The 45,792-nt window shown below is 41.3% G+C and carries 44 protein-coding genes and 1 pseudogene; 18 read left to right on the top strand and 27 right to left on the bottom strand.

The window, feature by feature from the left end; genetic code table 11:
• Window positions 1-1,147 precede the first annotated feature (1,147 nt).
• From PN447_RS04195 to PN447_RS04185, 3 genes are all read left to right on the top strand, one after another.
• On the top strand, window positions 1,148-2,593 hold the full coding sequence (locus tag PN447_RS04195) for a glycoside hydrolase 100 family protein (protein ID WP_271761059.1): 1,446 nt from the start codon (window positions 1,148-1,150) through the stop codon (window positions 2,591-2,593).
• A 237-nt stretch (window positions 2,594-2,830) separates the two neighbouring features.
• The gene (locus PN447_RS04190) at window positions 2,831-4,180 is read left to right on the top strand and encodes a 16S rRNA (cytosine(967)-C(5))-methyltransferase (protein ID WP_271761056.1); all 1,350 of its coding nucleotides are present in this window, start codon (window positions 2,831-2,833) and stop codon (window positions 4,178-4,180) included.
• Between the two features lie 59 nt (window positions 4,181-4,239).
• Window positions 4,240-4,659, top strand: a complete 420-nt coding sequence (locus PN447_RS04185) for a tellurite resistance TerB family protein (RefSeq protein WP_271761063.1) — start codon at window positions 4,240-4,242, stop codon at window positions 4,657-4,659.
• A 60-nt stretch (window positions 4,660-4,719) separates the two neighbouring features.
• Here PN447_RS04185 and psb35 read toward each other — a convergent pair whose 3' ends face one another.
• The gene (gene psb35 / locus PN447_RS04180) at window positions 4,720-4,947 is read right to left on the bottom strand and encodes a photosystem II assembly protein Psb35 (protein WP_271761054.1); all 228 of its coding nucleotides are present in this window, start codon (window positions 4,945-4,947) and stop codon (window positions 4,720-4,722) included.
• 140 nt (window positions 4,948-5,087) lie between these two features.
• Between psb35 and PN447_RS04175 the strand changes: the two genes are divergently transcribed.
• From PN447_RS04175 to PN447_RS04160, 4 genes are all read left to right on the top strand, one after another.
• Window positions 5,088-5,501: a secondary thiamine-phosphate synthase enzyme YjbQ gene (locus tag PN447_RS04175; RefSeq protein WP_271730760.1), complete on the top strand. Its 414-nt coding sequence runs from the start codon at window positions 5,088-5,090 to the stop codon at window positions 5,499-5,501.
• 44 nt (window positions 5,502-5,545) lie between these two features.
• On the top strand, window positions 5,546-6,295 hold the full coding sequence (locus PN447_RS04170) for a hypothetical protein (RefSeq protein WP_271761053.1): 750 nt from the start codon (window positions 5,546-5,548) through the stop codon (window positions 6,293-6,295).
• Window positions 6,295-6,951, top strand: coding sequence for an NAD(P)H-binding protein (locus PN447_RS04165; protein WP_271730757.1), 657 nt, complete (start codon window positions 6,295-6,297; stop codon window positions 6,949-6,951). Before PN447_RS04170 ends, PN447_RS04165 begins: the two co-directional genes overlap by 1 nt.
• Window positions 6,952-7,027: 76 nt before the next feature.
• Window positions 7,028-7,672, top strand: coding sequence for a glycoside hydrolase family 24 protein (locus PN447_RS04160; RefSeq protein WP_271761062.1), 645 nt, complete (start codon window positions 7,028-7,030; stop codon window positions 7,670-7,672).
• A gap of 212 nt (window positions 7,673-7,884) precedes the next feature.
• Here PN447_RS04160 and menH read toward each other — a convergent pair whose 3' ends face one another.
• The 6 genes from menH to PN447_RS04130 all read right to left on the bottom strand — a co-directional run bounded on the left by menH (window position 7,885) and on the right by PN447_RS04130 (window position 11,944).
• Entirely contained in the window at window positions 7,885-8,688 is an 804-nt protein-coding gene (gene menH / locus PN447_RS04155) for a 2-succinyl-6-hydroxy-2,4-cyclohexadiene-1-carboxylate synthase (protein WP_271761051.1), read from the bottom strand.
• A gap of 86 nt (window positions 8,689-8,774) precedes the next feature.
• Window positions 8,775-9,473 (bottom strand): YARHG domain-containing protein, encoded by a 699-nt coding sequence (locus tag PN447_RS04150; protein ID WP_271761049.1) that lies wholly within the window; start codon window positions 9,471-9,473, stop codon window positions 8,775-8,777.
• A gap of 82 nt (window positions 9,474-9,555) precedes the next feature.
• Window positions 9,556-9,786, bottom strand: coding sequence for a hypothetical protein (locus tag PN447_RS04145; protein ID WP_271761047.1), 231 nt, complete (start codon window positions 9,784-9,786; stop codon window positions 9,556-9,558).
• A 25-nt stretch (window positions 9,787-9,811) separates the two neighbouring features.
• Window positions 9,812-9,988: a type ISP restriction/modification enzyme gene (locus PN447_RS18615; protein WP_334311080.1), complete on the bottom strand. Its 177-nt coding sequence runs from the start codon at window positions 9,986-9,988 to the stop codon at window positions 9,812-9,814.
• Window positions 9,989-10,194: 206 nt separating this feature from the next.
• The gene (locus PN447_RS04135) at window positions 10,195-11,394 is read right to left on the bottom strand and encodes a CBS domain-containing protein (RefSeq protein ID WP_271761043.1); all 1,200 of its coding nucleotides are present in this window, start codon (window positions 11,392-11,394) and stop codon (window positions 10,195-10,197) included.
• A gap of 208 nt (window positions 11,395-11,602) precedes the next feature.
• Window positions 11,603-11,944, bottom strand: coding sequence for a recombinase family protein (locus PN447_RS04130; RefSeq protein WP_271761042.1), 342 nt, complete (start codon window positions 11,942-11,944; stop codon window positions 11,603-11,605).
• Window positions 11,945-12,059: 115 nt separating this feature from the next.
• Here PN447_RS04130 and PN447_RS04125 point away from each other — a divergent pair, with 115 nt between their 5' ends.
• From PN447_RS04125 to PN447_RS04110, 4 genes are all read left to right on the top strand, one after another.
• Window positions 12,060-12,605: a nucleoside monophosphate kinase gene (locus PN447_RS04125; RefSeq protein ID WP_271761040.1), complete on the top strand. Its 546-nt coding sequence runs from the start codon at window positions 12,060-12,062 to the stop codon at window positions 12,603-12,605.
• Between the two features lie 303 nt (window positions 12,606-12,908).
• A complete protein-coding gene (locus PN447_RS04120) occupies window positions 12,909-13,232 on the top strand; it encodes a thioredoxin family protein (RefSeq protein ID WP_334311079.1) in 324 nt (107 codons plus the stop codon).
• 99 nt (window positions 13,233-13,331) lie between these two features.
• Entirely contained in the window at window positions 13,332-13,787 is a 456-nt protein-coding gene (locus PN447_RS04115; RefSeq protein WP_271761038.1) for a CBS domain-containing protein, read from the top strand.
• A 43-nt stretch (window positions 13,788-13,830) separates the two neighbouring features.
• Window positions 13,831-14,403 carry a CBS domain-containing protein gene (locus PN447_RS04110; RefSeq protein WP_271761037.1) on the top strand — a complete coding sequence of 191 codons (573 nt, stop codon included), beginning with the start codon at window positions 13,831-13,833 and terminating at the stop codon, window positions 14,401-14,403.
• Window positions 14,404-14,499: 96 nt separating this feature from the next.
• On the opposite strand, the gene PN447_RS04105 is transcribed toward PN447_RS04110, so the two are convergent.
• From PN447_RS04105 to PN447_RS04045, 13 genes are all read right to left on the bottom strand, one after another.
• Window positions 14,500-16,614, bottom strand: a complete 2,115-nt coding sequence (locus PN447_RS04105) for a serine/threonine-protein kinase (protein ID WP_271761035.1) — start codon at window positions 16,612-16,614, stop codon at window positions 14,500-14,502.
• Window positions 16,615-16,632: 18 nt separating this feature from the next.
• Window positions 16,633-18,456 carry a PP2C family protein-serine/threonine phosphatase gene (locus PN447_RS04100; RefSeq protein WP_271761034.1) on the bottom strand — a complete coding sequence of 608 codons (1,824 nt, stop codon included), beginning with the start codon at window positions 18,454-18,456 and terminating at the stop codon, window positions 16,633-16,635.
• 27 nt (window positions 18,457-18,483) lie between these two features.
• Entirely contained in the window at window positions 18,484-19,077 is a 594-nt protein-coding gene (locus PN447_RS04095; protein ID WP_271761032.1) for an FHA domain-containing protein, read from the bottom strand.
• Between the two features lie 123 nt (window positions 19,078-19,200).
• Window positions 19,201-20,595 (bottom strand): vWA domain-containing protein, encoded by a 1,395-nt coding sequence (locus PN447_RS04090; protein ID WP_271761030.1) that lies wholly within the window; start codon window positions 20,593-20,595, stop codon window positions 19,201-19,203.
• A gap of 150 nt (window positions 20,596-20,745) precedes the next feature.
• Window positions 20,746-21,129: a hypothetical protein gene (locus PN447_RS04085; RefSeq protein ID WP_271761028.1), complete on the bottom strand. Its 384-nt coding sequence runs from the start codon at window positions 21,127-21,129 to the stop codon at window positions 20,746-20,748.
• A 320-nt stretch (window positions 21,130-21,449) separates the two neighbouring features.
• Window positions 21,450-22,124: a hypothetical protein gene (locus tag PN447_RS04080; RefSeq protein WP_271761027.1), complete on the bottom strand. Its 675-nt coding sequence runs from the start codon at window positions 22,122-22,124 to the stop codon at window positions 21,450-21,452.
• A gap of 87 nt (window positions 22,125-22,211) precedes the next feature.
• Window positions 22,212-23,753 (bottom strand): VWA domain-containing protein, encoded by a 1,542-nt coding sequence (locus tag PN447_RS04075; protein WP_271761026.1) that lies wholly within the window; start codon window positions 23,751-23,753, stop codon window positions 22,212-22,214.
• 16 nt (window positions 23,754-23,769) lie between these two features.
• Window positions 23,770-25,074, bottom strand: a complete 1,305-nt coding sequence (locus PN447_RS04070) for a serine hydrolase (RefSeq protein ID WP_271761024.1) — start codon at window positions 25,072-25,074, stop codon at window positions 23,770-23,772.
• A 3-nt stretch (window positions 25,075-25,077) separates the two neighbouring features.
• Entirely contained in the window at window positions 25,078-26,037 is a 960-nt protein-coding gene (locus PN447_RS04065) for an ARC6/PARC6 family protein (RefSeq protein WP_271761022.1), read from the bottom strand.
• 118 nt (window positions 26,038-26,155) lie between these two features.
• Window positions 26,156-27,874 carry a protein kinase domain-containing protein gene (locus tag PN447_RS04060; protein WP_271761020.1) on the bottom strand — a complete coding sequence of 573 codons (1,719 nt, stop codon included), beginning with the start codon at window positions 27,872-27,874 and terminating at the stop codon, window positions 26,156-26,158.
• Window positions 27,875-27,922: 48 nt separating this feature from the next.
• Window positions 27,923-29,008 (bottom strand): hypothetical protein, encoded by a 1,086-nt coding sequence (locus PN447_RS04055; RefSeq protein WP_271761018.1) that lies wholly within the window; start codon window positions 29,006-29,008, stop codon window positions 27,923-27,925.
• Window positions 29,005-30,255: a vWA domain-containing protein gene (locus PN447_RS04050; protein ID WP_271761016.1), complete on the bottom strand. Its 1,251-nt coding sequence runs from the start codon at window positions 30,253-30,255 to the stop codon at window positions 29,005-29,007. Before PN447_RS04050 ends, PN447_RS04055 begins: the two co-directional genes overlap by 4 nt.
• Entirely contained in the window at window positions 30,239-31,342 is a 1,104-nt protein-coding gene (locus PN447_RS04045; RefSeq protein WP_271761015.1) for a hypothetical protein, read from the bottom strand. Before PN447_RS04045 ends, PN447_RS04050 begins: the two co-directional genes overlap by 17 nt.
• Window positions 31,343-31,908: 566 nt before the next feature.
• On the opposite strand from PN447_RS04045, the gene PN447_RS04040 reads away from it, so the two are divergent.
• From PN447_RS04040 to PN447_RS04025, 4 genes and pseudogenes are all read left to right on the top strand, one after another.
• Window positions 31,909-32,040, top strand: coding sequence for a hypothetical protein (locus PN447_RS04040; RefSeq protein WP_271761014.1), 132 nt, complete (start codon window positions 31,909-31,911; stop codon window positions 32,038-32,040).
• Window positions 32,041-32,166: 126 nt separating this feature from the next.
• Entirely contained in the window at window positions 32,167-33,252 is a 1,086-nt protein-coding gene (locus tag PN447_RS04035) for a DNA-methyltransferase (protein WP_271761013.1), read from the top strand.
• Between the two features lie 148 nt (window positions 33,253-33,400).
• Window positions 33,401-34,120, top strand: coding sequence for an ATP-binding protein (locus PN447_RS04030; protein WP_271761011.1), 720 nt, complete (start codon window positions 33,401-33,403; stop codon window positions 34,118-34,120).
• Between the two features lie 100 nt (window positions 34,121-34,220).
• A pseudogene (locus tag PN447_RS04025) lies at window positions 34,221-34,355 on the top strand (type I restriction endonuclease subunit R); the annotation flags it as partial.
• Between the two features lie 407 nt (window positions 34,356-34,762).
• Here the strand turns inward: PN447_RS04025 and PN447_RS04020 are convergent.
• Both PN447_RS04020 and PN447_RS04015 read right to left on the bottom strand, forming a co-directional pair.
• Window positions 34,763-34,918 (bottom strand): hypothetical protein, encoded by a 156-nt coding sequence (locus tag PN447_RS04020; RefSeq protein WP_271761007.1) that lies wholly within the window; start codon window positions 34,916-34,918, stop codon window positions 34,763-34,765.
• Window positions 34,918-36,879, bottom strand: a complete 1,962-nt coding sequence (locus PN447_RS04015) for a hypothetical protein (protein ID WP_271761005.1) — start codon at window positions 36,877-36,879, stop codon at window positions 34,918-34,920. Before PN447_RS04015 ends, PN447_RS04020 begins: the two co-directional genes overlap by 1 nt.
• A 75-nt stretch (window positions 36,880-36,954) precedes the next feature.
• Here PN447_RS04015 and PN447_RS04010 point away from each other — a divergent pair, with 75 nt between their 5' ends.
• From PN447_RS04010 to PN447_RS04000, 3 genes are all read left to right on the top strand, one after another.
• A complete protein-coding gene (locus PN447_RS04010; RefSeq protein ID WP_271761004.1) occupies window positions 36,955-37,128 on the top strand; it encodes a hypothetical protein in 174 nt (57 codons plus the stop codon).
• Window positions 37,125-38,168 (top strand): PDDEXK nuclease domain-containing protein, encoded by a 1,044-nt coding sequence (locus tag PN447_RS04005; RefSeq protein ID WP_271761003.1) that lies wholly within the window; start codon window positions 37,125-37,127, stop codon window positions 38,166-38,168. The genes PN447_RS04010 and PN447_RS04005 overlap by 4 nt, the downstream gene beginning before the upstream one ends.
• A gap of 102 nt (window positions 38,169-38,270) precedes the next feature.
• A complete protein-coding gene (locus PN447_RS04000; protein ID WP_271761002.1) occupies window positions 38,271-38,525 on the top strand; it encodes a hypothetical protein in 255 nt (84 codons plus the stop codon).
• 83 nt (window positions 38,526-38,608) lie between these two features.
• On the opposite strand, the gene PN447_RS03995 is transcribed toward PN447_RS04000, so the two are convergent.
• The 5 genes from PN447_RS03995 to PN447_RS03975 all read right to left on the bottom strand — a co-directional run bounded on the left by PN447_RS03995 (window position 38,609) and on the right by PN447_RS03975 (window position 45,522).
• Window positions 38,609-38,809 (bottom strand): hypothetical protein, encoded by a 201-nt coding sequence (locus PN447_RS03995; RefSeq protein ID WP_271761000.1) that lies wholly within the window; start codon window positions 38,807-38,809, stop codon window positions 38,609-38,611.
• Between the two features lie 82 nt (window positions 38,810-38,891).
• Complete coding sequence (locus PN447_RS03990; RefSeq protein ID WP_271760998.1) at window positions 38,892-41,213, bottom strand: hypothetical protein; 2,322 nt, start codon at window positions 41,211-41,213, stop codon at window positions 38,892-38,894.
• Window positions 41,214-41,494: 281 nt separating this feature from the next.
• On the bottom strand, window positions 41,495-43,798 hold the full coding sequence (locus PN447_RS03985) for a hypothetical protein (protein WP_271760996.1): 2,304 nt from the start codon (window positions 43,796-43,798) through the stop codon (window positions 41,495-41,497).
• Window positions 43,799-43,802: 4 nt separating this feature from the next.
• Window positions 43,803-44,705 (bottom strand): hypothetical protein, encoded by a 903-nt coding sequence (locus tag PN447_RS03980; protein WP_271760994.1) that lies wholly within the window; start codon window positions 44,703-44,705, stop codon window positions 43,803-43,805.
• Window positions 44,695-45,522 carry a hypothetical protein gene (locus PN447_RS03975; protein WP_271760992.1) on the bottom strand — a complete coding sequence of 276 codons (828 nt, stop codon included), beginning with the start codon at window positions 45,520-45,522 and terminating at the stop codon, window positions 44,695-44,697. Before PN447_RS03975 ends, PN447_RS03980 begins: the two co-directional genes overlap by 11 nt.
• Between the last annotated feature and the right edge of the window lie 270 nt (window positions 45,523-45,792).

Here is a 45,792-nt window from a genome sequence, read left to right as displayed (position 1 = left end):
ATTTCTCTTAAGATTTACAAGAAAGACTACCGCTATCATTGCTTGGTTTTCGCGTTGGCAATAGTCTTAATTCAATACTTGATATCGTAGGATTATATATCAAGTGGGCGATTTTCTTAACTCACTTATGTCAATACTTGTTAATATAAGTATAGTTTTGTCTATAAAATACTCAGCTTAGGACTAGCTCTACCAGCTAGAAACTTGTAGATGTCTGTGGAAGAGGAAGCCAAACAGAGAACTGGTATTGTTTGACTATTGTTTGACTATTGTTTGACCCCACCCTCTCCTTACAAGGGTAGGTTTTTAATATGATCTGTGAAGGCAAGACCACCGAAGACAAGGAAGGAAAGTGGACAAGGAAGATTTTATCCGGACAATGGTCTTTTAATGGGCTATTTTTCTTACTAAGAATACAGACTTTGTACTGTTTTTCTCCCTTGTCACCTAGTCCACCTTGTCCACCTTGTCTTGTCCTTGCAAGAGGAGGGGACTTGATTTGATTGTTTTTTGTGTGTTCCCTGTTCCCTGTTCCCTGTTCCCTAAGATAACAATTACCTGTTTAATACTTTCCAAACAACCTTTTAGACGTTACTCGCAAAATTTCCCTATATTATTGGTAATTTAGGTAAAATATACACCTCCTTAGAAGTATTGACATCTAAAGTTGTTTAACTTTTATATTGCATATTGTGAAAAAACATTATAAATTATGAGGTTGTAGGGGAATAATCTAATTTACTGCCTCAAAGCCCAATCTTGATTAAGTAAATATACCGTAAATAGTTCAAAGCCACTTTGAATAGTAGCGAAAATTCTTTGTTGTTTGGTAAACCCAGGTTAGAGATTGACACACAGAACACAGAACAACCTGGGACTATGTATTTTATGGCGCTTCTTAGGATTTATGACGTTGCTTGAGGTAAAAAATACCTGGCTGCGGTTCACCTAAAAGATAATGAAAGAAAAGCTAATTGTGGCTTAATTTCTAGCTCAATTAGTAGCTTAAGTTACGATTTCTAACTTATTTGCTCAAAGCAGGTTGCTATTCAAAATATGGTTTTTGTTATGCTAAAAATAATAGCATAAATAATCCATCACGGTGCATCTAGTAAACAATTACCCCCTCAATGGAGTTACTCTAGTGATGCCAATAAATGAATTAGTAACAGATGAAAATATAGAAGCACAAGCATGGCGAGCGCTAGAGAAGTCAATTCTCTATTATCAAGGTCGTCCTGTGGGAACTGTAGCCGCCTATGATGCATCTGTGGAAGCACTTAATTATGATCAGTGTTTTATCCGCGATTTTGTCTCTTCGGCGTTAATTTTTTTGATTAAAGGTAGAACAGATATTGTTCGTAATTTCCTGGAAGAAACATTAAAGTTACAGCCTAAAGAAAGAGAACTAGATGCTTATAAGCCTGGGCGCGGTTTAATTCCAGCTAGCTTTAAAGTTGTATGCGACAATGGAGAGGAATATTTAGAAGCTGATTTTGGTGAACACGCGATCGCTAGAGTCACTCCAGTAGATTCTTGTCTATGGTGGATTATTTTATTGCGTGCTTATGTAGTGGCCACGAAGGATTATTCCATCGCCTATCAACCTGATTTCCAAAATGGTATTAGGTTAATTATGGAAATCTGCTTGGCCAATCGCTTTGATATGTACCCCACCCTGTTGGTTCCCGATGGTGCTTGTATGATTGACCGTCGCATGGGGATTTATGGTCATCCTCTGGAAATTCAGGTGTTATTTTATGGGGCTTTACGTGGAGCTCGTGAGCTGTTGATTTGTCAGGGTAATCAAGATATAATCTCAGCCATTGATAACCGCCTCCCACTGTTGTGCGCTCATATTCGTCAGCATTATTGGATAGATATTAATCGCCTCAATGCAATTTATCGTTTTAAGAGTGAAGAGTATGGCAAAGGGGCTGTGAATCTATTTAATATCTATGTAGACTCTCTTCCCTATTACGAATTAGACAAGTGGTTACCCCGTAAAGGTGGTTATTTAGCTGGTAATGTCGGTCCATCTCAGTTAGATACCCGTTTTTTTGCCCTGGGTAACTTGATGGCGATTATTTCTGACTTAGCTACAGAAGAACAGTCACAAGCTATTATGAGTTTGATTGAGGAAAGATGGGATGATTTAGTAGGAGATATGCCTATGAAAATCTGTTTCCCAGCCTTAGAGGATGAAGAATACAGAATTGTCACCGGGTGTGATCCGAAAAATATCCCTTGGTCATATCATAATGCTGGTAGTTGGCCGGTATTAATGTGGATGTTTGCCGCAGCAGCTGTCAAAACCAACAAAACTGGTTTAGCTAGAAAGACTATTGAAATTGCCAAGACTAGGTTGATTGAAGATGAATGGCCAGAATATTATGATGGTAAAAAAGGACGACTAATTGGTAAGCAAGCTAGGAAATATCAAACTTGGAGTATTGCTGGTTTTTTATTGGCAAAAGAACTGATGGATAATCCCAATTATTTACCATTGGTGACTTTTGATGAATTACCACCTGAAGCTGTTTCTCGGGCTTGTGAGTTTGAAATTGGGAGTGTAGAACCCTATATGCCTTGATGGGAAATCTCACGAGGTTAATCAGGTGTACTTGTCGAATATAAACATAAGGTTTAAAGCCCGATGTAACTACTTTGTAGTTACATTTTGCTTTTGCTATGTCTTGCGAGTTATAAGTTTTGGTTGGGCGTTGGCTGTGGTGCAGCTGTGGGGTAAAATAATTGTCAGAATATACTTAATTACCTCGAATTTCCATGATTCGGCTGGGTAGATAAATTATACACTTAAAATTAGTTCATGACAAATGCCCGCCAAATAGCTTTTAATGCCTTGCGAGATGTTCATAAGGGGGCTTATGCTGATGTAGCTTTAAATAGAGTGCTGCAAAAGGTGAGCTTGCCTAGTCACGATCGCGGTTTGCTGACGGAATTAGTCTATGGTAGCGTGAGGAGACAACGGACTCTTGATACCCTCATTGACCAACTGGCTACTAAAAAATCTCATCAACAACCCCAAGACCTGCGCACTATCATACATCTGGGTTTATACCAATTGCGTTATCAAGAGCGTATCCCTGCTTCGGCGGCTGTGAATACTACTGTACAGTTGGCTAAGGAAAATGGTTTTTCTGGTCTGACTGGTTTTGTGAATGGTCTGTTGCGCCAGTATATTCGTCTGGGGGAGAAGTTACCGGAGCCTTTGAAGTTACCTGAAAATCCTGTGGAACGTTTGGGTATTTTATACAGCTTTCCCGATTGGATTATTCAGGTTTGGTTAGATGAATTGGGTTTGGCACAAACAGAACAACTTTGTGACTGGATGAACCAAACACCGACAATTGATTTACGGGTTAATCCCCTACGGGCTTCTATTGAGGAAGTTGAGGGGGCTTTGGCTTCAGTTGGGATTTTAACTCGCCGGGTTCGGGATTTACCGCAGGCTTTACGATTAGTTGGGAGTACTGGCGCTATCCAAAATCTGCCAGGTTTTAGTGAGGGTTGGTGGTCTGTGCAAGATGCTAGCGCTCAACTTGTGGGTTATGTCCTCAACCCTCAAGCAGGTGAGGTGGTGATTGATGCTTGTGCAGCACCGGGGGGGAAAACAACCCATATTGCTGAATTAATGGGGGATGAGGGGGAAGTTTGGGGGTGCGATCGCACTGCTTCCCGTCTGCGTAAACTCAGGGAAAATGCCCAACGGTTACATTTACAATCTATCCGTATTTGTACTGGTGATAGTCGTCATTTACCCCAGTTTAATTGTAGGGGCGATCGCGTCTTACTAGATGCACCCTGTTCTGGGTTGGGAACCCTACACCGCCACGCCGATGCACGTTGGCGACAAACACCTGAATCTGTCCAGGAACTCTCGACTTTGCAAACAGAAATTATAGCACAGACATCTAAATTTGTCAAGCCTGGGGGTGTACTGGTTTATGCCACTTGTACACTGCATCCGGCGGAAAATGAAGGGGTGATTTCTAGGTTTTTAACTGAGCATCCCCATTGGGAAATTCAGCCTCCGAGTGTTGACTCTTGTGAGGCTAGGTATTCCACACCCCAAGGCTGGCTGAAGGTTTGGCCTCATCGACAAAACATGGATGGCTTTTTCATGGTGCGATTAAGAAAAACCAACAATTGCCAATGAATACAGTTTGGGATTGTACTATTTTCTTGAAAGCTACCAATCTAGCGGAGGAAGCAGCAATGGTTACTGATTCCCATGTCAAAAAGTTAGTGAAAATCCTAATTGCTGCGGCTTGGATTGATGGTAAAATAGAACCAGAAGAACGTCAATATCTGCGCGAGATAGCTCAAGTAAAAGGGTTAGCCGGTGATCCGGAAATTAAACCTTGGCTATATGAGTTAGTTCCTGTGCAACCGCAACAATATTCTAGCTGGTTGCAAGAATATTTAGGCGATCGCCCTAGCCCGAAAAGTTACCAAAATCTGATTTCGGCTATTAGTGAATTAATTTATAGTGATGATGAAGTGGGTGTAGAAGAAGCATGGCTGCTGACAAAAAACGAGTCAATGAAGCTAAATCAATGCACTGAAGCAGACTACACAGAGTTGCTCAAACAAATTCAAAAGCTTTATCGTCGCTGGGTGGAGGTGCAGAACTAAAGCTTTGAGTTGAGCAGACGCGATTCTTCGCGTCTAGCCATCCCCATGCAGAAGTAATACTTAAGACTTCGGTTTACCCGAACCTGGAGTTTCTTCTGGTTCTACTTTAGGTACAAAGTCGGGGCGATCTTTGCTTTCCCAACCGGGGGGGCGTTTGGAGTTATACCAAGCTATAGAACCAATGGTGACAGCAGCAATAAAACCAACCACATACACTAAGGTAAAGGCTAAGGGAAAATGGGGACCCCCGGCTACTGCTTCCGCGGCCGTTTGCATGAATAAATTCATATAAATACCTGATATAGGTAAACTCAGTCACCAAAGGCGCTGAGAGGAAACTAATTATTGAAAGCATTTTAACATCAAAGGCACCTCAAGGTACACTCACCTTTGCTTAAAATAAAATCAACAGTCAATATAGTATCAAGATGCCGCACTACCAAAAACTACTCAGAATTTCTACCACAGGGAAAAACTTTCAGAACATCACCGCCAAAATTGCGGCTATAGTTACAGAATCAGGGGTGGAAACTGGACTTTGTACCTTGTTTTTGCGTCACACTTCCGCTAGTTTAGTGATACAAGAAAATGCCGACCCGGATGTTTTGGTAGATTTAGCCAACTTTATGGCTAAACTTGTGCCTGAGTCGGGTAAGTATATTCACGATGCTGAAGGTGCGGACGATATGCCAGCACATATCCGCACTGCACTGACCCATACTTGTGAGCAGATTCCCATCAATGGCGGTCATTTAGTCCTGGGAACTTGGCAAGGTATTTATATTTGGGAGCATCGTCAGCGTAGTCATACCAGAGAATTAGTTGTCCACATTTCCAGCTAGGGACTGGACCTAGTAACTCTGTCCCCATCTCCCCTTGTGTCTTTATGAACCATGACCTGAAGGGAAATCACCCTTTTCAATGCCTAGATGACATTTTAGCCCAACAGTGTGTTAATCCATTAACTCTCAACCCCGACAAAACCTTAATCACTAGTTTTGTAGAACTGGGAAACTTAATTACTACCATGACCACAGATGAGGAATTTATTCTAGCCCTGGGGGATACCTTAAAATTGATAGTTTATGCTCAGTTGCAAAACTTCCCAGAAAATATCTTCTGGGATTTTGATTTTATGGTTAGTAGTATGGTCAGACAGGCTTTAGTAGCCGATGGGGGTTTTATGTCTTTTTTAGAATCCTTTGGGGATAAAATGGTCTTGCTCATTGAGCTATTCGGCATCAATAAAGAAATTCGCTTCCGCTACGTTCACGATTTTATTTATGGGTTTGATTGGGCAAGATGGGTACAAAGAGAACCACAAACGCGCTCAAATTCTGAGCCTTTTAGTTTGGTTTTTTTAGAGGAGTTATTGAGCAAGGGTGAAAAACTGATCAAACACATTAATTATGGTCAGTTGACATCTTATAATCTTTCTCATACAGGATACCGTAACCCCTTCGATTTTTCCCGGGAACCGGAAGATGAGCACCTGCTACTAACTTCTTTAGCTAAAGCAAACCTCATCCCTGTGGCTACATGGGATTGGGATACCTCTCCTGTATGGGATAAACCCTTTCAAGAAATGCGCCAGCAGTTAGCATTAAAGTTAAATATTCAACCCCAGAAACACTGATGAAAGCATTTGTAGCCGGAGCAACAGGCGAAACAGGTCGCCGCATTGTCCAAGAACTTATAGCGCGCAATATCCCCGTGCGGGCTTTGGTGAGGGATATAGAGAAAGCTAGAGCTATTTTACCCAGTGAGGCACAGTTAGTTGAGGGTGATGTGTTACAACCACAAAGCCTCAATGCTGCTTTAGGAGATAGTACGGTTTTGCTGTGCGCTACGGGTGCTAAACCCAGTTTTGACCCCACTGGCCCCTATAGAGTGGATTTTGAGGGTACTAAAAATCTGGTCGCTGCGGCTAAGTCTCAGGGAATTGAGCATTTTGTTTTAGTGTCTTCTTTGTGTGTTTCTCAGTTGTTTCATCCTTTAAATTTGTTCTGGCTGATTTTGGTGTGGAAAAAACAGGCTGAGGAATATATTCAAAAAAGTGGTTTGACTTATACCATTGTCCGCCCTGGTGGTTTGAAAAATGAAGATAATTCTGATGGTGTGGTAATGCAAGGTGCTGATACATTGTTTGATGGTAGTATTCCCCGTCAGAAGGTGGCCCGGGTGGCGGTTGAGGCTTTGTTTGAGCCTGCTTCCCGGAATAAAATTGTTGAGGTGGTGGCTAAATCAGAGGCTCCCCAAAAAAGTTGGGGGGAGTTGTTTGCTAATGTTTAGTTAATTTCACTAAGTTTCTAGGATTGTGACACTCAAAGGTTTTAAACTCAAGGGCGTTGAGCATCTGATTGGCCCCATGGCGGCACTGCTGGGGTTTGTATATTTGTTACAGTGGTATATACATGGCTCGGTGCGATCGCCAAGGGATCTGGTATTTATGGTACCACAACCACCTTTAGTCATGAGTGGGGGTGATCCTTACATCCGTGCTTTGATGCGCACCATCTCCGCTAGTGAAGCTAGTGGTAACCGTCCCTATTCTCTGTTATATGGTGGTCAGCAGGTGAAAGACCTCAGCCGCCATCCAGAAATATGCGTCAGAATTGTCAGCGGACCAAATAAAAATAACTGCTCTACTGCGGCGGGTAGGTATCAAATTATCAATAAGACTTGGTTTGAAATCGCCCCTCGCTATCATCCCCAACCTCCCGGAGCCATGTTTTGGTCTACTTATAGTTTTGCACCGGAGTATCAAGATATAGTGGTTTACCGTTGGTTGAAGGATTCCAGAGTTTGGAGAACTGATATTCCTCAACTGTTACGACAAGGAAAAATTGACGATGTTTTGCGGCGACTATCTCCCACCTGGACAAGTTTGGGATACGGTATAGAAACTAATTCAATTAGTAGGTCTTTGCCCCAAATTTATCAAAAAATGTTACAGGAAGAATTAAGGGCTGTGAATCAAGGAGCATTTATCACCATCAGTCCCCAGCGGTGATTTTGTCTGAGAGGATGTTTGTCAAGTCATGATTACTGTATCGAATATTATTTGACCCCACCCTAACCCTCCCCTTGTAAGGGGAGGGGACTGGATTTGATTGTTTTTTGTGTGTTCCCTGTTCCCTGTTCCCTGTTCCCTGTTCCCTGTTCCCTGTTCCCTGTTCCCTGTTCCCTTTCCTCACTGATAATTTCTCAACTCAAATAGGATGACTATATAAAGTTGCGGATAGTTTTGACAAATTCTGGAGTATTTTCTAAGTGAGTATTATGGCCAGCATCAGCAATAACCGTTACCTGGGAAGGGCATTTTTGCGCCATTTGGGTATGAATATCTCTAAATTTATGGTCATACTCCCCCGTTAATAACAGTAAAGGTATGGTGTTTTCTGGGAGTTTATGCCATAAAGAGGGTTGCTTTCCAGTTCCCATAAATTCCAATGACTTGGCTAGTTCGACTGGGTGATTTTGCAACCGACTTTCTACCATGGGGGTAAATTGTGGATGGTCTTTGAGTCTCCCAAAGATGGGTTGACTATACCAATGGAGTAAGAAGTTAGTAAACTCTTGTTTGGTAGTAGTTATGGCTAACTTTCTGGCGATTTGACCATCGGTTTTAACTCTGGTTAATTGTTCTGTTGCTGTTGCTAAACCAGGGGATGCAGATTCTAAGACGACTTTAGTAAAACGGTGGGGAAAATGTAGAGTTAGATATAAGGCTAATCTTCCACCCATAGAGTAACCGACCAAGTAGCACTGTTGAATCTTTAACTGGTCTAGTAAGTTAATCACCCCCTGGGCGACATTTTCCATTGTATAGTATTCATCCCCTCCCCATACTTGAGTTTTGCCATGTCCAGGTAAGTCAAGTGTTAAATAGGAAAATTCCTCACCCAGTAATGTAATCACTGGATCAAATTCATGAAGATTGCCAATAAACCCATGCAGAAATAGAATAACTGGTGTGTGGGAGTGATTAATTAAATGATAGTGAATATTGTATTTTAGCAGAGTCATAAACCTATCAAAACATACTGGTATCGGTGTTACCTTGAGTAAGATGCAAATCTCAAATATGCCAAATCAATGATGCAAACGTTCAGTTAAAAATATCTTAGTCCGGTGCGTTTTTGATATCGCAGAATCATGTCTACATTATGTTGTTCTATAGGTGTAAGCAAACGGGATGGAAATTGATTAGGCTGGTAACGTGGCTTATACCAAGGTTGACTATTGAAGTAATTTTGTAAAGTGGGATTCACAAATCGGCGACCATGAACAGCAAAAATCGCATTACGCAATAAATCCAGAGACAATGCGCTGTAACCTTCTAAATCTGCTTCTTTTTTGATTTTCTTTTGAGAAAGCCAGCTATAGTCATAGAAATAGCCGGGGTAATCATAAGTAATTATGCCATTTTCATCAACTCGTGGCTCGACAGCTTTTGGTTGTCTGGCTAAGGCTGTCATCGAGGTTGGTATAATTGATAAATAGACAATATAACAAGATAAATAATTGGAATTTACCCAACCTGTTAAACCATTAACCCTAGGGTTGGGAACTTGTATAACCTGAACATAAACCCAAGGACTATGATGGTCTTTTAACAACTTAACAACATTCCCATTATTCAAACCAGCACGGGCTTCACCACCAGGTGTAAAACGCAAAGCAAGTTGTCCTGTTTTAATGTTGATTACATCACAAAACACTTGTGGAGTTTGGGCTATTAGAGTATTTTTGATGCTAAGAGATGGATTAGTAGCAACGGAGAGATGTGCAACAGTTGCTAGTATTGGCATCGGACTAAAGATAGTTAATCCAACTATGCACTTCAACAGAGATATCTTTTTAAAGATATTTATTCTTATGATACTCATTATTCTAGTTCAACTCCCATGATGTTGCTGATTCTTGTGTTTGATAAGCAGTTACAGACTCTTTTAACTTGCCATCATGCAGTGGAGGTAAACTATCAACAATCTTCATCGTCTCCACACTCACGCGGACTACCCTCTTAATTAAATCTACTATGTACCGGGGGTCGGTTGACCAGTCGTTGGGATTATTCGTGATGCCGCTATCTTTATCTACGCTGACTTGATATCGTTCCATTACCCAATCTAAGGCAGATTTACCATTAACTAACTATGTAATCATAAGCCTGTAGGGGAATACCTGTTAATCTCAAGTTACTGTTATAAATAATCGTGGTTTGATCAACTTGTTTACCTGTTTTCTGGAAAGTCATCTTTTCAACTTGATAATTATTTAAGTTGGGATTTACAACCTCCTCATTTAGTCGGTAAGGGTCGATGGTTTCATACTACCGTGCCCATCTTTCCAGTGCGGTAGTGCCTGGGGTAAGTTTAAAAGGTTAAATAAATCATATCGTAAACGTTGCGTAGCATGGCTTGGGCCTGCGTAGCAACATCAGTTTAAAATCCCCTGTGATTCCATCCAGGGGAGAAGTCAAGTAAATCCCTGGTAATTCCCGGTTTAGGTCAATAACAACCATGGTGCTTACTGGGAAATTCCAGCACGCAGACAATGGCGAATTGTTTTAATGTCTGTTGTGGTGGAGGTTAAATACTGTTGCTGTAATTCTGTGGGTAAATTAGGGTGATTAAGTAAATATTCTATGCGGCTTTCAATACTTGAAATTAAGGTATCTAAGTTGTCGTAAGGAATAATGTTTTGTTTGGTGTTGCTGTGGTCAGATGGGGGTAGAGGTGCTGGTGTGTAATTAGTTTGGGTTTGGTGGTTGAGATATTGGGCTTTTTCCGCTTCTAGTTGGGATACTGTTTGTTGCAGTGTTTCTATGACTCCATGCATCTCTAGGGGGTCAAATATACGTAATAAGCTGGTTTGAGTGACTATACCTAACTTTGCGCCCCAATCCCAGGATACAACTAATCGCTGTATTCGCCGGCGTTGCATTTCTTGATGGGCAGACCACAGGGAATCTTCGGGACTGAGTAGAAATAAGGGGGTACTCATGACTGTTTTGGCGGAAATTTTAGCCAAATTTAATCCTAATGCCTGAAATTGCACGATATCCCTTTCTGTGACAATACCCACGGGTTGAAAGGTGTAGAGAATATCATTCCAGGAATCGGTGTTGGTGATGACAATGCAACTAACTTGATGTTGCGCCATCATCTGTGCTAGGGTAAGTACGGGGGTTGCCGGTGGTGCATGAATCACCTGGGTGGTCATGACTTCTGATACCCGCCGCATTTTCAGTAAGTTGGTGGGACGTAAGACCTGTCTGAGACTTTCTGGGGAAATGATTCCTACTAAGTGTTGGTTGTCATCTACGATGACTAAGTGACGAATCCGATAGCGCCGAAATAAAAATAGGGCTGCAAATATATCCTGGAAGCCGGAGCGGGAGAGGGTAATTACCGGATGTACCATGACTTGGGATATTTTTACTTTGGCAAAGTCCTCACCTGCTGCGGTGAGTCTGACAATATCTCGCTCTGTAAAAATACCTAATAAATGCCCCCCATCCATGACTAAAACACTACTGGAGCGAACCCCAAGCAGGGAATAATAACCAATTGCTGAATCATATTCAGGCAATGAGCAGGTATTACCTCGGGTTCGACTCATTAAATTAATCACGTCAGTTAGAGATGTATCCGGGGTCACAACTAGTGGCTGCCGATCTATGGCATCTTCTACGCTGGGAACGCCAATCAATGGGTCATCAAGCATACTTCAGAGTGGATGTGATTTTATGAATTTTTGTAAAGATTTTCGTCAGACATATATTACACATGGGAGAATTGAGATATAATTCGAGGGATGTAAAGGTAAAAGTTGCTCAAGGCATTAGATGCTAAGGCTTTGAGTTATAAAGAGGTAAATATAATGTCTTAAAATAAGGTGAGTGAAAAAGGGGTTAATGGAGGGAATCTTGCCATTAGGTTGCGTCCATACCGGAAATTCTGGGAGTTTTACCATAAAGCCTGTCTAAAACCCTTTTAACTGACACAGGTCGCCACTGACTACCTCGCTTGGTTGTATATCCTTGCTGGTTTAACCAGGTAGCAATCTGTGGAAGGGATTTTCCTGACTTGTGATGGCGGCGAATTAAGTCAATAATCTGTTGTTCGGCGGGATTGTCTACCAATTTGCCATGTACTGATTGTTGACCAAAAGCGGGGGAACCATAGCCAGCATAGCCACCGCGAGCGGCTTTCGCTTTCCGTGCTTGTTCTAGCTTGTCCCATAGGTAATAGTCTTTTGATTGTTCAGCAGTCATTGGTTTCACAAATGAAATCACCTCTGAAGACATAGTATCTCAAGTTATGGCAGCTGCTAATCAATTAGTAGGATTTTTGAGGTAATTCTTTACCAATAAGTGAGCGGGTGGGAAGATGCGATTAATTTTACTGGGAGTTCCCGGTGCTGGTAAGGGGACGCTGGGGGCTATACTCTCAAAGCAATGGCAAATTCCACACATAGACATTGGTGAAATATTACGTCAGTCCATAGCTGTCCAAGCTACTTTGGGGTTGAAAGCAAGGGCTTATATGGAGAAAGGTGATATGGTTCCCGATAATTTAGTCTTTGATATGATCGCCAAATACTTGAATCATTCATCGGCTCGACGGGGTTGGATATTGGATGGATTTCCTGTTAATTTATCCCAAGCTAGGTTTCTGGATGAGCTATTAGCAAGTTTAGGACAGTCTTACAACCGAGTGTTTAACTTTTATGTCCCTATTGATGTGGCGGTGGTAAGATTGAAACAACGCGGTTACTTAGGTGATTGTCCTGAAGTTATTTATAGGCGAATAGAAATCTATCAACAGCAGACTGCACCTTTAACTCAGTATTATCGGCAACAAGGCTGTTTAACTATGATTAATGGCGATCGCTCAGTGGAAACAGTGGCTGATTTTTTACAGAGTTGTTTGTGAATTAGGTGGGATTTTTGACTATAAATCCCCAATTCCCAGGGGAAAGGAATCTACACCTTAAATTATGTTCAGACCAAGATCAGACCAAGGAAAAGGTAGGGTATTGTATGCGTAATCCTCGAAAGATCAAATTACTAAAACTTATATGGCACAAGGGCTGTAGTAATTTTGAAACCTTGACATCAAGGGAAAAATTCGCCCATTGTGATTCCATCATATCCTTTACCATCGCCCGCACAACTACTGATCACTGATAGCAGTTGAGGCGGAAAACAAAGCGTTAAAATTAACAGAGGAATTTCCGTGACAAGTACAGTTGAATATATTCAAGAAACAGAATTTGATACCTGTTTGCAGGATAACCCATTGGTGGTGTTAGATTGCACTGCGACTTGGTGCGGTCCGTGTAAGATGGTGAGCCATTTTATGGATAAACTCGCCCAGGAATACCAAGACAGAGCTAAGATAGTGAAATTAGATGTAGGGGATAACCCTGGTATGGCTGAAAAGCTGGGTATCCGTAGTCTACCGACAGTGATATTTTTTAAGCATGGTCAGCCATCAGAAACCATTGTCGGGGTAGTGGGCTATGAAAAATTTACCGCAGCTGTAGAAAAGATACTTTAAACATTTTTGAGGGATTTATCCATGCACATCAGTGTAAATATTGGGATATCCTAGGTAATCTTGCATAAATTCATACTCATTAATGGGAGAAATTTAGCGATGATGAAAGCAGAAGAAATCATGACCACGGAAGTGGTAACAATTAGTGGTTCTGCAACAGTTGCAGAAGCAGTAAAACTGATGAAGGATCATAAACTACGCTCTTTGGTGGTGGAACCGCGGACGGAAAATGACCCCTATGGGATGGTGACTGAAACGGATATTGTCTATAAAGTGGGTGCTTACGGTAATGATCCTAAACAGGTGCGAGTTTATGAGATTATGACTAAGCCTTGTATTGTGGTCAATCCTGAGTTAGGGGTGGAATATGTGGCTCGGTTGTTTGCTAATACGCGGGTTCGTCGCGCTCCGGTAATTAAGGGTAAGTTGTTAGGAATTATCTCTATTACTGATATTCTCAGAAAAGGTGACTTTGTGGAGAATCCCAAAAGTAATTTTGCTATGTACTGCGAAGAATTTCCCAATGCGCCAGAGGCGAGAATCTACGAAGATTAATCAAGATTGTTCAACCTAAATATTAACAGGGATGTGTCAACATATGATGAAAGCTGAAGACATCATGACCACGGATGTGGTGACAATTAGTGGTTCTGCTACTGTTGCTGATGCAGTGGATTTGATGAAGTATAAAGGGTTACGTGCTTTGATTGTGGAACCGCGCACGGAAAATGACCCCTATGGGATGGTGACTGAAACTGATATTATTTATAAAGTTGCGGCTTATGGTCAAGACCCGAAACAGATCCGGGTTTATCAGATTATGACTAAGCCTTGTATTGTGGTCAATCCTGAGCTAGGGGTGGAGTATGTGGCTCGGTTGTTTGCTAATACCCGGATTCGTCGCGCTCCGGTAATTAAGGGGAAGTTGTTGGGAATTATCTCAATTACTGATATTCTCAGAAAGAGTGATTTATTTGATAATCCCAAACCGATTTTTATTGAAGATGAAATAGAAGTTGCACGGGAAGAAGCTAGACGCATTTGTGCAAGTAAGGGCGATTCTTCGCGAGAATGTGCTGCAGCTTGGGATGTTGTCGAGGAACTACTCGCATCAGCTTCTCACCTGCGATCGCAAAAGCAACAGATGGAAACACAAGAACCGGTTGATTGAGATTGAGGTCCCATCGGGGGGTCTGATTGTAACAGCGCTTCGCGATCGCCAAAACAAGGGAATTGATTAAGTTTCCCAGGGGGAAACTTAATCAGGTCAAATATTCATCCCAATCAGTTGAAAGGCCTGTTGAATATCTGCAGCTAATGAATGTTGCTGCTGTTGTGTATAGAGTTGAACAGCTTGACGATAAGCTGACAACATTTCCCGGAAGTGCTCCACTTCATTGCCTGGGCTGCGAATGTTGAGTAAGACCCAGCCTAGGTTATGATGAGCCTCGGGATAATCAGGTTTAATTTGAATTGCTTGTTGTAGATAAAGGCTAGCTTTGTTCCATTCATTTACTTTACCATGTAATGTACCTAACCGGAATAAAACAAAGGTATCACCAGGGAACTTGTGCTGGTGAGTTTCGTAAATTCGGATAGCATCGGCGAAATTATGGAGATTTTCCTGGGTAATAGCGTAATTAATTAACACCCAACTGGGGACCTGTGATTTACTGCTAGCTGGTGTAAAATTAGATATGGCTGGAGACCATAACCCCTGTAGGGCTTGTTTCCAACCTTGAAACCCTAGGGCGAAAGCACTATCAGGAACTTGAGTAATAAATTCTTGTATCCGTCGTTCTACATCCCTGGCTTGCTGGGTAACAGCAGCTTTATCTAAGGATATAATCAAATAAGGATATACCCACTGTTGTAATAGTTGACTATCACTAGATGGGGTGCTTTGAGACTGTAAATTAGACTGTAAATTAGATTTAAAAATTGCCTTGGTAGCGGCCTGTACTCCTGTTTTCCATTCCTGTTGATTAACTGCGATCCAAGCTTGGAGTCCTAAAGCAAAGGTAGAGTCAGGCGCTAACTGTAACGCTCTATTCACAGCTATTTCTGCTTGAGACCAATCACCAGACTTACCTAAGCACCAACCTAGATTAGCCTGTATCCAGGCTTCCTGGGGGCTGAGTTTGGCTGCTTGTTGTAAATATTTAATAGCCTCAGACCATTTAGACTGACGACAACTCACCAGACCTAAAACCCCATAACCTCTACCATCTTGTGGTTGTAATTGTATTGCTTTTTCGGCCGCAATTTTGGCTTGATTGTCGTTGAGATAGCTCTGTACTAATGCGAGTTCAACTGCTGATTCACCATGGTTGGGTTCTGTTTTGAGATATTTTTCGTATGCTTGTACAGCTGCTGTTAATTCCCCCTTTGCTACTAGTTCCCGGGCGCGTTTTTGGCTAGGTGAAACAAACCGCCCATTTAAAGCGTCTATTAATTCATCTGCTGTTTGAAACCGGTCTTCAACTCTAAATTGCATCCCGGTTAAAATCACTTTCTCGATTAAGGGACTCAGATGAGGGGAAAGTTGACGGGGGGGGATGAGTGTATCTGCGGTAGCTCTTTCGGGAGCGGGAGCGGGTAATTGAGCAGTTAATAACTCATACATAGATGCACACAAGGCGTAGAAATCTGTAGCAGGCCAACGTTGACTGCGGTAGCTATACTGTTCTAGGGGAGCATAACCCTGGGATAGGGTGACGCTCATTTCCCGGGTTTGTCCGGCGATAAATTCTTTAGTAGCGCCAAAGTCAATTAAGACGGCTCTGTTTTGCTGGTCAACCAGGATATTATCTGGTTTAATATCTCTATGTAATAGTTGGTTTTGATGTACTACCTTGAGGGCATCGGCAATTTGAATAAAATAATCTGTGATTTGATTTTCTGGTAGTTTACCTTGTTCTTGGAACATTTGATATAGTGTTTTACCAGCGACAAATTCCATGACTAGGTAAACTGTATTGTTCTCCTGGAACCACTCATAGATTTTGACAATGTTTCTATGAGAGCATCGTGATAAATAACTGGCTTCGGTTTGAAAGCTGTCTAGTTGTTTTTGGCGTTCTGCTGGGGTGATGGAATGGGGCCAGCAGACTGTATTACCTGTTCTGGCGGCTTTTTCTGGCCACAGTTCCTTAATGGCTACTTTGGCGGAGTTTTGCAGATAAACCCCTTGATAGGTAATCCCAAAACCACCTTCTCCTAAAAGTTTTTCAATTTGATATTTTCCCTGTCCTAGGATGGTACCACTAGGTAAATGGTATGTTGATGATGTTTGGGTGGGAGTGAGGGTAAAACCACAAGCAATGCATATTGTAGCATTGTCTGCGTTTTCTGTCAAGCAGGTAGGACATTGAATAGTCATTGGGGTGGTAAGTCAAGATTAGTAGACAGCGGTTTGACTACCAGTGGTCAAACCACTGGCTACGTTTTTTTGGATGGTACACTTTAAAGCCACAAGGGTGGCGTTATCTGATGCGCCTTTTTGTAATACTTGTGTAATAGTCTTGTCAACAGCTAGTTGTAAATCTAAGTCCGGGTGATGACAATTATTAAAGATATCTGCAAGCTCTGAGGGGGAGACTAAATCCCATACTCCGTCAGAGCAGAGGATGATAATATCTGCATCCTCTAGGGTGAGGGATAATTCCGGGGTGGTGCGTCGGAGGTCTTGGACGTAACCATCACTTAATCTGGATTTGGAACCCATGGATTTAATTAAAACATTGCGATCGGGATGGTCTATACTTTCTTCAAGTGTGATTTGACCACTGGCTACTAACATGGCAACTAGTGAATGGTCTTCGCTTAATTGGCGAATTTCTCCTTGGCGTAACAGATAAATGCGACTGTCTCCCACATGAGCGATGATTAATTGTTGGGCGATCGCCAAAATCATGCTCAGAGTAGTTCCACCATCCTTAACTTGGTCATTAATAGCTTCATTAACTGTGTGGAACAGTGAAGTTAACCATTCCTGGTGTTGTTCGGGGGTTTTACAGTCGGGAGGGATGGGGGTTTCCATAGCTATTTCCACAGCTATTTTACTAGCTAATTCTCCGTGGGACATTCCCCCCATACCATCAGCCACAACTGCTAAAATCATGGTTTGAGAATTGCTTAGTTGTTCTTGTTTGACTCCATAGTTATCTTCATTGTGTAAGCGATGGGGAGAAAGTCCCACGGTGGAACCAGTAGCCACCTGCCATTTAGTTTTAATTGTGCTATATGATTTACGAGTTTCTACTAGTACGTTTAGGAGTTGAGATAGGTTAAATCTTTGCTCTGCAACGGGAGCCAGAGAAATTTTGAGGATTTGGTAAATTTGGGGAATGGGTTTGATTTGGAACTCAAGGGATAGTTCTTGAGGTAGAGGGTGTTGATGGATGATATGATATAGTAATGCCCCCACAGTATAGGTACTCATAGATTCCTGAATGGGATTTTGACTATAACCCAGTTCCGGGGCTAAATAGTCTCCTAATAATCCTGAAGGGAGGGTTGCACCCAGGGGGTAAGCTGTGGTTAAATCAAAGAACTTGATAGGGGTTCCCATTTGCACCCATGGGGGGAGAAGGGAAATCAAACACCAGTCTCTTTGATGTATATAGCGGAAAAATTGGCAGACTTGGGTAGTGAGAAACAAAGACTCTTCTAGGGTATGTTCTGCTGTTAACCAAGTTTCTAGGGTTTTAGTTTCATCGGGGAAATCGGTAAGGAGCAGAATTTTCTCGGTAGATGAGGTAGTTTCTGCTTCGGGGTAATATTCTTCTTCTAAATAATTAGATGAGGTGGTTTCTGCTGGTGACTCCTCTTCTATCTCCTGAGTATCTGTGATTAGACTCCCCTCATCAACAGTGTCTGTGTCCTGGGGTGGGGGGGGAGTTGTCTCTAGGTTAATAGTTACAGATGCAGCTTGACTGTGGGCGAGTAACTGTGCAATTAGTTTATAGTCCCCTAGGATTTCTCTAAGTTGCAATTCTCGGCTCAGTCCACTGTCTAAAGACCCCACCCGCAGTAAACCTAATTTCATAGGTTCACATGGGGTGGTACTATCCTCTGGGGGGAAAATATTGACCTGGAAGTAATAAACATCGGCGGTTTGACCCAAGTATGATATAATTTCCACTGGGATATTACCAATGGTCAATTTACTATGGGTCTGAATGACTAAACTATTGCTGGTATCAATGGTGGGTGAAGACATGGTAAGTAAGCATGGTAATTAAACTAATTAAAGACTTTGAAACACAAGCCGAACCTTACCAAAAGCAATTTCATCACCGGGGTTAAGGGTTTCTGGGGTGGTGATTCTAGCGCCAAAGCGAGTTTGTCCCACAGGTTTGATAAATATACCGTTGGTAGACCCTAGGTCTTTGATCAACCAAGTACCGTTACTTTGGTATATTTCCCCATGGTTGCGAGAAACCGTTTCACCACCCATAAAGGCTTCTAGGTCAATATCTACTGGTCCCATATCCGGGTCAAAGACTCCCACGATCGCATTACCATCTAAGGTAAATTCTGCCACGGGGGAACCGCTTTGTTTAGGAATTAATTTGGCGATCGCACTGGGGAAGGTTTGGGGTATGGGAGTGGGTGTAGGTATGGGTGGGGTTGGGGGTTGGATGACGGTAGGTGGTAAGGGTGTGGGTGTGGGTGTGGGTGTGGGTATGAATGGTTCTGGTATGGGTTTTAATAATTCTTGTCTAATGCGATCTAAATCGTCCATAGCTTGGTTTGCGGTTTGCAGTTCAGAACCACAAGCAACGCAAAAGTCAGAGTTAGGTGGGTTCTGGTCGTATCCACAAGCGGCGCAGTTCATCATGATTTGTGAGTCCTTGTATTCAAAAAGATATGTGATCAGTGCTTAAAACAGTCAACCGTCAACCGTCAACCGTCAACCGTCAACCGTCAACCGTCAACCGTCAACCGTCAACCATTTAGAGGTTTAGGTTCCAGTGAGTTCACGTATTTTGTCCTGTGATATCTGCTCGTTAATGTCGTCACCCATTTTCACAGTTTTACCTTTAGCCCCTATTTTCATCGTTTTACTGGTTCCGGCGGATATCTTCTGAGTTTTGCGTAATTCTTCTTGAGCGCCGTTGAGTGAGTCGGTCATGGCTTGGTTACCAATCTTGACTGTCATCCTGCGGGCGTTTTCTAGGAGTTGTTGGGCTTTTCCGGGGTCTTTATCGGCGATTCTTGTGGCTTGGTCAATGATTTGGGAAATATTACACTGTTGTAAGTAACCCATCACTTCTTGGTCAACTTGTGCTGCGCCCCCTTGACCAGAGACAAATTCCACTACCACGTTTTGGGGGGGTAGTTCACTGCGGATTTTTTGACCGGGGACTTCGTAGGTTAAGCCAATTTGAGCAAGGCGCGCCCGGGATGGAGGGCGACTATCCATGCTAAATTCTAAAATAAAAATGGTTTCGTCGTTGGCTGCGGCGTTTCCTATGGGGTGGGGGTCTTGATGTAAGGGAAATTCGGACTGGGTGGGATAGGCGCGAATAATACGACACAGTTCTACCCCCTTAACGGTTTTGACTGTTAAGGCCAGGTTGGTGATTACCTCCTGCTGGGCGAGGGTGTATTGTTCTATGATTTGGTTGGGTAGGTCAAAGATGGAAACTTGCGTACCAATGGCGTTACCGGGAACCACATAAAATAAGCTCCCCCCGGTGGAGTCGCTCAGGTGGGTAAGTAGGTCTTCGTTAAATTCTTCTCCTACACCCAGAGCAGTGATGGGGATATTATGGGTGGCAAAATCTGAGGCTATGTTGCGACATTGATCATCGTCAAAGGTTTGACCGTCGGTAAATACTAGGGCGCGCCGTACGGACATATCTTGACCTTTCAAGATATCTAGGGCGCGACGTAACCCTAAACCCATGCGTGTCCCACCGGAAAAGGTGCGCAGTTTGCTGATGGCGGTCTGTAAGTTGCTGATTTCGGTGGCGCTGGTTAAGCCGATGATTTGAGAGGCTGAGTCATCAAATTGTACTATACTAATGCGATCGCTCGCCCCCAATCTACCAGAATTGACTAGGGCTGACAAGGATTCGATGACAATATCTATTTTTGTTTTCCCCCCGCTGACCTCTGTATATTCTTTCCCATCCATGACATAGCTTTTACCTGTGGGTCTGGTCTCCCCAGCGACAATTTCATACATTGAGCCACTGGTATCAATCACGAAGGTAAAAGCTGTGGGGGGACGGGTTGCAGCTACTTCTTTTGTGGGTCGCAGTTTCAGCATCAAAAATAGTTTTTGTCCTGCTTGTTGTGCTGGTAGAAATTCCCGATGGGGGGTAATGGTAATGTTGAGTAGGTTTGACATGGTTTTTTATCTAAAGGGAACGGGGAACAGGGAACAGGGAACAGGGAATAGGGGGAAGCAACAAAATCAAGTCCCCTCCCTTTGCAAGGGGAGGGTTAGGGTGGGGTAAAACAATATTTGATACACTAATCATAAGTTTTCAAATATTCTCTAAGCAAAAACTAAGGGGGGTAGCATTCCCAGTAGTGGTTCTATCCCTGATAGGTCTGGGGTCACTAGGGCGGGAATTTCTTGATTACCTGGTTCAGATAGTTGTTCTAAATTGGCTTGACTGAGTAAGGGTAAGTTAAGTGTGATGTTACTGGCCCGGAAACCTTCTTTAATATCTTCTGACCAGGTTTTAATTATTTGCTGGAGGTGATGATCTTTGATGGCGCATAGGCTTTGATTTTGCAAGGAAGCGCGGATGTCTTCTTGGCGTTGGGGGGTAAATGCTTTTTCCGGTGTGTTTTCTTCATGGGGTTGTAGGTCTAGTTCATATCTGTATTCTTCTGGTGAACCTTTGACTTGTAGGTAAAAGAGGTATTTAATCATGGTTGACGGTGGTCGGTGAGCGGAGTCGAACCGTTGACGGTTGACTGTTGAGAGGTTGTTTGGAAAGTCATGATTAGTGTATCAAATATTTTTACATCCCCCTAAATCCCCCTTGAGAAGGGGGACTTTGACTCTAGTTCCCCCCTTGAGAAGGGGGGTTAGGGGGGATCAAGAAGTGTCTAAAATCACCTTATAAAACTTATCAAACATCCTCTGACGGGTTGACGGTTGACTGTGCTTAAAGAGCGATCGCTATGAACACCCGAAGAGGGGGATAAAACAATATTTGAGAGATTAATCATAGGTTTTACAAGATGGTTTTAGGATAGTTGTCTCATTTCCTCTTGTACGTTCACACCTATTTGTAAGGCTTGATCTAATATTTGACTATATTCACTCGCAGTCGCACTTACTTGTAATGCTTGTAAACCTGTGAGGTCAACAGCAAAGGATTCTGGGTTAAATCCGGGATTCTCTCTTAATATTTTGTCGGTTTGTATGGCTAGTAGTAAATCTTTTTTGGTGATTTTGATGGCTTCAATCACTTTTTCTCGGTTGCTTAAATCAATGGCGTTACCTACTGATTTCAATTGATCTAGGGTGTCAATATTTTTAATTATTTGGTTATGTCTATCTACCTCTTCTAGCAATTTGCAAAGTAGCAGCATGGGGGAATGTGTACCGGAAAGCTGCATATATTTTTGCAGAGTTTTATAAATGGGAACTGCGGTACTGACTGACACCAGTAGGGCAAAGCCTCCTATAATATAGTCGAAAAAGCCTTTATATTCTTTGAAAATAAATAATATGGAAAAGTAAGCAGAGATGGCAAAAGCAAATCCTAGTCCACCCATATCTTGTTTGATAAATACAAAACTTAACATCTTGATTGGGTCTTGCACAACAGAGAGTTTGGGAACTGTGTTGATATCTAATCCGGTTAAGTTATTTAACTCTGTACGGCTGATTTCTAGGTCTTGTAAATCAGTTTGCATAATAGTTACCCGGTAGTTGGTGCTGGATTTGACTCAACCATTTTGACATAAATTTGACATATATTTAACATAAATTAACATATGAGTCTAATTTTCCATGGGGGTTGACATGATTTCTAGGGTGATGTTTCCTAGTTTACGGGTGTCTCCTGGTTGTAGTTGTTGAAGAGGTTTTTTCATGTTTTTTCGTTCTGCATATTCGGGGTGAAATTCCATGAGAATGTTTTCTCCTTGTTTGTAGAATTTCGCAGTGATGGGGGTGAAACCTTCCGAGGCGTTCAGGGGTATTTGTGCATCTACGGAACTACCTATAATAATCGGTTTTGCACCTAATAAGTAGGTTGTTTTTTCCGTGGGGGTCCAACGTACTAAAAGATAGGGTTCTTGACTCAGTTGTTTTTGTTCAATCCACGCAATCATTAAACCAATACAAAAACCCAGAATCACCGCACCTGATAACCGACCGGAAACATCTCCCAGAGCGATCGCAGTAATTAAAAAGGCTATGGCTCCCATGGCTCCCCCTAGAGTACCACCTAATAAGGCGTTTTTTAGCTTCAGGTTAGGTACAAAAAAGTGGGTTCCCCCTCCTAGTAAGGTTCCGAGTATTACCCAAGCAATAATTCTGCTGGCAGTTTGTAGTATGGTAATTTCTGGGAGGGAGAAAAATAAAAATTGACTCACCCCACCTGCTATCATACCCGCGCTGAGACTTCCTAGGGTGCTGATGGTTCCTTTTTTGGCTGTCAATAGGGGACGGTGCATATATTGGTTTTGTCCTATAATTAAAGATAGGCAAATACCCATGGCCAAAAATGCAGTCCAACCACCTATACGCAGCATGGAATATTCTAAGCTGAGGTAACCTGTGGGTGCAGATTCTACTAACTCTTTACCGATGATGGCTTCGGCTTCGCGAAAGGCTTGATCAATGTCCCCTGAGTCGGCGTAGAATACTAGGGAGCGATCGCCTGTGAGTTGGGCTAGGTAGTGAGTGTCAGCGTCACCAGTACCTACAGCAATCAGGTTAACGTTATTATTTCTCACAGATTGGGCGGTTTTTAGAGCTTCTTCTGCACTGTCCGGTAGTCCGTCGGTAAATAAGAGGATGTTCGGGGTAAGGTTGCTATATCTTAATTGGTCGTAGGCTTTTCTTATCCCATCGGCCATGTTAGTACTACCGTCAATGTTACCCAGTTCCTGGATGGCTGTTTGTAGTTTATCCTTTTCTGTGGGGTTGGTGAGTCCAATGATGGGGGAAGCGTCACTATCAAATTTGACGATGGCCAGGCGATCGTTTCCTCCCAGTTTGGTAGTATTTACCAGTTTTAACAGGGATTCCATGACGACATCTATTTTAGATTTCCCCCCGGTGACTATTCTATATTCTTTCCCATCTACGGTTTGAGTGTCTCCTGTGGGGGTAACATCCCCTGAGACTATTTCCCCCATGGAACCGCTGGTATCTATTAACAGAACTACTGCTTTTCCCGTTGCTGTGGGTGCGATTCTGGTTAGGGCTAAAAATGGTTCCCCTAGTATTATCGCTGCTATCAGGCACCCGATCGCGGCATATATGCCAAATAGTAGGGGTTTATTTCTTCTTAGGTTTCTCAATATATTTGGCATTTTATGCTTAACCTCACTAGTAACTTGTAGTCATGTAATCGTAAACTTGACGTGATATTTCAGGGAGAATTTTTTTATCTTTATAAAAGCTGGGATGATCTCCAAAAACTACCAATATATATTTAGCTTTACCATCTGGACTAACTATAATAGCTGCATCATTGCGGGTCTGAAAGTTCCACCCCATTTTAGAGAACAGTTGAGCATCTTCTGGTAAACCTTCACCAAAAAAACCTGCAATGTGATTAAATTCTATCTTTTCCCATTCTTCCTTTTTTAAGCTTCTTTCTAAGAGATTTTTCATGTCACGACTATATTTTTTATCAACTGATTCCCCTGTTTCTATTTGAAATAGTAGTCGCGCAACATTATAAGTCGTGGTGTAATTTCTTATAGGTAAAGGATCAGAATCTGGTTTGCGGATTTGTAAGTCTCTCCCCGCAGGTCCATTAACTTTACTATAAGGATATAACTTTTGACTAATATTTATGTTTTGGTAACCAGCTTTTTTAAAAAAGTGATTCATACTCAAACGTTTCTTATACCATTCTTGAAATTTCTCTGTATTTAATTCATCTCCTGATTCAGTTCCAGTAGTTTCATCTATGATTAAACTAGCTGATTCATTATCAGAGTCTTGAATCATCTTCTTTAAAGCTTTTGTAATTTCTGGTTGTCGAATTAAATCTGGTTCTGTACCATATAAATATACCATCCAAAACAATTTAGTTACACTAGCGGGAAATCTTGTTACTTCGTCTTGATATCCAGCATAAGTTTGACTATTTAAATCCACTAAGCTGATAGATAAATCCTTTTTTGAAGCACCTTTGGAACTCACATCATTTACAATGTCATTAACTATGTCTTGTAATTTTTGATCGTGATTTCTAGGAAATTGTGTTAGGTCTTCTTGAGAGATTGATGTTAATCCAACTTCTGTATAATCAGTTTCTGGGATTATCCTCATGTTTGAGGAAATGTTGACTGTTGCACCTAGATTATTATTTGTTCTATTGGTTGTTACAAGGTTAGGAGTCGAAGGAGTGTACACTTGAGGATTAAACTGAGGAGTGTACACTTGAGGATTAGGCTGAGGAGTGTACACTTGAGGATTAGGCTGAGGAGTGTACACTTGAGGATTAGGGGCAGAATTAGTATTTTTAGCTTGATAACTTGGCTTACTAAGAATTTGCTTTATTAATAAGCTAAAAATGATTACTGTGGATATAGAAACCAGATAAAACAAGATCAATCTCTTAAAGTTAATAGAGAGTCTTTTTCTAACAATTCTCCGGCGAAGCTTGGTATTATTGCTCATTAATTAGCGTACCTTTTTGTAGTCATAAATTTTCCAAACACCGTTTTCTTGTGCAAATACGTAAGTAAATGTACCTCTATAGGGACCTGACTTTTTTCTATCAATACCTCGTCTTCCGTGGAGATATAAATCCTCAAAAATTCTCACTTTTATATATGGTCGTGTACCAGAGTTAGAAAATTCTTCAACATCTGTAATTTCCGATGTCGTATATGTATAGTAAGCATCGTTATCTTGTAACCAAGCAACTGAACCATCATCTTTTGTGGTGTTATAATAAAGATTCCCTGTTGCTAGTTGGTCTACTAAGTCTAAATCGTAAGGTGGCCCAAAAATTTGTGGTTTAGCCTCATACCAACTTTGAACTATTTGTAATGCTTCATCTTCAGAAATATTATGTACTGGTTGACTCACCCTCTGGGGTGAAACCCTGGGGGGTTGGGGTGTTGGTTGTTGAGTCTGTACAGGGGTAAATGTGGGAGCGGGGGGAGGATTGACAGGGGTAGGTGTGGGAGTCGGGGGAGGATTGACAGCAATAGGTTCCTCATTTACCGGTTCAGGATTGGTTAAGGACATTGATAGGTTAAATGCTCTTATCCCCTGGGGTGCGGAAACTTCCAGAATATATTTTCCGCTGGTGGTTAATTCCCCACTGTCAATAATTTGATTATCTGGGGTATAAATCACAATACACACATCATCATTAGTGCTGTAGCTGAGTGTTTGACCCGATTCTGCACTAAATGTATAACCTACAGATTCAGTAGTAGTCACACGACCCGATTTAACTAATGATTGATCTAAGTTAATCTCTTCTACGTTTTGCTCGTCTAGGTTGAGTGTGGGTTTCTCTGGACAACCAGCGGGTGAGTCAACAGGTGCGCTCGCAGATCCAGAATTTAATATTGGTTGACTACACCCGTAGGTTAGTAATAATGTTAATGCCAAGGTAAGTTTATTCATAGTTTTTTATAGGTAGGAGCGAAACCCAGATAAAACCCAGATAAGACAAGGTTAATCTCTTATTAATACAGAGTATTTTTTTTATTTTCCCACGAAACCTAGTATTATTAGCCATTAATTACCGTACCTTTTTGTAGTCATAAATTTTCCAGACACCGTTTTCCTGTTCAAATACGTAAGTAAATGTACCTCTATAAGGACCTGAGTTTTTTCTATCAATACCTCGTCTCCCGTGGAGATATAAATCCTCAAAAACTCTCACTTTTATATATGGTCGTGTACCAGAGTTAGAAAATTCTTCAATACCTGTAATTTGGGATGTGGTATACGTGTAGTAAGCATCGTTATTTTGTAACCAAGCAACTGAACCATCAGGCTTTGTAGTCTTATAATAAAGATTCCCTGTTGCTAGTTGGTTTACTAAGTCTAAATCGTAAGATGGCCCAAAAATTTGCGGTTTAGCCTCATACCAACTTTGAACTATTTGTAATGCTTCATTTTGAGAAATATTATGTACTGGTTGACTTACCCTCCGAAAAGATTCCCTCTGAAAAGATTCTAAGCGTTTTCTTTCAGTGGCTAAACGTTCTCGCTCTTGTCTGACTTGTTGCGCTTGTGCTGCTAAACGTTGTCGCTCTTTCTCAGCTTGTTGTCGCTCGGTTTCCTGTCTGCGTTGTTCTGCTGCTGCTGCTTTTGCTTCTGCTTCTAGACGTTTTTCCTCCGCTTGTTGTCGCTGTTGTTCTGCTTCAGCTGCTTTTTGTTGTGCTTCTGAAATCTGTCTGGTGACGAAAAAACCACCCACTATACTTAAGCTAGTCAGAAGCAATATGATAATCATTGCAGACCCAAAAATCCACCGTTTGGGTTTTTGGTTTGAGTTTTGGTTGGTTTGATGATTGATCACCTCTGTTGGTGGATTTACAGGGGTATTTTCCCCAGGTTGATCGTATTTAGTCCCTGCTTTACTCCCGACAATGACTGTGTTAACTTGACTGGGTGCTATTCCCTGCGCCCCAGTATCCATATTATGTAAGTCTTGGTACATTGCGATCGCACTGGGATAACGCCCACCTAAATCCATGATGATGGACTTATCTAAGATTTGTGCTAATTTAGGGTCAAGATTGGGTACATGACTATGCCAGTCTAAGTTTCCTGTAATTAAACTGGTGCTAAACTCAATGGGTAATTTTTGAGTTAAAGCATAAATCATTGTTAATCCCAAAGCATATAAATCTGTACTAAACACTGCTCTACCTGCAGTTTGTTCTGGCGCCATAAATCCTCTAGTTCCCACTATGACGGAACTAACGGTAGAACCTGAAGTTAGGGTAACAGCTCCCATAGTTTCTTTAACTGCGCCAAAGTCAATTAATACCGGTAGCCCATCACTATCCCGGATAATAATATTTTCCGGTTTAATATCCCGGTGAATAATATTTTTACTGTGGATATATTGCAGGGTAGTTAACAGAGAAGAGAGAATAATTTTGGCTTTTTCTGAGTTGATTTTACCCATTTGAGCCAAGTTTTTACCTTGAATATGTTCTTGAACTAGATAAAAATCATTATTCTCGCAGAAGTAGCTATAGAGTTCGGGAATTTGAGGACAATTAGCTCCCAATTCTTCGAGTATTGCTGCTTCTTTGCGGAAAAGGTTGGCGATTAATTCAGTAGATGTAGAATCCCCATTTTGCCTATTAGGTTTAAGGTGTTTAACCACCACTGACCGCAGGGAAGGCATTTGTGTATCATAGGCTAAGAAGGTTTCTGCAAAGCCACCAGCACCAAGGGGACTGATGATTTCATAGCGGTTGTTAGTGAGTAGGTTATTCATGGTGTTGGATGAGTAAATACTGATTAAATTTAAAGATGGTTTTGATAATTAGGGTGATGATTTACGGACAAATAACCAGCTGTTAGCCTCATCACTCCACATCAGAGAAATTCTGGTTTTCTTATCTTCTGCAACTCTCCCATTTTTCATTTCATACCATAGTTGAGCATCAACTACAGCGCGATCGCTGTTTTGACTAATTAGCTCCACATTACCAATTCTGATTTCTGCTACACTATCCCACCATTCTTGATAGTTAGAAAAATCTCCCGATATACCTTTAAACTGGGGAGATAACCTAGTCCATGTTTGATCATATTGACGGTTATTCAGTGCTGTATAGTGGTTTCTGACAAAATCATCAGCTGGTGGCCGTGATGGGGAACTAACCGACTGAGATACTAAAGCCGAGTTTGAAGGTACTGGGATGGGTATAGACTTACGTGTTTGAGTGGTTGGTGTATCGTTGACAGTAGTTTGGTCCGTGGTTGAACTACTAGCAGTGTCTACAGTTGTCGGTTCTGGTGTTTCAGTGGTTGGGGTATCGTTGACAGTGGTTTGGTCGGTGGTTGGGGAACTACTAGCAGTTTTTACAGGTCTAGGTCTTCGTGTTTTAGTCCTCCTGGGAGTATTTTTGACGGTAGTTTGGTTAGTGGTTGGGGAACTACTAGCAGTATTTACAGTTGTCGGTTCTGGTGTGGGAGTCTCCGGAATATCTTCCACAACAGGACTGGTTAAAGACATTCCTAAACCAAATGCTCTATCATTTTGGGGTGCGGAAACTTGAACAATATATTTTCCCCTGGTGGGTAATTCCCCACTGGTAATGATTTGATTATCTGGGGTATAAACCACAATACAAATATCATCATTAGTATTGTAGGTGAATGTTTGACCTTGTTGTGCATCAAACCTATAACCCACAGCTTCCGTAGCAGTCACACGACCAGATTTAACTAACATCTGTTCATCTAGTACAACTTCGGTGATATTTTGTTGATTCAGGTTAACTTTAGATGTCTGTGAACAACCGGAGGGTGAGGTAACAGGTGCGATAGCAGAGCGAGAATTGAATATTGGTTGACTACAGCCGTAACTCATTAATAATATCAGGCTTAAGGTGAGTTTATTCATGTCTCTAAAGCCTGCTCTTTTAAATACTTACCCCAAAAGTAAAATGGTACTACACCAGCCACACCAATTCCCCCTAATGTGAGTATAAATATAGTTAGGCGCACTACCCCAGGGAGCGATCGCCCAAATACAGTGATTCTGTAATCTTTAGTATCAGACTCCGCTGGTTTTTCACTTCCGGGGACATTCACCACCACTTGGACTTGATGCTTTTTCCCCCGTTCTGCATTTGGTTGGGTGTAGGTAATTTCATATTCACCTAATAAAGCATTGAGAAATAGTTGTAAGTTTTCAGCGATACTTGTAGCGTTTCCCGAAAATTCCGCAACTCCCCCCGTTAAATCAGCAATTTCCTTTAACCGTTGTTGGTCTACAAACTCATCTTCTGGAACCTTACGCGCACCAGTCCCAATATCAGCACGGGTCGCAGCTCTACCCAGCTGATATTTTTTTCCCAACTCTGCGGGAGTCAAACCATAACCCAAAGTATGGACATTAATATGACTATAGCGGTTAAACAAACCCTTTAAAGCATCAAAATCTTGTTGTTCATTCCCCTGATTGTGAAACCCATCCGATAACAGAATAATTGATAATCTCGGTTGCGGTTGATTAAACTTTTCCGAAATATCAAAACGCGGGTCTTTCTCATTTCCCAGAAAATTTACCGCCTCCTTAATCGGTTCATAAAGGTTAGTAGCAGCGCAGGGTTTGACCGTTCCTAAATAGTCTAGATAGTTTTGTAGTTGAATATGACTTGCTGGGTAAAACCTACCCAAGGTTGTAGGATTCACCGGTAAATCTTGACACTTACTCCCACCCACCCCAAAGGGAACGATAGATATTTGTGTATTACCCCCCCGTTGACTAGAGCTATTAACGAACTGACCCACAGCACTAATTGCACCAGCAAACCTGGTTTTACCACTACTGTCTAACCGGTTCATACTCCCACTGTAATCTAACAGCACAACTACCCAAGCTGGAGGGGGTGAACTTTCTTCTGGACTTTTCCAGTCTCTGGGGAGAAAATTAAATTCTTTTTTGTCTACAAGTAACTTAAAATTATCCTCTTGTAGACCCATAATTGGCCGCCTATTTTCTGCGTTAGTTACCTGAACGCGAACAGTAACCCGGTCATCGTTAACTTGAGGATTACCAACAATTTCCGCTTGATTTTCCTTTCCCCAACTGGGAGCAGCTAAGGAAGCTACCACCAACACCGACAAACTAAGCTTGTGGGTCAAGGAACCGATTATAGTAGACAAAACGATAAAATTTTTCTTCATGTTGGCCATCCATTTTGACTGTGTGAAAAGTCAAAACGTGATTATGCTTTAAAGGTATTTGTTTTGAGGAATTTAACCGGGAACCGTTAATTTCTATTTTTTCGTAATGCTCCCTCTGAGGAACTAAAACCACCTCACGCTGTTTCACTATTAAGTCTGCCATGTGTGGAGCAACTCCAGGCAGATAAATATGTGCTCTATCTACCCCAGAGCCAATGGTTACCTTACCATTGCTGGGTAATTGAATTGATAAACCTTCTTCAATATCCTCAGCTTCGCCATCGCTGACAAATCTTAATAGGGATTTATCTATATATGGTGATGTTGTTTGCGAATTGTCTAATACTAGTTCACCATCCTCATCATGACTATACTCATCTTTTTTAAACCGTGTATACTCAAAACCTGTACCAGCTCTTAAAGCCGCCATATAGCTCGGAGAATTAGTCACACTAAAAACTATCCCCAACACTAACCCTAGAACCGCAAAACCCAAAGGGTCTTCAATAGTCCTAAATTCGGCCGTTGATGTCCCTGAAGCAGCACGGATGAATTCAAAAAGCGCCGCCGCCAATAAACTGGCCGCCATCGCTCCAACACAGCTAGTATTTAAGCGTTTGCGGAACCGTTTCGGGTCCCCCGCTTCCATACTGTGCCAACGCCAGCTTAAACCCTCAGCAATACCCACCGCAGCACCAATTACCAACCATCCCAAAGTTCTCACAAAGGCACTGGGAACCCCCAGCACCGGTAAAAAGAGAACCTGGGAAATTACACCACCAATCAACCCGGCTAAACCACCCAAACCCAGAGCAATTAATAAAGGTCTCTTGACAATGCGAAAGTTGAGTTTATACCTGGTGGGGTTGCTGATAAATATTTCATTCATCACCATACCCGCAGCTAAAGATATAGCTACACAGGGAAATAACACAATTTCGGGAAACTGTCTTAATATCCCCAAGTCGGTGAGGAAGAATTGACCCAAATTCCAGCCAATTAAAGCTGATGTGAGTCCAGCCAAAATGTACAGGTAGATTCTCACTTTATCTTACACTCCCATAGGGGTAAATTTTTATGTGTACGGACACTTTCTGATTAAGTACTAAACACAGGGAACACCAAAATCAAGTTCCCTCCCCTTACAAGGGGAGGGTTAGGGTGGGGTGAAACAATTTTGATCCGCTAATCATCAGATTTTTAACATCCTCTTCACCCCAATTTAGTATAGAAGTGTATGTAATAGTGCATAAAATACCCCCGACTCCTTAGAGCAGTCGGGGATCTAAATTGGTTAGGCGACTGTGTTAAGTTGACTGGGTGGTATACTATGTAAATCTTGGTACATTGCTGCAAGCAGATCGCACTGGGATAACCTCCACCTAAATCAATGCTCCTATTGCACAACCGCATTAATAACTTGACCAGAATGTAAATATACAGCCCATTTTATTGCAGTGGAAGGGCGGGCAAGATGCCCAACCCACAAGATTTATGATATTACAGCGCATTTTATCTGAGTGGGTACGGTAGGGCGGGCACCGATGCCCACCCCACAAGATTTATGATATTAAGGTGTGTACTTTAATTACTTGAAAAGTGCTGTAAGGTGTGGTGCTGGGCGATCTACGTTCCCTGAGCGTAGTCGAAGGGAACATCAAGGGGGCGATCTGCTTACAGCAGCGCTTCGCTATCGCATTGAAGTTAATTTTACCCAATCCTTGGGAAACCAACGGATTATGAGTATATTATATGTATTACTTGTATTATTTGTATTAATATAGTTTGATGTGTGATGTTGGTCCATAACCTATCTTGGGTTATTATAGTTAATAATTGAGTTGTTGTTTATCAAAAGTAGGTATAGCGTTGAATACTGAAAAACCAAAACTACCAATAAATCAAATTATTTTAGGAGATTGCACAACATTATTAAAAAAAATGCCAGGGGAATGTGTTGATTTAATTGTATCTTCACCTCCATATAATTTAGGAAAGGAATACGAAGCAAGACAAGCTCTTGATATTTATCTAGAGGAACAAAAAATTGTCCTGGGAGAGTGCAGCCGTATTCTTAAAAAAACAGGTTCTCTATTTTGGCAGGTAGGGGCTTTTTCTGATAAAGGTACAATTATCCCTCTTGATATCCGCTTCTTTCCAATACTAGAATCATTTGGTTTGCTCCCTAGAAATCGAATTATCTGGGCTAGACAACATGGCCTTCATGCTCAAAAAAAATTTTCTTGTAGACATGAAACAATTCTGTGGTTTACTAAAACTAATGAATATACATTCAATTTAGATTCTATAAGGGTTCCACAAAAATATCAAAATAAAAAATATTATCGAGGAACTCGTAAGGGAGAATTATCATGTAATCCAGATGGTAAAAATCCTGGAGACATTTGGTTATTTCGGAACGTGAAACATAATCATGAAGAACAAACAATACATCCTTGCCAATTTCCAGAAGATTTGATATCCAGAATTGTATTAGCTACAACCCAAGAAGGTGATTTAGTCTTTGATCCATATATGGGTGCGGGTACGGTAGCAGTTGTATCTCAAAACCATAACCGAGACTTTATAGGTACGGAAATAGATCCAAAATATCATCAAGTAGCACTTCGGCGACTCAGAGGAGAACCTGATGAAAAAGGCTATTTTCCCAACCTAAAAACCTTACGAGATTATGTTGAGCGTACAGGTGAGCCAATCGAAAGATTTAGATTTGATGTGCAAATTGGAGAAAGAGCATCAGATAGAAGCAAAGCAAAGATATACCCGGAAGAGTACCATTTACAGGAAATGTACGAGCGATTGCTGTATGAGGAAGCAGCTTTTTCAGCTAGTTTGCAAGGTGAAGATATTCCCATAGATCCAAAACTAAATGGGAATGGTCAAAAAAAATCAGATAAAAGCCAAAAAAATCAACTAGAGTTAGAATTGTTCTAACTATTTAGTTAAATTATTTGTATCTTATAACGCTTACTTCCATATTTGTTGGGAATTATTTGACATTTACAATCAACTTGGCTCTGAGGAATTCTAGAGTATCTTGTACTTTGATATACAGTATAAATAGCTGATATATTTACATTCCTTGGGTATAGATAAGTTAAAAACTCGTAATGAAACAACACGTGTTAATGGTTATGCAGTTGGTTTTCATGGATTAGTAGATTTTGTCGATTCAGCCGCACCACAAAATCGCTTCATAGAAAAAGTTGTGCGAGAAGAAGTAAAGATGTTTCCGAAACAGGCTTTAAGAGAACTGATTGCTAATGCTTTGGTACATCAGGATTTTCTCGCAACAGGTACTTCAGTGATGATCGAGATGTTTAGCGATCGCATTGAGATATCTAATCCTGGTATTCCACCCATTAAGGTAGAGCGATTTATTGATGAAAATCGTTCCCGTAATGAACAACTTGCTAATTTAATGCGACTTTTCGGTATATGTGAAGAAAAAGGTAGTGGTATTGATAAAGTTGTCAGCGCAGCAGAAATGTTTCAACTACCTGCACCAGATTTCCGAGTAGGTGATACACGCACTACAACAATCCTATTTGCCTATCAGGATTTTGGGGATATGAGCAAAACAGACAGAATTAGAGCTTGTTATCAACATTGCTGTCTGTTATATGTCAATAATAAAAGAATGTGTAACCAGACACTACGGGAAAGGTTTGATTTAAGTGAAACACAAACAGCAACGGTATCTCAGATTATTGGTTATACAAAAGAGGCTGGATTAATCAAAGCAGATCAATCTGAAACCAATTCTACGCGCTATGCCAGATATCTGCCTTTTTGGGCGTAGATAGTGTTTTAGAGCAAATCGAGATTAGTAACTCTCAAATCCTGAAACCCTTACAAAATCAACAAAAAAGTGTTTTAGAGCAAATCGAGATCAGCGAAATATGAACGAAGCCCAAACCCGCGCCGAATTAATTGACCCCGCCTTAACTGCTGCTGGTTGGGGAGTAGTTGAACATAGTCGCATCCGTAGAGAAGTCATCGCCCCTGGTCGTTTAATTGGGAACGGTAGACGAGCAGTAGTTACACCAGCCCTCTGTTAAACCAGCCTTTGAATATTGCCAAATAGCATCAGACCAACAGCAGCAGAAGGCTATTGTAATCCCAAAACCTGGCAAGATTCGCGAGATTGGCACAGTTAACAAAGTGACCTCCATCAATCTGGGTTAATCAGGTGAAACTGATATTGTATCCTTGTAAAGTAAAAAAAATAGAAAAATGTTTGACCCAATAACAACAGACCTAATAACAACAGTTGGAGCAGAACTTGGCAAGTATTTAATACAGCAGATATTACACTATTTGTTAACCTCCACCTAAATCAATGCTCCTATTGCACAACCGCATTAATAACTTGACCAGAATGTAAATATACAGCCCATTTTATCTGAGTGGAAGGGCGGGCAAGATGCCCACCCCACAAGATTTATGATATTAAGGTTAAGGTGTGGTGCTGGGCGATCGCCGTTCCCATCAGCGTAGTCGAAGGGAACATAAGGGGGACGATCGCCGTTCCCATCAGCGTAGTCGAAGGGAACATCAAGGGGCGATCGCGGTTTCGACTTCCCTCAACCACCAACATCAATCCCTTCCCTGAGCATCTTGTTTTAATCGGTTATATGTTGCGCCCCCATTATCTATAATGCCATTGGGTGTTAGGTTCTGATTATGTTGATATTTGTATATAGCTGTGACTAATTGAATTTTAGTTACTACTCTTTTTGTTTCATCTGTAGAGTCTATATCTGATAAACTCCAATCAGAGGGTAAGTTAAGAGCCTCTTGTAATACCTGGGTTTTTTCCTGCGGGTTAAATATTCTTAGTTCCGCCATGAGATTATTTAACGCCGTCATTGTTCTATTATTAAAGTTGGCATTTGCCAGCGCTGTTGTGATAATTAGACTAGTTAGATGTGTTGCTGATTGAGTGCTAGATTCTGAGTTATAATTAACAAAAATAGCGTTATATCCTCTTAACCAACCAAGTGTAATAAATGCTAATAACAACAAAACAGGTAATAAAATTTCATTCTTGATCTTAAACTTTACTAATCTGGTAATTGTCTCTACTGGGTTTATTTTTCTTTTAAAAGTTAAACCTAAAATAGTGGGTGAATATGGTTCATTGCTAGGGTTAGGACAAGCCCCTAAAAATACATTTTTAGAAACTATAGCATCACTTACCTGATAGAAGTAGGCAGATAAATCATATTCTTGTAGTAACTCGAATAATTGCGCCAAAGGCTTGTAGTAAGATAACTTGTAGGAATCATAAATAATAAATTGCCGACACATAATTAACTCTTGCCAAATCTTTTGAGGGAAATTCAAATTATCAAAGTGTTTGGCATCAGTATCTGATTGTTGATGAATTAATTCCAAATCATAGCGCACATCATTAATAAACCGATGACGAAAAACAGCCCAAGCACTACCTTTAAGCAGTAACCAATTTATAGACTCCGGGGAAATCTGCTTTTGGAGTAACTTAGGTAAAAGTAATTTAATTCCCTTGGTTAGTTGCTCTTGGGGAAAATAATCACCGATCGCACCTTGAAACTGTAAAGAAATATTGTGATATTCACTCGGCTGTTTACCAGGCTGAATATTTAACCACCCTAGAAACTCTGGTAAAGTTTCTGGGATGACTATAGCACGCAGTGTCATTAGTCGCACCAAGGAAGAGCTATGGATTTTTTCAGTAATGGCGGTGGTTGCACCTTCAGCATCAAATAAGCTGTACCATTCTTCTAAAGTCAGTTGCTGATTTTCTAAGGTGTCAATAATCGTCTCTACAGCTGGGGGTTTGACTTGTGAGAAATTGATTAAGCTTTGCAGTGCGGCTTTAATGGCTTTTTTAGTCGATGCTTTATCAATAATCTCCCTTTCTAAATTCTCATAAGCTTGTGGGGAAACGGGTTGGATAATCTGAAAGCTGCGGGGTTTTTCCACTGCTTCTACATCAAACACCCAGGAAATGGGTTGGGTGGGATCTAGATTATGTTTCTTAATGGCTAGGGTGTTGACAGTTGTTAAGTTATACTGCTGTGGTTCTAGTAATGTGGGTTTTGTAGGTACTAGTTCTATATAGTTAGCTGTGGGGTCATAGTCGGATGAAGGAGCCAAAGCTGGGTCAAAATATGCACATTCGCCTATGTATTTACCATCAAATGGGTTAAATGTGGGTTTTCCCTGACTTTCCCACCAAGCTATGAGACAGCGCAGGTTATTTGCTCCAGGGGTGAAAAAAAAACGATAGAAAGTGAATTTGTAGCCACCTTCACCCCTTGCTTGTGTGACCACAGCCATCACAACCCAGGAGTCTTCCCCTGTCCCCACCACTCGGCCAATAATGGCGGGTTGCTCGTCGGAAGCTCCTCCTATGGTGGCAAATTCTTGGTTAGCAATGGAACGCTCTATAACCGAGGGAATGGGGTTTAGGGTGGAGTTGATATATTTACCCATAACCCCTAAAGATACCCAACCACCGTTAGGGGTTCTTTCTACTTTAATACCGGTGCTAAATTCATAAATTGGAATCATGGTTATTATGTATTTGTATTTCCAACATTTTTAAAGTAAATAAAGTACACACATTAAGATTATAAATCTTGTGGGGTGGGCATCTTCTCACAGGGGGGCGATCGCCGTTCCCTGAGCGTAGTCGAAGGGAACATCAGGGGTGATCGCCGTTCCCATCAGCGTAGTCGAAGGGAACAATACAAGGGGCGATCGCGGTTTCGACTTCGCCCACCGACCACAGCATATAAAGGGGAGGAAACAGCAGCATGAATGATGATTTAACACAAACCAATGATCTGTTACAAGACATTCGGCAATTAATTGACACAGCCAAACAACGCGCCGCCGTTGCCATCAATGCAGAAATAACCCTGTTATATTGGCAAGTTGGTAAACGCATACACACCGAAATTTTACAAGGTAAACGCGCTGAATATGGCAAACAAATTATTGTTTCTTTATCTCAGCAGCTAACTCAAACCTATGGTAAAGGTTGGGGTGAAAGACAACTGCGACATTGCCTCCAGTTTGCCGAGACATTTCCAAATATTGAGATTGTGAACACACTGTGTTCTAAATTGAGTTGGTCCCATTTGCGACTTTTAACAGCAATAGATAAACCCCTAAAACGAGAATTTTATATTGAAATTGCCCGTCTGGAAAAATGGAGTGTCCGCCAATTGCAAGAACGTATTAACTCTATGTTATTCGAGCGCACCGCCCTATCCCGTAAACCTGAAGAAACCATCCGCAATGATTTAGAGCAACTGCGCCAAACTCAACAAGTATCACCCGATATTGTCCTAAAAGACCCTTATATTTTAGATTTTTTGAATTTACGCGATCGCTATCTAGAAAAAGATTTAGAAGATGCCATACTCAGAGAAATTGAGCAATTTTTACTAGAACTTGGTGTAGGATTTACCTTTGTTGCTCGTCAAAAACGCCTACAAATAGACAACGATGATTTTTATATAGACTTGCTATTTTATAACCGTAAACTTAAACGCCTTGTAGCCATTGACTTGAAACTAGGTAACTTCCAACCTGAATATAAAGGACAAATGGAACTTTATCTGCGCTGGTTGGCTAAATATGATCAAGAACCCGACGAACAGCCACCGCTAGGAATTATTTTATGTGCAGGGAAAAAACAAGAGCAAATCGAATTATTAGAACTAGATAAAAGTGGTATTCATGTTGCCGAATATCTCACAGTATTACCACCAAAAGAGTTGTTACAAGCTAAACTACAAGAAGCGATCGCTACTGCCCGTCTTAGACTCCCATATTCTCAAGATGAGCCATGATGAACCAAGCGAAACCCGCGCCGAACTTTCCAAACAACCTCTAATGAAAACAGTATTCCCCTGAAATAAAATCAAAGTACACACATTAAGATTATAAATCCTGTGGGGTGGGCATCTTATCACAGGGGGGCGATCGCGGTTTCGACCTCCCTCAACCACCCACATCAATCCGTTCCCATCAGCGTAGTCAAAGGGAACATCAAGGACAATCGCCGTTCCCATCAGCGTAGTCGAAGGGAACATCAAGGACAATCTCCGTTCCCTGAGCGTAGTCGAAGGGAACATCAAGGGGCGATCGCGGTTTCGACTTCCCTCAACCACCCACATCAAGGACGATCGCCGTTCCCATCAGCGTAGTCGAAGGGAACATCAGGGACGAGCGTGGTTTCGACTTCGCTCAACCACCGAGATCAGTTCCCTGAGCGTAGTCGAAGGGAACATCAAGGGGCGATCGCCGTTCCCTGAGCGTAGTCGAAGGGAACATCAAGGACGATCCCCGTTCCCTGAGCGTAGTCGAAGGGAACATCAAGGACAATCTCCGTTCCCTGAGCGTAGTCGAAGGGAACATCAAGGACAATCTCCGTTCCCTGAGCGTAGTCGAAGGGAACATCAGGGACGATCGTGGTTTCGACTTCGCTCAACCACCGAGATCAGTTCCCATCAGCGTAGTCGAAGGGAACATCAAGGGACGATCGCAATTTCGACTTCCCTCAACCACCAACATCAATACCTTCCCTGAGCATTTTGTTTTAATCGGTTATATGTTGCTTGCCCATTATTTATAATGCCATCGGCTGTTAGTCCTGGACTTTGTTGATACTTATATATAGCTTTGACTAATTGAGTTTTAGCTGCTGTTCTTTTGTTCGGATCTTCAGAGTCTATATCTGAGAAATTCCAATCTTCTTGTAAGCCAAGAACCTGTTTTAATAACCGGCTTTTATCCTGATCGTCAGATATGTTTAGTTCTTCCATAAGCTTATTTAACGCCGTCATTGTTTCATTAAAGTTGTCATTTCTAAGTGCTGTGTTAATAATTTCATTTTTCAGTTGTTCTGATACCTTCTGCTCTAACTCTTGATAGGTTGATCTCATATCAGGTTGATTTGACCACGGCCAATTAAATTTTTGAGGGTTTGTGGGTGTTTTCACCTCATGATAAGCAGATATTTTCTGATACAATTCAAGAATTTCAATATCTGATTTAAGTTTATCAATGGGTTGATTTAAATTATTTATTGTATTTTGTCCATTTTGAGTTTGCTGTGATGTTAAGACCTGATTAAATTTCTTTATTACATTTTCCTCTTCAGAGCCTGTTTTCTCAACAATGTTATTAATCACTTTTTCAGTTTCCTCAATGTTTTTAGCTTCACTTTCTAGGGTTTTCATCTCTTCTCGCCATGGGGAAAACCCACCCGCTAGATAATAACCGCCAAAGGAAGATAAAAGTAATAAACTAAAAACTCCTGCAATTGCTACCTTAAACCTGGCAACTTTAATAAAAAATTCACCTAAACTAGTTTCCGCGTGAATTTCTAAACCTAAAAAGGTTGTGGGAGTTTCCACATAACCAAAAGCAATTTCAAATATTTTTTGAGGTACATATCCCTGACTGACTTGATAAAAGTATGCACATAGTTTATAATCTTCTAGTAGCTCAAATAATTGGGCTAAACTCAAATAACGGGCGATCGCAGGTAAATTTAACTCGTTATTATAACCATCGATTAACTCTTGCCAAATCTCCAAAGGAAACATTAAACTATCAAAGTTTTTTATATCAGTTTTAGATTGTTGATGAATTACTTGCAAATCATAGCGCACATCATTAATAAACTGACTAAGACAAACATCCCATACCCTACCTTTAATAAATAACCACTTTATGGACTCTGGGGAAATTTCCTCTTTGAGTAACTGCGGAATAAGTAATTTAATTCCCGCTGTTAATTTCTCTGTGGGAAAATACTCACAGATAGCACCTTGAAACTGTAAAGAGGTATTTTCAGCCTCACTGGGCTGTTTACCTGACTGGATATTTAACCACTGTAGAAACTCTGGTAAAGTCTCAGGGATGACTATGGCGCGCAGAGTCATGAGTCGCGCTAAGGGAGGGCTATAAATTTTTTCAGTGATGGCGGTGCTTGCACCCTCAGCATCAAATAAACTGTACCATTCTTGTGTATTCAGTTGCTGATTTTCTAAGGTGTCAATAATCGTCTCTACAGCTGGGGGTTTGACTTGTGAGAAATTGATTAAGCTTTGCAGTGCGGCTTTAATGGCTTTTTTAGTCGATGCTTTATCAAGAGTCTTTTTTGGTGCTATGTCATCAGCACTTGCGTCTGTGGGTAACGGGGGTGGGTTACTAATCTCCCTTTCTAAATTCTCATAAGCTCTTAAAAAAGCGGGTTGGATGATCTGAAAGCTGCGGGGTTTTTTCAGTGATTTTACGTTAAAAGCCCAGGAAATAGGCTGGGTTTTATCTAGATTGTGTTTCCTAATAGCTAGGGTGTGGACAGTTGTTAAGTTATACTGCTGTGGTTCTAGTAATGTCGGTTTTGTAGGTACTAGTTCTACATCATTGGCTGTGGGGTCATAGTCAGATGAAGGAGCCGAGGCTGGGTCAAACTCTGCATATTGACCTATATTTTTACTATCCAAGGGGTTAAATGTGGGTTTTCCCTGACTTTCCCACCAAGCTAAGAGATAGCGCAGGTTACAGGTATAGGCTCCGGGGGTGAAGAAATAACGATACAAAGATAAACTGCGCCCTTTTTCATCCTTAGCTCGTGTAACTACAGCCATCACCACCCAGGAGTCTTCCCCTGTCTCCACTACTCGCCCAATAATGGCGGGTTGGTCTATAGAAGCTCCTTTGGTGAGGGTAAATAATTCTAGGTTAGCAATGGAACGCTCTACAACCAGGGGGATGGGGTCTAGGGTGCAGTTCATATATTTACCGGTAAATCCCAGGGATACCCAACCACCGTTAGGGGTTCTTTCTACTTCAATACCGGTGCTAAATTCATGAATTGGAATCATGGTTATTATGTATTTGTATTTCCACCATTTTTAAAGTAAATAAAGTACACACATTAAGATTATAAATCCTGTGGGGTGGGCATCCTCCCTGCTCTTTTTTAAGTGGAATAATATTAAGATTATAAATCTTGTGGGGTGGGCATCCTGCCCGCCCTTTTTTAAGTGGAATAATATTAAGATTATAAATCTTGTGGGGTGGGCATCCTGCCCGCCCTTTTCTAAATTGCTTTTCGAGTCACTCGACATCCCAGAATTTTTTTAAGAAATTTTGGGTATCTAAATTAGGTTCCTATATCTTGTTTTAATTTTTTATATGTCTCCTTACCTTCACGTATAATCCCATCGGGTTTTACTCCTTTATCTTCAGTAGATAGTTGATAATCGTATATAGCTCCTACTAAGAGTTTTTTAGTCTCTTCGTTCTCAGGATTTGATTTTATTTTCTTATATAGTGATATTATTTTTTGTGACTTTTGCTTGTCTGTTGGTGTGTTAACTGTGTTTGGCATTGGTTGTTGACTTGCGCTTACTTCAGAAGATCCAAATATATCATCCAAAGAACCCATGGTTATATCAAAATTATCAGATTTAATTGCTTCCTTTATTGCATCTTCTCTGAGTTTACTTGAGACATCTTTTACTAAATTTTGATATCGATTTGTATCACTAGTATTACTTCCAGATAACAAATTAGATAACCATTCAGAAAAACCTAGTTTTTCTGATTCTCCTGAGTCTTCAGTATGATAAGCAGATATTTTTTGAGATAATTTAATATCTTCAATAAATGATTCAACATTTTTTAATGATTCATATTCTTGGGGTTGAACATTTTTTAATACTGTCTTTAATTTAGCTTTTACTTCTGTCTCTGTGTGTTTTGTACTGTTAACAATTTCCTCAATAACTTGTTCCTTATTATTATTACTATCTTTATTTTCACTTTCTAGTATTTTTACGTTTTTTATATTGTCTGATGAAAACCCACCTCCTACGAAATAACCAGCGAAAAAAACTAAACCCAAAAAACCCACACCTGCTGCAATGGTTAAACCTAACTTTGTAAATTTCATAATTTGCTCACTTAAAGTAATTTGTCTTTGAAGAGTTAAACCTAAATATTTTAGTGAATAAGGTTCATTGCTAGGATTAGGAGAAGCAGCCAAAAATACATCTTTAGGAACTTCACCATTACTTACTTGATAAAAGTAAGCAGATAAATCATATTTTTCCAATAGCTCAAATAACTCCGCCAAAGGCTCGTAGTCAGTTAGCTTGTAGTAACCAGAAATAATACCATTCCAAGAACTAATTAACTCTTGCCAAATATCCAGGGGAAACTTCAAACTATCAAAGTCTTTAGTATTTGTATAAACCTTAGATTGTTGATGAATTACTTCCAAGTCATAGTGTACATCCTTAATAAACTGACTATAACAAACAGCCCACGCCCTACCTTTAATAAATAACCACTGTATAGACTCTGGGGAAATTTCCTCTTTAAGCAAGTAAGGAATAAGTAATTTAATTCCCGCGCCTAATTTCTCCTTGGGGAAATACTCACAGATAGCACCTTGAAACTGCAAAGAAATACTTTCCGCCTCACTGGGTTGTTTACCCGACTGGACATTTAACCACTTGAGAAACTCTGGTAAAGTCTCTGGGATGACTATGGCGCGCAGGGTGATGAGTCGGACTAAGGGAGGGCTATAGTTTCTTTGAGTAATGGCGGTACTTGCGCCTTGACCATCAAATAAAGCCTCCCAATATTGGGGGGTAATCTGTTTATTATTCAGTTCCTTGACAATAACTTGCACAGCATCGGCTTTAACTTGGGAATTGTTGATTAAAGCTCGAATGGCTGACTTCAGCGCCGCTTCATCTATAAATACTGCTGGTAATGACCGGGGTGGTTTACTAATCTCTCTTTCTAAGGTCTCATAGGCTCTGGGGGAACTGGGTTGGATCACCTGAAAGCTGTGGGGTTTTTCCACTGCTTCTACATTAAAAGCCCAGGAAATAGGCTGGGTGGGATCTAGATTATGTTTCTTAATCGCCAGAGTGTGGATAGTTGTTAAGTTATACTGGTATGGTTCTAGTAATGTGGGTTTTGTAGGTACTAGTTCTATATAGTTGGCTGTGGGGTCATAGTCAGATGAAGGAGCCGAGGCTGGGTCAAAATAGGCATATGTCCCTATATATTTACCATCAAAGGGGTTAAATGTCGGTCTTCCCTGACTTTCCCACCAAGCTAAGACATAGCGCAGGTTATTGGCTCCGGGAGTCAAGAAATAACGATATACAGATAAACTGCGCCGTTTTTCATCCCTAGCTCGTGTAACTACAGCTATCACCGCCCAGGAGTCCTCCCCAGTCCCCACTACTCGCCCAATAATGGCGGGTTGGTCTGTAGAAGCTCCTTCGGTGAGGGCAAATTCTTGGTTAGCAATGGAACGCTCTACAGGGTAGGGGATGGGTTCTAGGGTGCAGTTGATATATTTACCCAGAAATCCTAGGGATACCCAACCACCGTTAGGGGTTCTTTCTGCCTTAATACCAGTGCTAAATTCGTGAATTGGAATCATGATTTCACCCTTTATCTAATTCTTGATGTCTGTCACCTGTACACAACCAATAAATGGGAGCCACTAAACCAAAGGGTCGCCACAGTTTGGGATTTTTAATCACTGCAGTTACCCCATCCCGACCACGTTTTAAAACTTGTACATTAGGTTCGGGGTATTTACTCCCCAACATCCCAAAGGCGGAAGCGGTGAAGTAATCTACTTTACCCCCTCCTATTTGTTCCCAGGTTTTCAACTTGCGGCAGGTTTGGGGAAACCGGGCTTGGGCTAAAAACCCCGGTTTATGGCGGTTTACCCACAGTTCCGACTGTTCACACTTGTTTAAAACTAGGGCTATTCTGCGGGTAGTTGCGTTGATATCTGTGCGGTCTAGGCAGGTTAAAAATTTATCTAAGCCGTTGGCGTATTCACTATCTTTAGCCCGGCTATTCCCATCCACTAAAAAGATAATCCCCGTAGCTTGGGAACAGTCCTCTAAATACTGTTCTAGTAGGGGGTCACCGCTGCGCTGGAGCAGGTCACTAAAAAACTCTCCCGAATAGTCTTTACAACTGATGTTGAGAGTTACTAGGTTAGAACTGCTAATCTGGGGGTTACGGCGGGAAAATTGCTTTTTGAGGGTAATACTTAGGGTGTAGTCTAGTAGCTCCGTTGCATCACCTTTTAAATCCGTAGCTTCTAGTTCTAACCCCTGTTCCAGTATGTTCTGAGCTTGATTGATCAGTTCTTCCCCAGACTCCCCAATGGCGGTGACCACTTGTACCGGACTGTTGGGGTCTGCATTGGGCCATCTTGCTAATGATGCCATATATCCGGTTTTACCCGAACCGCGATCGCCTATCACCCGAATCACCGCGTTACTTTGTTGGGGTTCTGAGTTAGCTTTAGCAAACCAATTACGCATCATTTCCTAATTTCCTCCCTGTACTTAACCAATAGAGAGGAGCCACTAGGTTATAAGGTCGCCATTTTTGAGCATCTCTTAAAACAGCCAGTTTACCGTCGGTTCCCCATTCTAGGGTGCGATTGGGTCGGGGGTCTTTGCGTCCTAACACCCCAAAGGTAGATATGGCATAAAATCCCAGATTCTGGGCGGGGATATTCTGTTGTAATATGTGCGTGGTTCTGGGTAAATGCACATTAAATAAATCAGTTTCGGGGTCAAGACGACCAGGCCATAGTTCTCCCCGTTCACATTTACTCATGGCTATTGCTAACCGTAAATTACTAGTCCGTTCGTATTTATCCATTAATTCCAGAAACCGTTGTACAATGCGACCGTAAGAACTATCAGTTCCCGATTGCCAATGAGTGAGTAAGATTAAACAACCATTAACATCGGGGGTCAAACATTCCTCAATAAATTCTTGATGTAAAGGGTTGGATGACCCAAACTCTAAATCCTCAAAAATTTCTCCAGGGTAGTCCCTGGCGACTAAATTTATTTGTTCCTGTTGTTTCTGAAACCGCCGTTTAATTTCTATATTAAAGGAGTAGGAAGGTAAATCATAGATAGTGTTGACTTCAGAACTTGTAGGCTCCACAGATGCGCCTTGACTAATGATATTCTCTGCTTTACCAGCTAGGTTTCTGGTGTCGTCATTGACCGCTTGCACCTTCAAGTTTTGATATTCCTTGAGCGCCTTTAATGGTTGGTAAGCTAAGGCGGCTAAATAAGTGGTTTTCCCTGACCCTCTAGGGCCAATTACCCGAATGTTTCCCATATTAATATTTGTGCTATAGGACTCGTATTTAATTTGTGAACAAAACCAAGAAATAATACCATAAATGATTCATGAACAATTTCTGTTACCTGTTCCGGTGTTACCTGTTCCCCGTTCCCTGTTCCCCGTTCCCTTTCCTCACTGATAATTTCTCAACTCAATTTCTGTTACCTGTTACCTGTTACCTGTTCCCCGTTCCCTGTTCCCTGTTCCCTTTCCTCACTGATAATTTCTCAACTCAATTTCTGTTACCTGTTACCTGTTACCTGT

This window comes from Anabaena sp. CS-542/02 (assembly GCF_028331085.1).
Taxonomy (GTDB): Bacteria; Cyanobacteriota; Cyanobacteriia; order Cyanobacteriales; family Nostocaceae; genus Anabaenopsis; species Anabaenopsis arnoldii.
The sequence above is the reverse complement of the archived record's forward strand: the minus strand, read 5'-3'. Positions and strand labels throughout refer to the sequence as shown.

What these genes read in the sequence shown, in the direction of transcription:
- PN447_RS04195 (WP_271761059.1), top strand. Translation starts at nt 1,148, where the DNA reads ATGCCAATAAATGAATTAGTAACAGATGAAAATATAGAAGCACAAGCA.
- PN447_RS04190 (WP_271761056.1), top strand. Translation starts at nt 2,831, where the DNA reads ATGACAAATGCCCGCCAAATAGCTTTTAATGCCTTGCGAGATGTTCAT.
- PN447_RS04185 (WP_271761063.1), top strand. Translation starts at nt 4,240, where the DNA reads ATGGTTACTGATTCCCATGTCAAAAAGTTAGTGAAAATCCTAATTGCT.
- psb35 (WP_271761054.1), bottom strand. Translation starts at nt 4,947, where the DNA reads ATGAATTTATTCATGCAAACGGCCGCGGAAGCAGTAGCCGGGGGTCCC.
- PN447_RS04175 (WP_271730760.1), top strand. Translation starts at nt 5,088, where the DNA reads ATGCCGCACTACCAAAAACTACTCAGAATTTCTACCACAGGGAAAAAC.
- PN447_RS04170 (WP_271761053.1), top strand. Translation starts at nt 5,546, where the DNA reads ATGAACCATGACCTGAAGGGAAATCACCCTTTTCAATGCCTAGATGAC.
- PN447_RS04165 (WP_271730757.1), top strand. Translation starts at nt 6,295, where the DNA reads ATGAAAGCATTTGTAGCCGGAGCAACAGGCGAAACAGGTCGCCGCATT.
- PN447_RS04160 (WP_271761062.1), top strand. Translation starts at nt 7,028, where the DNA reads ATGGCGGCACTGCTGGGGTTTGTATATTTGTTACAGTGGTATATACAT.
- menH (WP_271761051.1), bottom strand. Translation starts at nt 8,688, where the DNA reads ATGACTCTGCTAAAATACAATATTCACTATCATTTAATTAATCACTCC.
- PN447_RS04150 (WP_271761049.1), bottom strand. Translation starts at nt 9,473, where the DNA reads ATGCCAATACTAGCAACTGTTGCACATCTCTCCGTTGCTACTAATCCA.
- PN447_RS04145 (WP_271761047.1), bottom strand. Translation starts at nt 9,786, where the DNA reads ATGGAACGATATCAAGTCAGCGTAGATAAAGATAGCGGCATCACGAAT.
- PN447_RS04135 (WP_271761043.1), bottom strand. Translation starts at nt 11,394, where the DNA reads ATGCTTGATGACCCATTGATTGGCGTTCCCAGCGTAGAAGATGCCATA.
- PN447_RS04130 (WP_271761042.1), bottom strand. Translation starts at nt 11,944, where the DNA reads ATGACTGCTGAACAATCAAAAGACTATTACCTATGGGACAAGCTAGAA.
- PN447_RS04125 (WP_271761040.1), top strand. Translation starts at nt 12,060, where the DNA reads ATGCGATTAATTTTACTGGGAGTTCCCGGTGCTGGTAAGGGGACGCTG.
- PN447_RS04115 (WP_271761038.1), top strand. Translation starts at nt 13,332, where the DNA reads ATGATGAAAGCAGAAGAAATCATGACCACGGAAGTGGTAACAATTAGT.
- PN447_RS04110 (WP_271761037.1), top strand. Translation starts at nt 13,831, where the DNA reads ATGATGAAAGCTGAAGACATCATGACCACGGATGTGGTGACAATTAGT.
- PN447_RS04105 (WP_271761035.1), bottom strand. Translation starts at nt 16,614, where the DNA reads ATGACTATTCAATGTCCTACCTGCTTGACAGAAAACGCAGACAATGCT.
- PN447_RS04100 (WP_271761034.1), bottom strand. Translation starts at nt 18,456, where the DNA reads ATGTCTTCACCCACCATTGATACCAGCAATAGTTTAGTCATTCAGACC.
- PN447_RS04095 (WP_271761032.1), bottom strand. Translation starts at nt 19,077, where the DNA reads ATGATGAACTGCGCCGCTTGTGGATACGACCAGAACCCACCTAACTCT.
- PN447_RS04090 (WP_271761030.1), bottom strand. Translation starts at nt 20,595, where the DNA reads ATGTCAAACCTACTCAACATTACCATTACCCCCCATCGGGAATTTCTA.
- PN447_RS04085 (WP_271761028.1), bottom strand. Translation starts at nt 21,129, where the DNA reads ATGATTAAATACCTCTTTTACCTACAAGTCAAAGGTTCACCAGAAGAA.
- PN447_RS04080 (WP_271761027.1), bottom strand. Translation starts at nt 22,124, where the DNA reads ATGCAAACTGATTTACAAGACCTAGAAATCAGCCGTACAGAGTTAAAT.
- PN447_RS04075 (WP_271761026.1), bottom strand. Translation starts at nt 23,753, where the DNA reads ATGCCAAATATATTGAGAAACCTAAGAAGAAATAAACCCCTACTATTT.
- PN447_RS04070 (WP_271761024.1), bottom strand. Translation starts at nt 25,074, where the DNA reads ATGAGCAATAATACCAAGCTTCGCCGGAGAATTGTTAGAAAAAGACTC.
- PN447_RS04065 (WP_271761022.1), bottom strand. Translation starts at nt 26,037, where the DNA reads ATGAATAAACTTACCTTGGCATTAACATTATTACTAACCTACGGGTGT.
- PN447_RS04060 (WP_271761020.1), bottom strand. Translation starts at nt 27,874, where the DNA reads ATGAATAACCTACTCACTAACAACCGCTATGAAATCATCAGTCCCCTT.
- PN447_RS04055 (WP_271761018.1), bottom strand. Translation starts at nt 29,008, where the DNA reads ATGAATAAACTCACCTTAAGCCTGATATTATTAATGAGTTACGGCTGT.
- PN447_RS04020 (WP_271761007.1), bottom strand. Translation starts at nt 34,918, where the DNA reads ATGTTGGTGGTTGAGGGAAGTCGAAACCGCGATCGCCCCTTGATGTTC.
- PN447_RS04015 (WP_271761005.1), bottom strand. Translation starts at nt 36,879, where the DNA reads ATGATTCCAATTTATGAATTTAGCACCGGTATTAAAGTAGAAAGAACC.
- PN447_RS04005 (WP_271761003.1), top strand. Translation starts at nt 37,125, where the DNA reads ATGAATGATGATTTAACACAAACCAATGATCTGTTACAAGACATTCGG.
- PN447_RS03990 (WP_271760998.1), bottom strand. Translation starts at nt 41,213, where the DNA reads ATGATTCCAATTCATGAATTTAGCACCGGTATTGAAGTAGAAAGAACC.
- PN447_RS03985 (WP_271760996.1), bottom strand. Translation starts at nt 43,798, where the DNA reads ATGATTCCAATTCACGAATTTAGCACTGGTATTAAGGCAGAAAGAACC.
- PN447_RS03980 (WP_271760994.1), bottom strand. Translation starts at nt 44,705, where the DNA reads ATGATGCGTAATTGGTTTGCTAAAGCTAACTCAGAACCCCAACAAAGT.
- PN447_RS03975 (WP_271760992.1), bottom strand. Translation starts at nt 45,522, where the DNA reads ATGGGAAACATTCGGGTAATTGGCCCTAGAGGGTCAGGGAAAACCACT.